General features: G+C 65.9%; 43 protein-coding genes, 3 tRNA genes and 1 pseudogene (2 of these 47 only partly in view). 3 read left to right on the top strand and 44 right to left on the bottom strand.

The window, feature by feature from the left end:
- The 23 genes and pseudogenes from tsaD to CGZ88_RS02800 all read right to left on the bottom strand — a co-directional run.
- A protein-coding gene (tsaD, locus tag CGZ88_RS02690; RefSeq protein WP_101671121.1) for a tRNA (adenosine(37)-N6)-threonylcarbamoyltransferase complex transferase subunit TsaD crosses the window boundary here: on the bottom strand, nucleotides 1–772 show its 5' portion. It extends 314 nt beyond the left edge of the window; the window shows 772 of its 1,086 coding nt (coding positions 1–772); its start codon is at nucleotides 770–772; its stop codon lies off the left edge, out of view.
- A 78-nt stretch (nucleotides 773–850) separates the two neighbouring features.
- Complete coding sequence (rimI, locus tag CGZ88_RS02695) at nucleotides 851–1,384, bottom strand: ribosomal protein S18-alanine N-acetyltransferase (RefSeq protein WP_101671009.1); 534 nt, start codon at nucleotides 1,382–1,384, stop codon at nucleotides 851–853.
- Nucleotides 1,381–2,232 carry a tRNA (adenosine(37)-N6)-threonylcarbamoyltransferase complex dimerization subunit type 1 TsaB gene (gene tsaB, locus CGZ88_RS02700; protein WP_101671010.1) on the bottom strand — a complete coding sequence of 284 codons (852 nt, stop codon included), beginning with the start codon at nucleotides 2,230–2,232 and terminating at the stop codon, nucleotides 1,381–1,383. Before tsaB ends, rimI begins: the two co-directional genes overlap by 4 nt.
- Nucleotides 2,233–2,312: 80 nt before the next feature.
- Nucleotides 2,313–2,852 (bottom strand): annotated as a pseudogene (tsaE, locus tag CGZ88_RS02705) (tRNA (adenosine(37)-N6)-threonylcarbamoyltransferase complex ATPase subunit type 1 TsaE); the annotation flags it as partial.
- Between the two features lie 43 nt (nucleotides 2,853–2,895).
- The gene (gene holA / locus CGZ88_RS02710) at nucleotides 2,896–3,876 is read right to left on the bottom strand and encodes a DNA polymerase III subunit delta (protein ID WP_101671011.1); all 981 of its coding nucleotides are present in this window, start codon (nucleotides 3,874–3,876) and stop codon (nucleotides 2,896–2,898) included.
- A 29-nt stretch (nucleotides 3,877–3,905) separates the two neighbouring features.
- Nucleotides 3,906–5,846 carry a ComEC/Rec2 family competence protein gene (locus CGZ88_RS02715; protein WP_133120876.1) on the bottom strand — a complete coding sequence of 647 codons (1,941 nt, stop codon included), beginning with the start codon at nucleotides 5,844–5,846 and terminating at the stop codon, nucleotides 3,906–3,908.
- Nucleotides 5,847–5,947: 101 nt separating this feature from the next.
- Nucleotides 5,948–6,871 carry a helix-hairpin-helix domain-containing protein gene (locus CGZ88_RS08930; protein ID WP_207761148.1) on the bottom strand — a complete coding sequence of 308 codons (924 nt, stop codon included), beginning with the start codon at nucleotides 6,869–6,871 and terminating at the stop codon, nucleotides 5,948–5,950.
- A gap of 244 nt (nucleotides 6,872–7,115) precedes the next feature.
- The gene (gene leuS, locus CGZ88_RS02725) at nucleotides 7,116–10,088 is read right to left on the bottom strand and encodes a leucine--tRNA ligase (RefSeq protein ID WP_026644350.1); all 2,973 of its coding nucleotides are present in this window, start codon (nucleotides 10,086–10,088) and stop codon (nucleotides 7,116–7,118) included.
- 66 nt (nucleotides 10,089–10,154) lie between these two features.
- Nucleotides 10,155–11,048 (bottom strand): transporter substrate-binding domain-containing protein, encoded by an 894-nt coding sequence (locus tag CGZ88_RS02730; RefSeq protein ID WP_101671014.1) that lies wholly within the window; start codon nucleotides 11,046–11,048, stop codon nucleotides 10,155–10,157.
- 6 nt (nucleotides 11,049–11,054) lie between these two features.
- Nucleotides 11,055–12,005, bottom strand: coding sequence for a magnesium transporter CorA family protein (locus CGZ88_RS02735; protein ID WP_026644352.1), 951 nt, complete (start codon nucleotides 12,003–12,005; stop codon nucleotides 11,055–11,057).
- A gap of 253 nt (nucleotides 12,006–12,258) precedes the next feature.
- The gene (locus CGZ88_RS02740; protein WP_101671015.1) at nucleotides 12,259–13,086 is read right to left on the bottom strand and encodes a histidine phosphatase family protein; all 828 of its coding nucleotides are present in this window, start codon (nucleotides 13,084–13,086) and stop codon (nucleotides 12,259–12,261) included.
- A gap of 50 nt (nucleotides 13,087–13,136) precedes the next feature.
- On the bottom strand, nucleotides 13,137–13,541 hold the full coding sequence (locus CGZ88_RS02745) for a pyridoxamine 5'-phosphate oxidase family protein (protein ID WP_026644354.1): 405 nt from the start codon (nucleotides 13,539–13,541) through the stop codon (nucleotides 13,137–13,139).
- A 188-nt stretch (nucleotides 13,542–13,729) separates the two neighbouring features.
- Nucleotides 13,730–13,802 (bottom strand) — tRNA-Ala (locus CGZ88_RS02750).
- A gap of 32 nt (nucleotides 13,803–13,834) precedes the next feature.
- Nucleotides 13,835–13,907, bottom strand: a tRNA-Ala gene (locus tag CGZ88_RS02755).
- A 106-nt stretch (nucleotides 13,908–14,013) separates the two neighbouring features.
- Complete coding sequence (locus tag CGZ88_RS09075) at nucleotides 14,014–14,835, bottom strand: ICP22 family protein (protein ID WP_243390037.1); 822 nt, start codon at nucleotides 14,833–14,835, stop codon at nucleotides 14,014–14,016.
- Between the two features lie 88 nt (nucleotides 14,836–14,923).
- Nucleotides 14,924–15,640 (bottom strand): histidine phosphatase family protein, encoded by a 717-nt coding sequence (locus CGZ88_RS02765; protein WP_101671016.1) that lies wholly within the window; start codon nucleotides 15,638–15,640, stop codon nucleotides 14,924–14,926.
- 13 nt (nucleotides 15,641–15,653) lie between these two features.
- On the bottom strand, nucleotides 15,654–16,043 hold the full coding sequence (gene rsfS, locus CGZ88_RS02770) for a ribosome silencing factor (protein ID WP_026644356.1): 390 nt from the start codon (nucleotides 16,041–16,043) through the stop codon (nucleotides 15,654–15,656).
- Nucleotide 16,044: 1 nt separating this feature from the next.
- Nucleotides 16,045–17,427 carry a bifunctional UDP-N-acetylglucosamine diphosphorylase/glucosamine-1-phosphate N-acetyltransferase GlmU gene (gene glmU, locus CGZ88_RS02775; protein ID WP_101671017.1) on the bottom strand — a complete coding sequence of 461 codons (1,383 nt, stop codon included), beginning with the start codon at nucleotides 17,425–17,427 and terminating at the stop codon, nucleotides 16,045–16,047.
- Nucleotides 17,428–17,523: 96 nt separating this feature from the next.
- Nucleotides 17,524–17,597, bottom strand: a tRNA-Gln gene (locus CGZ88_RS02780).
- A gap of 68 nt (nucleotides 17,598–17,665) precedes the next feature.
- Nucleotides 17,666–18,685 carry a ribose-phosphate diphosphokinase gene (locus tag CGZ88_RS02785; RefSeq protein ID WP_026644358.1) on the bottom strand — a complete coding sequence of 340 codons (1,020 nt, stop codon included), beginning with the start codon at nucleotides 18,683–18,685 and terminating at the stop codon, nucleotides 17,666–17,668.
- A 78-nt stretch (nucleotides 18,686–18,763) separates the two neighbouring features.
- Nucleotides 18,764–19,501 (bottom strand): nicotinate-nucleotide adenylyltransferase, encoded by a 738-nt coding sequence (gene nadD / locus CGZ88_RS02790; RefSeq protein WP_101671123.1) that lies wholly within the window; start codon nucleotides 19,499–19,501, stop codon nucleotides 18,764–18,766.
- Nucleotides 19,502–19,517: 16 nt separating this feature from the next.
- On the bottom strand, nucleotides 19,518–20,102 hold the full coding sequence (locus tag CGZ88_RS02795) for a hypothetical protein (protein ID WP_034523402.1): 585 nt from the start codon (nucleotides 20,100–20,102) through the stop codon (nucleotides 19,518–19,520).
- 116 nt (nucleotides 20,103–20,218) lie between these two features.
- The gene (locus CGZ88_RS02800; protein ID WP_101671019.1) at nucleotides 20,219–21,532 is read right to left on the bottom strand and encodes a glutamate-5-semialdehyde dehydrogenase; all 1,314 of its coding nucleotides are present in this window, start codon (nucleotides 21,530–21,532) and stop codon (nucleotides 20,219–20,221) included.
- 252 nt (nucleotides 21,533–21,784) lie between these two features.
- Between CGZ88_RS02800 and thrC the strand changes: the two genes are divergently transcribed.
- On the top strand, nucleotides 21,785–23,272 hold the full coding sequence (gene thrC, locus CGZ88_RS02805) for a threonine synthase (protein WP_101671020.1): 1,488 nt from the start codon (nucleotides 21,785–21,787) through the stop codon (nucleotides 23,270–23,272).
- 253 nt (nucleotides 23,273–23,525) lie between these two features.
- On the opposite strand, the gene CGZ88_RS02810 is transcribed toward thrC, so the two are convergent.
- The 3 genes from CGZ88_RS02810 to CGZ88_RS02820 all read right to left on the bottom strand — a co-directional run bounded on the left by CGZ88_RS02810 (nucleotide 23,526) and on the right by CGZ88_RS02820 (nucleotide 27,680).
- On the bottom strand, nucleotides 23,526–24,269 hold the full coding sequence (locus CGZ88_RS02810; protein ID WP_269208408.1) for an HAD family hydrolase: 744 nt from the start codon (nucleotides 24,267–24,269) through the stop codon (nucleotides 23,526–23,528).
- Between the two features lie 576 nt (nucleotides 24,270–24,845).
- The gene (locus CGZ88_RS02815; RefSeq protein WP_026644364.1) at nucleotides 24,846–26,627 is read right to left on the bottom strand and encodes a DNA repair protein RecN; all 1,782 of its coding nucleotides are present in this window, start codon (nucleotides 26,625–26,627) and stop codon (nucleotides 24,846–24,848) included.
- Between the two features lie 3 nt (nucleotides 26,628–26,630).
- On the bottom strand, nucleotides 26,631–27,680 hold the full coding sequence (locus CGZ88_RS02820; RefSeq protein WP_081663855.1) for an NAD kinase: 1,050 nt from the start codon (nucleotides 27,678–27,680) through the stop codon (nucleotides 26,631–26,633).
- 725 nt (nucleotides 27,681–28,405) lie between these two features.
- Here CGZ88_RS02820 and CGZ88_RS02825 point away from each other — a divergent pair.
- Both CGZ88_RS02825 and CGZ88_RS02830 read left to right on the top strand, forming a co-directional pair.
- Nucleotides 28,406–29,869 (top strand): TrkH family potassium uptake protein, encoded by a 1,464-nt coding sequence (locus tag CGZ88_RS02825; protein WP_026644365.1) that lies wholly within the window; start codon nucleotides 28,406–28,408, stop codon nucleotides 29,867–29,869.
- A gap of 429 nt (nucleotides 29,870–30,298) precedes the next feature.
- Complete coding sequence (locus CGZ88_RS02830) at nucleotides 30,299–30,949, top strand: potassium channel family protein (protein WP_026644366.1); 651 nt, start codon at nucleotides 30,299–30,301, stop codon at nucleotides 30,947–30,949.
- A gap of 499 nt (nucleotides 30,950–31,448) precedes the next feature.
- Here the strand turns inward: CGZ88_RS02830 and CGZ88_RS02835 are convergent, their stop codons facing one another.
- The 18 genes from CGZ88_RS02835 to CGZ88_RS02925 form a co-directional block, all read right to left on the bottom strand.
- Nucleotides 31,449–32,207, bottom strand: a complete 759-nt coding sequence (locus CGZ88_RS02835) for a TlyA family RNA methyltransferase (protein WP_101671021.1) — start codon at nucleotides 32,205–32,207, stop codon at nucleotides 31,449–31,451.
- Complete coding sequence (locus CGZ88_RS02840) at nucleotides 32,197–33,264, bottom strand: HAD-IIA family hydrolase (protein ID WP_026644368.1); 1,068 nt, start codon at nucleotides 33,262–33,264, stop codon at nucleotides 32,197–32,199. Before CGZ88_RS02840 ends, CGZ88_RS02835 begins: the two co-directional genes overlap by 11 nt.
- A gap of 7 nt (nucleotides 33,265–33,271) precedes the next feature.
- Entirely contained in the window at nucleotides 33,272–35,068 is a 1,797-nt protein-coding gene (locus CGZ88_RS02845) for a helicase (protein WP_101671022.1), read from the bottom strand.
- A 116-nt stretch (nucleotides 35,069–35,184) separates the two neighbouring features.
- Nucleotides 35,185–36,507, bottom strand: coding sequence for a tyrosine--tRNA ligase (gene tyrS, locus CGZ88_RS02850; protein ID WP_101671023.1), 1,323 nt, complete (start codon nucleotides 36,505–36,507; stop codon nucleotides 35,185–35,187).
- Nucleotides 36,508–37,133: 626 nt separating this feature from the next.
- Entirely contained in the window at nucleotides 37,134–37,685 is a 552-nt protein-coding gene (locus CGZ88_RS02855) for an HD domain-containing protein (protein ID WP_101671124.1), read from the bottom strand.
- Between the two features lie 484 nt (nucleotides 37,686–38,169).
- The gene (gene argH, locus CGZ88_RS02860) at nucleotides 38,170–39,711 is read right to left on the bottom strand and encodes an argininosuccinate lyase (protein ID WP_081663856.1); all 1,542 of its coding nucleotides are present in this window, start codon (nucleotides 39,709–39,711) and stop codon (nucleotides 38,170–38,172) included.
- 626 nt (nucleotides 39,712–40,337) lie between these two features.
- On the bottom strand, nucleotides 40,338–41,576 hold the full coding sequence (locus CGZ88_RS02865) for an argininosuccinate synthase (protein WP_026644372.1): 1,239 nt from the start codon (nucleotides 41,574–41,576) through the stop codon (nucleotides 40,338–40,340).
- Nucleotides 41,577–42,072: 496 nt separating this feature from the next.
- Nucleotides 42,073–42,591: an arginine repressor gene (locus CGZ88_RS02870; protein ID WP_026644373.1), complete on the bottom strand. Its 519-nt coding sequence runs from the start codon at nucleotides 42,589–42,591 to the stop codon at nucleotides 42,073–42,075.
- Nucleotides 42,591–43,556, bottom strand: coding sequence for an ornithine carbamoyltransferase (gene argF / locus CGZ88_RS02875; RefSeq protein WP_101671024.1), 966 nt, complete (start codon nucleotides 43,554–43,556; stop codon nucleotides 42,591–42,593). The genes CGZ88_RS02870 and argF overlap by 1 nt, the downstream gene beginning before the upstream one ends.
- Nucleotides 43,557–44,097: 541 nt before the next feature.
- Nucleotides 44,098–45,375 (bottom strand): acetylornithine transaminase, encoded by a 1,278-nt coding sequence (locus CGZ88_RS02885; RefSeq protein WP_026644375.1) that lies wholly within the window; start codon nucleotides 45,373–45,375, stop codon nucleotides 44,098–44,100.
- A 37-nt stretch (nucleotides 45,376–45,412) separates the two neighbouring features.
- Entirely contained in the window at nucleotides 45,413–46,375 is a 963-nt protein-coding gene (argB, locus tag CGZ88_RS02890) for an acetylglutamate kinase (RefSeq protein WP_026644376.1), read from the bottom strand.
- A 420-nt stretch (nucleotides 46,376–46,795) separates the two neighbouring features.
- Nucleotides 46,796–47,968 (bottom strand): bifunctional glutamate N-acetyltransferase/amino-acid acetyltransferase ArgJ, encoded by a 1,173-nt coding sequence (gene argJ / locus CGZ88_RS02895; protein ID WP_026644377.1) that lies wholly within the window; start codon nucleotides 47,966–47,968, stop codon nucleotides 46,796–46,798.
- Nucleotides 47,965–49,185: an N-acetyl-gamma-glutamyl-phosphate reductase gene (locus tag CGZ88_RS02900; protein ID WP_026644378.1), complete on the bottom strand. Its 1,221-nt coding sequence runs from the start codon at nucleotides 49,183–49,185 to the stop codon at nucleotides 47,965–47,967. The genes argJ and CGZ88_RS02900 overlap by 4 nt, the downstream gene beginning before the upstream one ends.
- 837 nt (nucleotides 49,186–50,022) lie before the next feature.
- A complete protein-coding gene (locus CGZ88_RS02905) occupies nucleotides 50,023–51,051 on the bottom strand; it encodes a hypothetical protein (protein ID WP_133120877.1) in 1,029 nt (342 codons plus the stop codon).
- 385 nt (nucleotides 51,052–51,436) lie between these two features.
- Entirely contained in the window at nucleotides 51,437–52,453 is a 1,017-nt protein-coding gene (locus tag CGZ88_RS02910; protein WP_051198259.1) for a hypothetical protein, read from the bottom strand.
- 715 nt (nucleotides 52,454–53,168) lie between these two features.
- Nucleotides 53,169–55,775, bottom strand: coding sequence for a phenylalanine--tRNA ligase subunit beta (pheT, locus tag CGZ88_RS02915; protein WP_101671027.1), 2,607 nt, complete (start codon nucleotides 55,773–55,775; stop codon nucleotides 53,169–53,171).
- A gap of 6 nt (nucleotides 55,776–55,781) precedes the next feature.
- Nucleotides 55,782–56,849 (bottom strand): phenylalanine--tRNA ligase subunit alpha, encoded by a 1,068-nt coding sequence (pheS, locus tag CGZ88_RS02920; RefSeq protein ID WP_026644380.1) that lies wholly within the window; start codon nucleotides 56,847–56,849, stop codon nucleotides 55,782–55,784.
- 65 nt (nucleotides 56,850–56,914) lie between these two features.
- A protein-coding gene (locus tag CGZ88_RS02925) for a TrmH family RNA methyltransferase (protein ID WP_101671028.1) crosses the window boundary here: on the bottom strand, nucleotides 56,915–57,671 show its 3' portion. It continues 113 nt past the right edge of the window; only the last 757 of its 870 coding nucleotides appear in the window; its start codon lies beyond the right edge, outside the window; its stop codon occupies nucleotides 56,915–56,917.

Consider the following 57,671-nt stretch of genomic DNA (forward strand, 5'->3'; position numbering starts at 1 on the left):
CGTCGTCCACCGGAATCGGCTCGCCCGCCGCCTTGCGTTCCTCGATCCAACGTGCGACGGCCGTCTTGACGCCCGAGAAGCTGAAATCATACGGGTGCTGCTTGCCGGCGCGCCCCTGTGTGAGTCCCTGCGGCACATGGATCGCATGCGAGTCGCCGCGCTGCGCGTGTCTGTCGATGTGCGGTCCTCCCGGATATGGGAAGCCGAGCAGACGCGCCACCTTGTCGAAGCATTCGCCGGCGGCGTCGTCGAGCGTCGTGCCGACGACGTCCACATGGCGCGCGATGTCCTCGACGTGCAGCAGCGACGTGTGGCCGCCCGAGACGATGAGCGCCATCGTGTTCGCCGGCAGCGCGCCGAACTGCAGCTGCGTCACGGCGACGTGGCCGATCACGTGGTTGACGCCGTAGACCGGCTTGCCGGCGGCCCATCCGAGCGCCTTCGCGCCGGAGACGCCGACGGCGAGGCAGCCGGCGAGCCCAGGACCTGCCGACACGGCGATCGCGTCGACGTCCGAGACCTCCAGCCCGGCGTCCGCGAGCGCCTTCGAGACGACCGGCACGAAGGCCTGCGCGTGCGCGCGCGACGCGATCTCGGGGATGACGCCGCCGTAGCGTGCATGTTCGTCCATCGACGACGCGACGACGTTCGAGCGCAGCGTGCCACCCTGCACGATCGCCGCCGCCGTCTCGTCGCACGTCGATTCGATGCCGAGGACGATCGGGCCGCCCGTCGGCTGCGCCGTTTCCGTCCGCTCCGTCGTTTTCGTCATCTCCGCCGTCTGTGCCTGTTCCATGCTTCCACCTTGTCTGTCGTGCTTGTTCTGTCGTGCGTTGCCTCGTGCCCGCCGTCAGCGCGCGGCGAATCCCACGACACGCGGCCTGAGCTCGAGGCTCATTGTGTACGCATCCACGCCTTCGGGCTGATAGTACCGTTTGCGCAGCCCCATCCGTTCGAATCCGACGTCCTGATACAGCGTGAGCGCGGCGGTGTTGTCGACGCGCACTTCAAGCAGCATGCGTTCGGCGCCCGCCGCCTTCGCGTCCGCGATCATCCGTTTGAGCAGCGCGCGTCCGATGCCCTCGCGTTGATGGTCGCGCGCGACGCCGATCGTCATGATCTGCGCGTCGTAGCCGTCGTACCAGTAGCCGGCGTAGCCGCGTATGTGCGGCGCTGCGTCGGCTGCGCTGTCCGCATCATCCACGTCCGCATCGGCTGCGTCATCCGCATCGTCGATGTCGAGGTAGTACGAGCGCGCGGGGGCGTCGAGCTCCTGCGCGATGGCGCGTTCGCTCCATGCGCCGGTGCCGAAGAGGTCGCGTTCGAGCGCGCCCATCGCCTTGACGAGCGTCGCGCGGTCGAGTGCATCGGCGGTCACGATCATGCCTGCGCCGTCCCCTCGTCCGTCTTGTGCGCGGGATCGTGGCTGAGCACATGCTTGAGCGGATTCGGCACGCTGACGTCCGGGCGACGCAGATACAGCGGTTCGACGGCGCCCGCACTCTCGTCTGCCGGCGCGTGCGACTGGGCGACCTGCGCGAACAGCCTGAGCCCTTCGGCGCCCATGTCGAGCACGGCGAGGTCGCTGACCGTCTCCACATGTCCGAGGTCTGCCCATGCGGACGCGTACTTGCACGCGCCGTGTCCGATGACGTCGATGACGACGTCGACGCCGGGGTGGGCGACGCGGTAGTCGTCGACGGCCGCGCGCACGCGTTGCGCGATATGGTCGGGCGCGTCGATGTCCATGTCGATGAGCGTCGTCGGATCGCCGTCGTCGGCGTCGAGGTCGGCGTACAGGCCGAAGTAGAGCTGCTTGCGGCGCGCGTCGTTGACGCTGAGCGTGAGCGCGACGAGCGGCGCATCGTCGTCGACGACGCTCACGGCAGCGTAGTCGAAACGGTCGGCGAAGCGCGCGTCGTGGCGGTGCACGGCATGCATGAGCACGGCGTTCGGCGTCAGATCGTCCTGTCCGAGCAACGTCGCGCCCGTCGCGTAGGCGATCGCCTTCGCCGTGACGATGCCGGCGCGCAGCCCGGTGAACGGCGCCGGCCCGACGCCGACGACGATGCGTTCCACTTCGTGCGGCGCGACGCCCGCCTGACTGCAGGCGTCGGCGATGTCATTGCGCAGCCGCTCCACATGGGTGCGCGAATCGTGTTCGACGACCGGGGCGTGTCCGACGATTCCCACGGTCGATCCGAACGATGTGTCGATGACTAAAGTGTGCATGTTCCGTCTTTTCGTTGCAGTGCGTTGTCGTGTTGCAGTGCCTCGTCCTCCGCGGATGGGCGCGGCTCGAAAGCGTCAAGGAAGCCGGCCCAGCGCGCACCGACGCCGGTGAGCGTCGCGTAGCGCACGCCGTCGCTCGTCAGTTCGGCACCGTCCGTCAGCTGCCCGACGGGTCGTTCGAGCACGACGTCGAGCCGTTCGTCGGCAAGCGCCGCGGCCATCTGTTCGCCCCATTCCATCAGGACGACGGCGTGTTCGTCGACGTCTTCGAGCTCCTCGTCCAGTCCGAGCGATTCGAGCTCGTCGAGGAGCCGGTCGACGCTGTCCTGTCCGGGCGCGTAGTCGACGCCGCCCAGACGGTAGGCGTCGACATGGATGAGGTGCGCGGTCCGTCCGTCCGCGAAGACACCGTCGAGTTCGCGCGCAATCGTGAATGTCGGCGATACGATCGGTTCGTCGATGCCGAGGCCGGCACCGAATCCCTGGGCGAAGGTCGTCTTACCGGCCCCCAGGGGGCCCGACAGCAGAATGACCTCGCCGCCGCGCATGCGTTCGGCCACGGCGGCGCCGAGCGCACGCATGTCTTCGGCGTGCGGCAGCGCGAATCGTTTCGATTCCATGTCCTTCGACCTTCCGATGTTGGCGATGTCGTCCCCGACCATGTTACTCAACGCCTTTGTTCGCGATGAGCTCTACGCAGCGCTCGATCGCCCAGGCGACGTCGCCGCCCGTCGTCTTGCACTGCTCGTCCGCCCAAGCGAGCCGACGCACGCATCGTCCGAGCGCCTGCGACGACCAGCCCGCGAGCTGCCGCTGCGTCTTGCGGATGAGCCATGGCGGCATCTTCGCCTCGGCGGCGGTGATCGAGCCGGCACGCACGGCGGAGGCCTTCGCCAACGAGCGCAGCTTCATCGCGAGCGCGCCGACGAGCGCGATCGGGTCGACGCCCTGGGCGAGCGCCGAGCGCAGCATGACGACGGCCTGCGCGCCGTCGCAGGCGAGTGCGGCGTCGGCGACGTTGAAACCGGTGACCTGCGGGTTGGCGATCATGTAGCGGTTGACCTGGTCGAGCGTGATCGGGTCCTCGTCGAAGTCGGTGCACAGCTGGCCGATCATCGCGCACAGCTCGCCGAAGCCGTGTTCGCCGAAGACGGCGGCGAGCTGTTCAGCGGCCTGCGGTTCGACGCGCCGGCCGCGACGTTCGAATTCGCCGATCGCGAAGTTGCGTACGCCGCCCTTCTCCTTGAGCGCCTTGAGATCGTCGACCTGCTGCACGGCCGCGCCGGCGCGCCGCAGCTCGTCGACGAGACGTTTGCCTTTGGGGCCGCCGGCGTGGCGCATGACAACGCCCGAGGCGTTCGGGTCGCCGGAGGATTCGCGCACGTAGGCGACGAGGGCCTTGCCGAGCGATTCGTCGGCGTCCTCGAGATGGGTGAGCAGCACGCCGGCGCGATCGCTCAGCAGCGACGGGCTGACCGCCTCGTCGAAGTCGTAGCCTTCGATGGCGCGCGCGTCGAGTTCGACGAAGTCGGCATCGCGGTGGTTGTCGAGCCATCGGCGCACGTCGGCGCGCGCCTCGCGTTCGTTGAGGAACTCGATGCCGCCGAAGACGATGACGCAGTTCGCGTCGTTGTTCACTCCCATAGTCCCAATGTGTGCGCATCGTTGGACAATCACGGCGCCTCCCCGCTCCGCGCGTATATGCCCCAGCGCCGCCGCCGTGCGCGTCGCCGACGGCCGGCTCTGCGATGCCCGTTTCGTCGTCGTCCGGCCTCGCGCCGGCCATCTCGTCGCCGATCTGCGTGACGTACGCCGTGCCGTGCGACGCCGGCATGCGCGGGACCACGCGGCCGCCAGCGCAGACACGTGAGCATCGCCCATGTGCGCTCCCACCACAGACGCATCCGGACGAAGGGCGCGGGCGACGCGCCGATGCGCCGTCCGGACACGGCCGTGCACTGTTTGGACATGTCGTCACGCAGACGCGCCATCGCACGCAGCAGGACGACGATGAGCACCACGAGCGTCTCGGCGCCGGCAAGCCGCAGCGCACCCGCCGTATCCGACGGCCACGCGAGCTGCGCGGACCCGTCGTCCGCACCGAAGACGTCGGCGGCGATCTCGACGCTTTTCGTGCCGAGCGACGCGCACCAGGCGAGCGCGAATCCGAGCGTCGGCATGCACCAGGAGACGGTGTACGCACCCAGTCCGCACACCGTCGCCATGTCCATCCACGGCGCGACGAGCAGGTTCGCCGGCACCGCCCACAGCGCGATCTGCGGCTGCATGAGCAGCTGCAGCGGCGACGTGAGCAGCTGCGCGCCGATCGTCGTGGCGAGCGCGTCCGCCATGCGCCGCGGAAGCCATTGACGCAGCACGGCGGCGAGCGGCCCCGAGACGAGGGCGATGCCGAGCACCGCCGCGCAGGACAACGCGAAGCCGAAATCGGCGGCGCGAGCGGGTTTGATGACAATCGCGACGATCGCCGTCCACAGCAGCAGCGGCGTCGTCTGTTCACGCCTCCCGAGCAGCACGTAGCCGAGCGCGAACAGATGCATGACGACCGCCCGCATGATCGATTCGCTCGGCACGAGGACGGCGGTGAGCGCCACGACGGCGGCGGCACGGGCAGCGGCGACCGCCCAGCGCGGCGCGAGCGTCCACGAGCACAGCGCCGTCGCCGCCGAGGCGAGCAACGCATAGTGACCGCCGGAGACGGCCATGAGATGGATGATGCCCGCACGCCGGCATCCCTCCTCAAGTCGGCTCGCGTAGACCTCGTCGACGGGCTCACCCTCACCCAGCGCGTCCTGACCGAGCACGCCGAGCGTCAATCCCGGCACGAGGACGCGTCCCTGATCCGAAAGCCCGTCGGCGACGGCGAAGAAGCGCCGCTGCATCGTATGCACGGCGCGTCGCCACGGCGCCGGCGCACGCAGCACGACGGCCGTATCGGCGTCCGCGGCGGCCACCGTCAGCTGCAGCGTCCGCTCATCCCACGGCGCGCGCGCGAGCGTGCCGGACAGTCGGTATTCGCCGCCCTGCACGACGCGCATGCACAACGCGTCAGGCAGCAGCACCCGCACGTCGACGTCCGACGGCATGCGCACGCCACCCGTCTGCACAGCGCCTATCTGCACAGCGCGCGTGGAGGCATGCACCGTGCAGGCGGCCGCGCGCGACGCCGAACGTAGCGCAGGGGCGCGCGTGCGGATATCGACGGTCGCCCGCGCGGAACCCGTACGCGACATGCGGATCGCCGGATCGGCCATGTCGTGCGTCGTCGCGACGGCCGTGGCGAACGCGCCCGTCAGCGCCGCCGCCATGCACACCAGCAACCATGAGGCGCAGCGCAGCGCGGGCGGCGCATGCCCGGCGCGCGCATGGCGCAGCCACGCGTGCACGCCGTGCACCGACGCGAACATGACGGCGCTCGCGCCCAGACACAGCACGACGGCGAGACCGCGCATGCCGCCCGCGCCCTCCTGCAGCGAGCCCGTACCCTCCTGCGGCAGCACGGCGCGCGTCGCGAGCGCCGCCGCCCACAGGCACAGCGCGGCGGGCAGCATGCGCAGGTCGCGTCGCCCCGATTCGCCGTCGGCCCAATGTGTCATGAGGCCGCGCACGCCGTCGGACGCGCGGAGACGTCGCGACGTACGCGTCCGCTGCGCTGTACGCGTATGCTGTGCTGCATGCGTCCGCCGTACCGTGCTCGTCATCGCACCGTCACCTGCCCGCGGATCTTCTCGAGTGTCTTCGGGCCGATGCCGTCGATGTTGAGCAGTTCGTCGACCGCACCGAGCCGTCCCACGCTCATGCGATAGGCGATGATGTTCGCCGCCGTCACCGGACCGATGCCCTTGACCGTTTCGAGCTGCTCCTGCGTCGCCGTATTGAGATCGACGAGCTGCGGCGTCGGCTCGGGCGTCGCCTGCTGCTGCGTCGGCGACTGCGTTTGCTCAGGTGACGGCGTCTGCTGCGGCGACTGCGTCTGTTGAGATGACTGTGATGATTCAGACGGTTGTGTTGATTCAGACGACTGCGCCTGTTCGGACGTCTGCGTGCTCGGCGTGCTCGTGCAGGACGGGGCGTCGGATCGCGTCGCGGCGCGTGGCGACGTCACGACGGGCGTAGGTTCGCCCGATGTGGATGCTAGATTAATCGACTGACGTACGAGCAGCGTGAGGCTCGTCGCAAGCATCACGACGAGGATCGCCATGACGACGAGCGCATGCACCGGCTCGATGCTCAGCCGCGGGCGTGTGCGCGACGGCGACGCACGCTCCTCATCGTCGGCGCGCACGCCGGCGAGTCCGGACAGCAGCTCCCGCGCGCCGTCATTCCCGATGCCAGCATCTCGCACGCCACCTCCTCTTGCGCCAACGTCCCTCGCACCGCCGTTCTGTACACCACTGTCCTGCATACCGTTGTCGATCGCACCGCCATTTCTTGCACAGCGGTGCATGGCGTAGTCGTCCGCGGCGGGGTCGTCCGGCAGGTAGTCGTCCGGTATGTAAGCGTCCGGTACGCAGTCATCCGGTACGTAGTCGTCCGCCGCGTCGATGACCGTGTCCGCACGGCTGGATGGGACGGCGGGGCGCGGCGGCAACGGCACATCAAGTCCTGCCGCGGGCCTCATGCGCATCGTGCGCCCCGTGCGCATCGCGCCGCCTCCTCGCGTCGGGATGGCCGGCCGGACTTCATCATCGTCGTGGATCATGGACCCCACTATCGCGTCACGGGCACGGACGTGTCCACATGGACGGAAGCATGTGTACGGACGCTCCCCTTGTCCACATTCCACCAAGAGCCAAGAACGGCGTCATCGCAACGAAAAAGGAGGGCGCCCCGTGTGGGGACGCCCTCCTTGCGGCGTGTCGCGATCAGTTGCCGGGAACGACCGACACGATCTTCGGCGCCTTGACGATGACCTTGCGCGGAGGCACACCGCCGAGACGGTCGGCGACCGCCTCGAGCGCCATCTTCTCGAGTTCGTCGGGGTCGATGTCCGGGCTCACCTCGAGCTTGGCGCGTACCTTGCCCTTGATCTGCACGACGGCCGTGACCATGTCCTGTCCCACGTAGCGTTCGTCCGCCTGCGGCCATGGATGGTGCGCGAGCGAATGGTCGTGGCCGAGCCTGCTCCACAGCTCCTCGGCGATGTGCGGGGCGATCGGCGAGACCATGAGGATGAGCGGCTCGATCGCCGCGCGCGGCACACGCTCGAGGCCGGTCAGGTGGTTGTTGAGCACGATGAGCTTCGCGATGGCCGTGTTCGGACGCATCGCCTCCATCTCGACCGTCACGTCGGCAATCGTGTTGTTGAGCAGCTTGAGCGTCTTGTCATCCGGCGTCTCGTCGACGACGGTCGTCTCGCCGGTCGTCTCGTCGACGACGTTGCGCCACAGGCGCTGCAGGAAGCGCATACCGCCGACGACGTTGCGCGTGTTCCACGGACGGGACTCGTCGAGTGGGCCCATGCTCATCTCGTACAGGCGGAAGGTGTCCGCGCCGTAGTTGTCGTACATGTCGTCCGGCGTCACGATGTTCTTGAGGCTCTTGCCCATCTTGCCGAACTCGCGGTTGACGTGCTGGCCGTGCCACGTGAAGGTCGGCTCGCCGGACGCGTCCGCTGGGCCCTCCTCGACCTCGTCGGCCGGGACGTATTCGCCGCGGTCGTCGGTGTAGGCCCAGGCCTGGATCATGCCCTGGTTGAACAGCTTGTGGAACGGCTCGCTGGAGTCCACATAGCCCAGATCGAAGAGGATCTTGTGCCAGAAGCGCGAATAGAGCAGATGGAGCACGGCATGCTCGACGCCGCCGATGTACAGGTCGACGCCGCCGGACGTGCCGGCCGTCGGATTGTGATCCGGGCCCATCCAGTAGTCGTATTCGTCGCGTTCGACCATGTGCTCAGTGTCGTGCGGGTCGAGGTAGCGCATGTAGTACCAGCACGAGCCGGCCCAGTTCGGCATCGTGTTCGTCTCGCGGTGGTAGCGCTTGGGGCCGTCGCCCAGATCGAGCGTGACGTCCACCCACTCCGCGTTGCGGCTCAACGGCGCCTCCGGGTTGGACTGCGCGTCCTCCGGGTCGAAGGTCTTCGGGCTGTAGTCGGGCACCTCGGGCAGATCGATCGGCAGCATCGAATCGGGCACGAGATGGGGCACGCCCTCGTCGTCGTAGACGATCGGGAACGGCTCGCCCCAGTAGCGCTGACGGCTGAAGAGCCAGTCGCGCAGACGGTAGCTGACGGCGCCCTTGCCGACCTGCGCCTGCTCGAGCCACGCCGTGACGGCGGCGATCGCGTCGTCGACGCGCATGCCGTTGATGTCGAGCGCGTCGCCGCGCGCCCACGTGGCGTCGACCGACGAGTTGACGACGACGCCATCATGGGAGACGAACGGTGCCTTGCCTTCGTAGTTTGCGAGCGAGTCGCCGCTGTTGGGTAGCGGTTCGACGGTGTAGATGACCGGCAGGCCGTACTTGGTCGCGAAGTCGTAGTCGCGCTGGTCGCCGCCCGGCACGGCCATGATCGCGCCGGTGCCGTAGTCCATCAGCACATAGTCGGCCGTGAACACCGGCAGTTCGGCGCCGGTGATCGGGTTGATCGCGTACAGGCCGGTGAACAGGCCGGTTTTCTCCCCCGCGTCGTTGACGCGGTCGGCCGCGGTCTTCGCCTCGGCCACCATGCGGTAGGCGGCCATCGCCTCGAGCGGCGTCGCATAGCCGCCGGTCCACTGCTCGGGCACGCCGTCGGGCCACTGCTCGGGCACGTGCCCCAGCAGCGGATGCTCGGGCGAGACGACGCAGAAGGTCGCGCCGAACAATGTGTCCGGACGCGTCGTGTAAATCTCCATGTCCTCGAGCGTCTCGCCGGTGCGCACCTTGAAGTGCACGGACGCGCCGTGCGACTCGCCGATCCAGTTGCGCTGCATGAGCTTGACCTTCTCGGGCCAGTCGATCGTGTCGAGATCCTCGATGAGGCGGTGACCGTAGGCGGTGATGCGCATCGACCATTGGCGCAGCTCGCGCTGGAACACCGGGTAGTTGCCGCGCTCGGAGCGTCCCTCGGCGGTCACCTCCTCGTTCGCCAGCACGGTGCCCAGACCCGGACACCAGTTGACCGGCGACTTCGAGATGTAGGCGAGACGGTAGCCGTTGAGCACGTCGGCCTGCTCGGCCTCGCTCAGCTCGTCCCATGCACGGCCCTCATGGCCGTCGATCGCGCGCTCGCCGGAGCGGAACTGCTCGACGAGTTCGCCGATCGGGCGCGCGCAGCCCATCGAACCGCTCGGGTTGCGCTTGTCCGGGTCGTACCATGCGTCGAAGATGCGCGAGAAGATCCACTGCGTCCAGCGCACATAGCCGGGTTCGATCGTCGCGAAGGAGCGGCGGTCATCGAAGCTCAGGCCCATGCGGTGCAGCTGACGGCGCATGTTCGCGATGTTCTGCTCGGTCGTCACGCGCGGATGCTGACCGGTCTTCACGGCGAACTGCTCGGCCGGCAGGCCGAAAGCGTCGTAGCCCATCGCATGCAGCACGTTCTCGCCCTTCATACGATGGTAGCGGCTCACCACGTCGGAGGCGAGGTAGCCGAGCGGATGGCCCACATGCAGGCCCTTGCCGGACGGGTAGGGGAACATGTCCATCGCGAAGAACGGCCGGCGGCCGTCCGCGTGGCGTCCTTCGCCGTCGGTCAGCTCGCCTTCGACGTTCGCCGCCCAGAACGTGCCATGCTCGTCCCAGATCTTCTGCCATTTGCCTTCGATGGTCTGCGCCATCGCGGCGTTGTACCGGAATGCGGACTGATCCGCATCATGCGCCTGCGCCTGCGCGCTCGGTTCGATCTCACTCATAGGGCACGATTATCGTTTTTCAGCTGGACAGTGCCCCGCCGGCCGTCCGCAGTACGAACGCGCGGTTCAGCTCTCGTCGCGCGAGGCGACGATCGTGGGCGGATTGAGCGCGAAGTCGGTGCCGATGCCGAGCGCGCGCTCCGCGTCGTCGGTGATCCTGTCCCATGTGCCGTCGTCGATCATGTCCTGCAGCACCATGTTAATCTGTGCGACGAACTCGTCGCGGTCACCGCCGGTCGCGACGGCGTAGCCGCGGCGGCCAAAGGGCGCGTCGACGAGGTCCGCGTAGGCGGCGCCCGCCTCGGAGCGCAGCCCGGCAAGCACCGGCCTGGAGCCGGCCACGGCGTCGCTTTCGCCGGCGAGCAGCGCGGAGACGCACTTGTTGAAATCGGATTCCTCGCGCCAGCGCACGCCGTCGACGCGGCGTTCCAGCTGTCCGCGCACGTCGTCATCCTCGACGACGCACACAGTGCGGCCGCGCATGTCGTCGGCGCCGCGGATCGTCTTCCTCTCGTCGGCGCGCACGAGCAGCCCGTCGTCGGCGATCAGGTACGGTCCCGAATAGCGCACGTCGCCGCCGCGCGAGGCGAGCTCCTTCGTGAACGCGCGCGCGTCCTTGCCGCCCTCGTAGGCATACGACGTCATCGCGAAGTCGATCGTGCCGTCAGCGAGCATCGCGTCGCGCCGCGCCATCGTCATCGGATGGAAGACGATCTGGCGGTTGCTGTAGCCGATCTTCTCGGCGACGTATTTGGCCACGTCGACGCTCAGGCCGCTGTAGCCCTCCTCGTGGTACCAGCTGACGCCGGGCTCGTCGACGGCGACGCCGATGTTGATCATCGGCCCATCGGCCTGCCCGGGCACGGACACCTGCACCGACGTGCCGCATGCGGCAAGCGGCGATACGGCCGCCACGGCGCACAACATCGCGATGATCCTCGTTCCTCCACGGCTACGCATGCGACCTCATTTGAACAGACGGGAACGGGTGAGGAACCACATCACGAGCAGGGCGAGCAGCATCGCGAGGACGATGATGATCAGGAATCCCCAGCGCGAGCCGGTGAAGGGCATGCCGAGCATGCCGTTCTGGAAGTTCATGCCGTACATCGAGAAGATGAGCGTCGGGATCGACAGCGTGATCGAGATGATCGTGAAGATGCGCATCACGTTGCTCAGGTTGTTGGAGACGACCGACGAGAACGCGTCGGTCATGTTCGCGAGGACGCCGCTGTAGATGTTCGCCATCTCGATCGCCTGCTTGTTCTCGGTGATGACGTCGTCGAGCAGGTCCTCGTCCTCCGGGTACTGCTTGATGCGCGAAAGCGTCGTGAGCTTCTCCATGACGATCTCGTTTGATTTGAGCGACGTGTTGAAATAGACGAGCGTCTTGCTCAGCTCGAGCAGCATCAGGATCTCGCGGTTCTGCATCGAATGGCGCAGACGCAGCTCGAGCTTGTCGGTCTCGCCGTCGATGATGCGCAGATAGCGCAGGTACATCGTCGCGTTGCGGTAGAGGATCTGCAGGATGAAGCGCGAGCGCATGAAGGTGTTGAATCCGCGGATCGTGCCCTCCATGAATGGGTGGAGCACCGGCGTGTCCTGCATGCACACGGTGACGATGAGCGTGCGCGTGACGATGATCGACAACGGGATCGTCTCGTACCAGTTGCGTCCGGAGCGCTCCCCGACCGTCGGGATGTCGACGATGATCATCGTGTAGTCGTCCTCGACGTCGACGCGCGAGCGTTCCTCGTCGTCGAGCGGCGCGCGCAGGTCGGCGAGGTCGATGCCGGTCTCCTGGGCGACGGTGGTGAGTTCGACGTCGGTGGGGTCGCACAGCGCGAGCCATGAGCCGTTCTCCGGCTTGTCTATCTGTTCGACCTGTCCGTGAACGGTGCTGAACATGCGCAGCATGAGATCACCCGCCTCTCATTTCCATTCGCCGGGCCGCGCGGGGACGCGGCCAGTGTTGCGTAGACGTCGACGGTGCAGTGGACGCCGACAGTGTGTGAACGTCGGCAGTGCACACGCCGACGGTGCAGCCATCGACAGTACGACCATCGACATGCAAGCATGAACAGCTTAGCCGCACCTATGAGACACGCCGTCCGGGGCGGCCCCGGGCGGCGTGGCGTGGATTGGTTTGTTGATCGGTGAGGGGATGCGTTCAGCCGGCGATTGGCTTCCACATCGGCATGTCGGGGCTGCGCAGCTCCTGGGGGCCGTTCTCCCAGTCGACGAATTCGGCGATCTGCGGTCCCCTGTTGAACTCGACCAGCAGCCAGCGGTCGCCGTCAGCGCCGCGTTCGAGGGCCATGCGCGACCAGAAGGCGTTGCGCATGCCGTCGAGGCCGTTGGCCTCGTCAACATCCATGCCCAGCAGCGTCGCGATCGTCGCGACGATCCACGAGCCGTGGGAGACGACCATCAGCGTTTCCTCGCCCGGCTCATCCCGCGCCTCGCGCACATAGGAGCGGATCGCCTCGGCGCCGCGCTCGCCGACCTCGCGTCGGCTTTCGACGCCGTGGGCGAGTTCGCCGCCCTCGTGGCGCTTCCATGAACGGAAGTCCTCGGGCCAGCGCTCGAGGATCTCGGCGCGCGTCATGCCCTCCCATTCGCCGAAGGCGCGTTCGCGCAGCCGCGGATCGAGCCGCACGTCGAGGCCGAGGATGTCGGCGAAGGCGTGCGCCGTCTGCTGGGCGCGGAACAGGTCGGAGCTGACGACGCGCATCGTGCGTGCCGCGGCGGGCGCCTTGCGGTACTCCTCGATATCGGCGGCACGCACGGCGCTCACGGGCGGCGTCGGCAGCAGGTCGGGATGGGCGGCGATGTTGCTCACCTTCGCCCAGTAGTAGCGCTGCGCGAGCGCGAGGCCGCTGTGGTCCACCTGCCATTGTCCGATGATGTCGAGGGGGACGTCGATCTGTCCCTGCAGGCGCCGTTCGAGATTCATCGAGGTGCGCCCGTGGCGCAGCATGACGATGTCGGTAATCATCTTTCCTTCTGACTCCTTACTTCGGGGATGGCAGCGGTGCGGCGGGCGGCTCAGTCCTTCTCGATCGTCTTGCCGGCGTGCGCGCCGGCGGACAGGTCCTCGATCATGTTGATCGTCATGACCGGCACGCATGCCGGGACCTTCGTGCCGCGTTCCTCGGCGAGCTTGACCTGCTCGTCGTAGATCGCGTCGTCGGTGTGCAAAACGACCTCGCCGCGGAAGCGGTATCCCTTCTTCTGCTCGAAGTTGACGAACGCGATGACGAGCGGGCTGCCGTTCTCGAGGTTGCGGTAGGTCTGGCCGGCGGTGCGCTCGTGGTAGGCGAGGTGCTCGTCGTCGAGCACGAACATGCTCATCTTCGGGCCGAGGTCCGGGATGCCGTCGGGGCTGACGGTGGCGACCCACGCGAGGTTGTCCTTGATGAAGTCCTTCATTGCTTCGGTAAGCTGTGCCATAGGGGGCTCCTTTCTGTACGCTCCCCACACTACGCGGCCGCGGCCCGCCACACGCCCCGTTGCGCTGTGAAGTGAGCCGGAGGCATGTCGTCTTTCCCACATGTGACCTCGCTCACGTCGGCGTCCCACGCCTCAAAAACTTGCGCCGATAACGAAAAACCCGGCCTAAGCCGGGTGAAAATCTGTCGTGGAGCTAAGGGGATTCGAACCCCTGACCCTCTCCATGCCATGGAGATGCGCTACCAGCTGCGCCATAGCCCCGAATTGGGGGAATCTGTTGCCAGATACCTTCGTGGAGCTAAGGGGATTCGAACCCCTGACCCTCTCCATGCCATGGAGATGCGCTACCAGCTGCGCCATAGCCCCGTCGGCTTTTCAGCCAACTCGAGATAGTCTACATCATGGATTCACGATATGCAAAAGCCCGGCGTGTCGCGTTGTGCGGCATGCCGGGCTCCGCTGTCGTCATGGGTCACTGGGCCTGATGTCCGGCGTCGTCCTTCTGCCGTCCGTCGTCCTGCTGGCCCGTGCCGTCCTGCCCCGAGTCGGTCGATGCGCCGGACTGCGATCCGTCGGCGGCGTCCGTCCCCTGGCTCGCCGACGGCGACGCGCTCGGCTCGACGATCTGCGAACCCGAGCCCGAGTCGTCCTTCGTGCCGGACTCGTCGTCCTGCCGGCTGTGCCCGTCCGTCGACTGCGTGGGGGAGGAACCCGGCGACGACGTCGCATCCGTCGACGGCGTGATGACGGTCGCCGACGGCGACGGCGAGAGATCGCCGCCCTCCTCGCTCGTCATGCTCGGGCTGACGATGTCATGGACGACCGAATCGGTGCCCCTGCCGCCGGTGAGTGCGAGGATGACGCCGGCGGTCACCGCGACGGCGATCAGGCCGGAGACGACGGCGACGACGATCGCCACGCGCTTGTCGTGACGGGTGAGCTGCGGCCTGCCGTGCGACGCCACGGCGGACGCATCCGACGTGACGACGCGACCCTTGCGGCTGCCGCCCTTGCGCGACGAGCCGTGCTTGCGCGTGTCGTCGGCGGCGTCATCGGCGTCGCCCTCTCCCTTCTCGCCGAGCTGCTGCGCGGCGGCATCCTGCAGTTTCTTGCTCGACGCGTCGATGACGTTCTGATAGATCTGCGAAGCCGATGTCGACACGATCGAGGCGACGGCGACGCCGATCACCGAACCCGCGATGCCGATCTTCGACGACAGCAGGAACGACGTGACCGCCGCGAGCGCGCCCGCGAGCAGCTGGGAGAACGATAGTCCTTTGAGAAAATTCTTCACGATCGATTCATCCGGTCATGGCGCGTCCGGCGCCCAGGACGGGCGTCGGACGCGGCGGTGGGCAAAACTGCCATAAGCATAGACCAGTTCACTGTCCGTCAGCCGCATGCCGTGTCGGGTTCTCCCACAGCTCAGTGTCGGCGAGCGCGGGCCCGTGGTTGTAGTCGACGAGGATCCAGCGGTCCGGGTCGTCAAGTCCGGCGTTGACCAGACGCGCCCAATGCGCGTTGCGCATCGACGTGACGGAGACGAAGTCCGGCAGTGCCGATCCGATGCCGAAGAGCACCTGCAGGGTGTTCTCGATGAGCGCGCCGTGGGAGAAGACGAACAGGTCGGTGCTCGCTCCCGCCCGGTGAGACCAGTCGCGCAGCGCCTCGACGCCGCGGGTGCCGGCATGCTCGTGGGATTCGGCATGGTGGCGCATCTCGCCGCCCAGACCGCGGCACCACAGCGCGAAGTCCTTCGGCCACTGCGCGTCGAGCTCCTCGCCGGACATGCCCTCCCAGTCGCCGAAGCTGCGTTCGCGCAGCCGCGGATCGGTGTGGACCTCGAGGCCGAGCGGGTCGGCGAACAGATGCGCGGTGCGGCTCGCGCGCCGCAAATCGGAGGCGACGACGAGCTGGCGCGCGCCCGGATCACGTTCGACGTAGAGCCTGCGCAGCGCGTCGCCGGTCTGGCGCGCCTGCCACAGCCCGACATCGTCGAGCGGGATGTCGATGCTTCCCTGGACGCGGCCGGCAAGATTGTACGAGGTGCGCCCATGCCGCACGAGCGTGATCGAACGCACCGTCTCGATCGCCGTCATTGTCGCGTCTCCGTCAGGCGGCGTCGTCGGCCGGCGCTTCGGGCAGTTCGAGGTCGATGCGCGGGCAGTCGCGCCACAGCCGCTCGAGATGGTAGAAGTCGCGTGCCTCCTCATGCATGACATGGACGATGAAGTCGCCGTAGTCGAGCAGGATCCACTGCGCTTCCTGGATGCCTTCGCGGCCCTTGGGCTGCAGCTTGCCGCCCTTCGTGTACAGGTCCTTCTCGATCTCCTCGGCGATCGCAAGCACCTGACGCTCGTTCGTCGCGGACGCCAGCAGCATGCAGTCGGTGATGCCGATCAGGTCGCTCACGTCGTAGGCGACGATGTCCGACGCCTTCATGCGGTCGGTCGCGGCCGCCGCGATCCTCACCGATTCGATGGATGATTCAAGTGCCGTCATATCAACGCTCCCAAGCTGGTTTCCAATGCTGCACGATGTGCTGCGTGTTCTCCGAATAGACCATCGCGTCATCCGGCACGTCATGGCGGATGACTGATCCGGCGCCGCTCGTGACGTGGTCGCCGACCTCGACCGGCGCGACGAAGAGGTTGCCGGCGCCAATGTGCACGTCCGAGCCGATCGTCGTGTGGTTCTTGTGCACGCCGTCGTAGTTCGCCGTGATCGTGCCGCCGCCGATGTTCGTGCGCTCGCCGAGGTCGGCGTCGCCCACGTAGCTCAGATGCGGCACCTTCGTGCCGTCGCCGATGTGCGCCTTCTTCATCTCGACGAAGGCGCCCGCCTTCGACCCCTTGCCCAAGTCGTTGCCGGCGCGCAGATACGTCCACGGGCCGATCGTCGCGTCGCGGCCGATGTGCGACTCCTGCACGCGCGAACGTTCGACGTGCGCGCCGGCGTCGACGGTCGCGTCGATGAGCGTCGTGTAGGGGCCGACGACGGCGTCCTCGGCGACGACGGTGCGCCCCTGCAGGAAGCAGCCGGGCAGGATCGTCGCGTCCGCGCCAATCGTCACGTCGTCCTCGATCCACGTCGTCGACGGATCGAGGATCGTCACGCCCTCACGCATCCAACGTTCGCACACGCGCATGTTGTGCGCGCGGGCGAGCGCGGCGAGCTGCACGCGGTCGTTGACGCCCTCGACGCTCAACGGGTCGGGCGCGGCGAAGGCGCCGACCTTGCCGCTCGCCTTGGCCGCCTTGAGCGCGTCAGTCAGATAGAACTCGCCCTGCGCGTTGTCCGCGTCGAGGTCGGCGATCGCGTCGGCGAGCACATGCGCGTCGAAGACGTACACCGACGTGTTCACCTCGCGCACCGCCAGCTCGCTGCTGTTCGCGTCCTTCTGCTCGACGATCTTGAGGACGTCGCCGTCGGGATCGCGGATGATGCGGCCGTAACCGGTCGGGTCGTCGAGCACCGTCGTGAGCACCGTCGCGTCGTCGCCGCTCGCCGCATGGTAGTCAAGCAGCGCGCGCAGCGTCTCCGTGTCGAGCAACGGCATGTCCGAGGCCGTGATGAGCACGTCGCCATCGAGGCCACCGTCGGGCGACAGGCGGCGCATCGCGCACTGCACGGCGCGGCCGGTGCCGGGGATGTCGTCCTGTTCGACGATCGTCACGTCGGGGTCGTAGCCGCGCGCCGCCTCGGCGACGCGTTCGCCCTGATGACGCACGACGACGGCGAGCGTCTCGGACCCGAGCGCCTCGACGGAGGACATGACGCGTTCGAGGAAGGTCTTTCCCGCGAAGGTGTGCAGCACCTTCGGCTTCGACGAACGCATGCGCGTGCCCTCGCCGGCTGCCAGCACGATTGCGGCGATTACCGTCATCTGTTCTCCTTTGGTGGATTGGGCCGATGGCCCGTCATGATCCCTGATGCGAAAGGCGTCCGCATCCAAACGTCGAAAGCCGGATGCGGACGCCGCTGGCTCCCCCACCTGGACTCGAACCAAGACAAAGGGTTCCAAAGACCCGTGTGCTGCCATTACACCATGGGGGAACGGCGGGTCGCGCCCGCCAAGTATCCATTATGCCATAGGGCCGGACCACAGGTCCTCCCCCGCCCGATCAGGCGAAGAGGAAGCCCTGCCCGTGATGCTCGGGATAGGTCTCGAAGAGCTCGGCGACCGAGCCGTCCTCGAACACGGCCTTGATCGCGCTCGCCAGCAGCGGAGCAATCGACAGCACCGTCAGGCCGTCCCAGCGCTTCTCCTCGGGGATCGGCACCGTGTCGGTGAGCACGACCTCGCGTGCCCCGCAGCTCTTGAGCCGTTCGACGGCCGGCCCGGAGAGCACGCCGTGCGTCGCCACGACGGTCACCGACTTCGCGCCGGCCTCCTGCAGCACCTTGCACGCGCCGGCGATTGTGCCGGCCGTGTCGATCAGGTCGTCGACGAGCACGCAGTCCTTGCCCTTGACGTCGCCGACGACGCGGTTGGCGACGGCCTGGTTCGGCCGCGTGATGTCGCGCGTCTTGTGCACGAAGGCGAGCGGGCCGCCGCCGAGGCGCTGCGCCCACTGCTCGGCGACGCGGATGCGGCCGGCGTCCGGGGAGACGACGGTCACGTTGTCGAGCTGGTTGGAGAAGCGGTCGCGGATGTAGTCGACGAGCACCGGCATCGCGATGAGATGGTCGACCGGGCCGTCGAAGAAGCCCTGCGACTGCGCGGCATGCAGGTCGACGCTCATGATGCGGTCGGCACCGGCCGTCTTGAGCAGGTCGAAGACCAGACGGCATGAGATCGGCTCACGGCCGCGGTGCTTCTTGTCCTGACGCGAATAGCCGAGCAGCGGGCTGACGGCGGTGATCGAACGCGCCGACGCGCGCTTGAGGGCGTCGATCATGATGAGCTGCTCCATGATCGCCTGATTGACCGGGCTGCTGTGGCTCTGCAGCACGAAGACATCGGCGCCGCGCACGGACTCGGTGTATCGCACGTACATCTCGCCGTTCGCGAAATCGTAGGCGGTCGTCTCGAGCACGTCGATGCCGAGCTGGTCGGCGACGTCCCGGGCGAGCTTGGGATGCGCCCTTCCGGTGACGAGTATCAGGTTCTTGTCTGGTTTGCCTTCGAGGATTGCGCTCACCGTATCTCCAAACGTCAGTTGGTTCGTAACCGTGTCCTCAGTGTAGTGCCGACAGCTGACGTGCGCCGGCGCGCGCGTTCAGTCGCGCGTGCGGTACAGGCCGTGCTTGCCGATGTACTGGACGACGCCGTCGGGCACGAGATACCACACTGGCTCGCCGTGCGTCGCGCGCTCGCGCACATCGGTCGACGAGATCGCCAGCGCCGGGATCTCGAGCATGTCGACGCGTCCGGCCGGCAGCGTGACCGCCGACGAATAGCCGGGGCGCGTGACGGCGACGAAATGCGCGATGCGGAACATCTGCTCGACATCCTTCCATCGCATGATCTCGGCGACGGCGTCCGCGCCGGTGATGAAGAACAGCTCGGCGTCCGGGTACAGCGCGCGCAGATCGCGCAACGTGTCGATCGTGTAGGTGACGCCGGGACGGTCGATGTCGACGCGCGAAACGGTGAACTTCGGGTTCGACGCGGTCGCGATGACGGTCATCAGATAGCGGTCCTCGGCGTTCGTCACATGCTTGTCGAGCTTGAACACCGGCCGTCCGGTCGGCACGAAGACGACCTCGTCGAGGTCGTACACCCACGAGACCTCGGAGGCGGCGACGAGGTGGCCGTTGTGGATCGGGTCGAAGGTGCCGCCCATGATGCCGATGCGCGGGCGCGCATGCCAGTTGCCGCGCGGCGAGCGGCGCCCGGGCGGCGAGACGAGATGCGCCGTCGCCGCGTCGGTCACGGACAGCTCGGCCATGCGACGCGGCGCGCCAGTGGCCGCGTCGGCCACGGCATCGGCGTCGGCGGGGACGTCGTTCGTCATGTCGGCATACGTCATGTCAGTGCTTCTCCTGGGCGTCCGCCGCGGCGCTGTCCGCGGCGACGCGGTCGATCTCCTGCTGCAGCGTCAGTTCCTGCGCGCGGTCGTCGGCGGCCTCGCCGTCCGGATCGATCTTACCCATGTCCTCGTTCCACTCGTCCTGCACGACACGCCGGATCTCGGCGAAGGTCGGCAGCAGGAAGGACGGCTGGAACGCGCGGCGCACATGGGCGACGCGCTCGGTGATGCGGATGAGTGTGTCGGTCATGCCGTCGATGTCGTTGTCGCGTTCCATCGAGCGGAAACGGTCGATGTAGTCCTCCATGAGCACGATCTGCTCGACGACGTCGCGGTAGCGTTCGTCGTCGACCTCCACGACGTCGTCGGCGTCCGTCTCCGGCCAGCCGATGAGCACCGCGTCGGCGTACTCGAGCGACGCGCGCTGCCCCGCCGAGGCGATGCCATCCTCGATCTGCACGAGGAACACGTAGCGCACGAGGCTGAGCCGTTCGGAGGCGACCTTGAGCAGGTTGCGCCGGTCGGCGAGGTCGACGCCCCACGGGTTCGCGAGCACGTGGGCGTCGTCGAAGGTGACGGTCGGCATGCCGTCGCGCACGCCGCAGGTCACGTCGGCGCCGCCGGTGGCCGCGCGCGCGGCGGCGTGCGCGTCAACGTCGTTCATATTGGCGTCGTTCACGTCGACGTCGTTCACGTCGTCGCTCATGCCCTCACCTGACCCGTGCCGTAGCCGATCCACTTCGTCGTCGTCATCTCCTGCAGACCCATCGGGCCGCGCGCGTGCATCTTCTGCGTGGAGATGCCCAGTTCGGCGCCGAAGCCGAACACACCGCCGTCGGTGAAGCGCGTGGAGGCGTTGACCATGACGACCGCCGAGTCGATGTCCTTCGTGAACCGTTCGATCGCGCCGTAGTCCTCGGCGAGGATCGCCTCGGTGTGATGCGTCGAATAGCGGTTGATGTGCGCGATCGCCTCATCCATCGAATCGACGACGCGCACGCCGATCTCAAGGGCGAGGTACTCGGTGCCCCAGTCGGCCTCGTCGGCCTCGAACAGCTTGATGTCGCGGATGTTCGCATCGCCGATGATCCGGTAGGCGACCTCGTCGGCGTGCATGACGACGTCCTCCTGCGCGAGCGCGCGCGCCACGGCCGGCAGGAACTCGTCGGCGACGTCGCGGTGGACGATGAGCTTCTCGGCGGCGTTGCACACGCCGACGCGCTGCGTCTTCGCGTTGAGGATGACCGGAATGGCCTTGGCGAGGTCGGCGGAACGATCGACGTAGATGTGGACGTTGCCGGCACCGGTCTCAATGACCGGGACCTTCGAGTTCTCGACGACGGCCTGGATGAGCCTGGCGCTGCCGCGCGGCACGAGCAGGTCGATGTGGCCGCGCGCTTCCATCATCGCGGTCGCGCCCTCGCGGCCGTAGGCGTCGACGGTGCCGACGAGCGCGTCGTCGAAGCCGAGTTCGCGCAGCGTGTCCGCGACGATTGCGAGCGTCGCCGCGTTCGTGCGCTGCGCCGCATGGCCGCCGCGCAGGATCGCCGCGTTGCCGGACTTGATGCACAGCGAGATGACGTCGACGGTCACGTTCGGCCGCGCCTCGTAGATCATACCGATGACGCCCATCGGCACGCGCACCTGCTGCAGACGCAGGCCGTTGGGCGCCTCGAAGCCGCGCACGACCTGGCCGACCGGGTCGGGCAGCGTCGCGACGTGGCGCATGTCGTTCGCCGACGCGGCGATGCGCGTCACGTCGAACTTGAGACGGTCCAGCTTGCCGGCGTCCATGCCTTCGGCGAAGGCCTGCTCCATGTCGAGGGAGTTCGCCCCGGCGATCTCGTCGGCGCGCGCGTCGAGCGCGTCGGCGATCGCCTCGAGGATGCCGTTCTTGACGTCGGTCGTGGCTTTCGCGAGCTTCGCCTGCGCGGCCCCGGCACGGTCGGCCATCGCGCACACCGCGTCGAAGACGTCGTCGCTGACCTTGTTGTGTTCGCTCTGTGTGTTCGTCATACTTGCACATTAGTGGACGCCATGCCCTCATGCGGCGCATCGTCCACGCATCGTCCACGCATCATGCACACGTTTTCTCTTTATATCGTGCATGCATTTATATCGTGCATACATCGCGCGCGCATCGCATAAGCATCACGCACGGCCGCGCGTTCCGCAACACGGACAGCGCGCCCGTGGCTTTCGTTGGTGAAGCCTATACTGAAAATCATCCACACACTGCCATCTTCCTACATTGTTAAGGACGGACGAGTGAACAAGTTCCACAGCACACGCAGCACGACCGACTCACTGACCTCGAAGCAGGCGATCCGCAAGGGCATCGCGGACGACGGAGGCCTGTTCGTCACCGACGAACTCGGCGAACGCCTCGTCCCCATCGACGATCTGGCCGGCAAGAGCTATCAGGACATCGCCTACGACGTGCTTTCCGTGCTCCTCGACGACTTCGGCGAGGACGAACTCAGGGAATGCATCGCAAAGGCCTACGGGCCGCAATGGTCGGACGGGCGCATCACGCCGGTCAGGCCGCTCGGCGAGGACTGGGTCATGGAACTGTTCCACGGCCCCACCTGCGCGTTCAAGGACGTCGCGTTGCAGATCCTGCCGCGCTTCATGGCGCGCACGACGCCGGCCGACGGCGACCCGGACGAGAAGATCATGATCGTCACGGCCACCTCCGGCGACACCGGCAAGGCCGCGCTCGCCGGCTTCGCCGACGCCGAGGGCACCGGCATCACCGTCTTCTACCCGCAGGGCCGCGTCAGCCGTGTGCAGGAACTCCAGATGACGACGCAGACGGGCGGCAACGTCAACGTGTGCGCGGTCGAAGGCAACTTCGACGACGCGCAGTCCACCGTCAAGAAGATCTTCGGCAACAAGGAGCTCGCCGCGCGCCTCGAAAGGGACGCGCACGTCGTGCTCTCGTCGGCCAACTCGATCAACGTCGGCCGCCTCGTGCCACAGGTCGTCTACTACTTCTCCGCGTACGCGCAGCTGCTCGAGGCCGGCGCGATCAAGGTCGGCGACGCGGTCGACTTCGTCGTGCCGACCGGCAACTTCGGCGACGTGCTCGCCGGCTACTACGCGAAGATGCTCGGCCTGCCCGTGCGCCAGCTCGTCGTCGCCTCCGACAGGAACAACGTGCTCTTCGACTTCCTGACGACCGGCACCTACAACCGCAAGCGCCCGTTCTACGAGACGATCTCGCCGTCGATGGACATCCTCGTCTCCTCGAACCTCGAACGCATGCTCTACTACATGAGCGAGAAGGACCCGCGCCTGACCGCCTACCTGATGAACGACCTTAACGAATGGGGCGCCTTCGAAGTGCCGCCGGAGCTGCTCATCCAGATCCGCCGCCTGTTCGCCACCGGTTGGGCCGACGAGGACCAGGTGCGCCAGATGATCGCCGAATGCTGGGACGAACACGGCTACGTGCTCGACCCGCACACCGCCTGCGGCTACTTCGTCATGAACCAGATGCCCGCCGAAGCCGGCGTGCCGCGCGTGCTGCTGAGCACCGCCAGCCCGTACAAGTTCCCGCGCGTCGTCAACGAGGCGCTCGGCCTCAAGCACGACGGTACCGACTTCGAATGCATGGACGAACTGAGCGAGAAGACCGGCACCGAGATTCCCACGATGCTGCGCGCCCTCGAAACCGCCGATGTGCGCTTCCGCGACTGCGTCGAGATCTCCGACATGGGCCACTACGTCGAACAAAGCGCCGACCGGCTCTGACGGGCGCCGCCCTTGACCTGAGAACGCCCGCAGTCCCCGACTGCGGGCGTTCTTCATCGTTACGGGCAGCACGTCGTTACGGGCAGCACATCGTTACGGGCAGCACGTCGTTACGGGCAGCACATCGTTACGGGCAGCACATCGTTACGGGCAGCACATCGTTACGGGCAGCACATCGCTACGGAACGCACGTCGCTACCGGTAGCGACGACAGCCGATGCCGCTACCGGTAGCACTCCCCTTTCATCGAATTTCAACGCAGCCGGCGCGGCGCGTCATCGAAATCGAACAGTACGCCGTCGGCGAGCGCGCAGATGCGCGCCCAAGCATGATCCGACGAGTCGTCATGCACGGCCCACACCTGCATCCCCACCGACTTCGCCGACCGCATACCGGCGAACAAATCCTCGAACACCGTGCAATGCCGTGGATCGACGCCGACCTTCTTCGCCGCCAGCAGATATACGTCCGGATGCTCCTTGCCCCGATCGCCCGCATCGTCCACGCCGACGACGGCGTCGAACAAATCGATCATCCCCGCATGACTCAGCGCAGGCGTCCGCAGATTCGGCAGCATCGTCGTGGCGACGGCGAGTTTTGCGCCGCTGTCCTTGAGCGCACGCAGATATTCGACGGCATGCGGCTTCGGCTCGACGATTTGCGCGTACATCCCCTCCGCCATGGCGTTCCACTCGTCGACGAGCGCCTGCGGCGTGTCGTGCAACCCGAAACGCTCGATGGTGTATTCGGCGATCTCCATGAACTGCATGGCGCTCACCTTCGCCATGTAGTCGTCGGGAACCGCGATGCCGCGTTTGGCGAGGAACTCCTCATCGATCCGATCCCACACGCCCATCGAATCGAGCAGCGTCCCGTCCAGGTCGAAGATCGCGGCGCGTCCCGAATTGTCGACGACGCCGTCGCCATCGTCGACGTTGATGCCGCTACCGGTAGCGACGTTGCCCGCCGACGTGCCTCCCATAGGAATCGTGCCCATGCTCTTCTTCTCCTTTTACTGATTTACTGACTCACTGACTCACTGATTCACTGATTTGTTGATTCACTGATTTGTTGACGTCCTTTTCTGACTGTCGTCGTTCGTTTTGCGCTTGTCATCACGCTACCGGTAGCAGCACGACCACGCGTAACGACGACCGTTAGCGGCAGCAACTACTGCTACCGGTAGCAGCGTCCGCTACCTGTAACGCGCATCGCTACCGGTAGCGGCGAACGTCGCCGTCAGCGTTCGCCACCCGTAACGACGATTGCGTCACGCGGCAGACGGCTACCGGTAGCAGTCGCCGCCCGTAACTGATGTTGGCCGCCCGTAGCACAGCATGACTGCCCGTAATCAACGATCACTACCGGTAGCAGCCACTGCCCGTAGCAACGGCCACTCCTGATTGGCGACGACTTCCTGTAATCAATGACGACTGCTCACAGCAGCTGCTGCCCGTAATCAACACGATGACTACCCGTAACGATCACAACGACGACTACCTGTAGCGCTACCCGTAGCACTACCCGTAGCGAGACATGGGACACGAAACACACGCGACGGCGGCGCTCACAGTCAGGTCAGACGGGAGGCTGCCAGGAGTTCCCTGGCGTGTTCGAGGGAGGTGGGGGTCGTGCTGCCATCGAGCATGCGCGCGATCTCCTCGGTGCGCGCATCGCCGATGACCTCGCGCACATGCGTGCTCACGACGCCGTCGCCGTCCTCGCTTTTGCCGACGACGAACTGGCTGTCGGCCCACGACGCGACCTGCGGCAGATGCGTCACGACGATCACCTGCGCATGCCGCGCAAGCCGCGCAAGCCTTCTGCCGAGCTCGACCGCGGCCTTGCCGCCCACGCCGGCGTCGACCTCGTCGAAGATGAAGGTCATCGACGGAACCGTGTCATCCGCGGCACCATCCGCACTACCCGTACCATCATCAGCGCTACCCGTACCACTCTCCGCACCGTCCGTCTCGCCGGACGCGCGTTCGCCGGCGCATGACAGCTCAAGCGCGAGCATGAGACGGCTGAGTTCGCCGCCGGACGCGCTTTTGCCCATCGCGAGCGCCGGCGATCCCTTGAACGGCGTGAACAGGAATTCGACGTCGTCGCCGCCGTTCGCGTCGAGCGCGTCGGCGCCGTCGCGCGCATGCACGTCGATCGTCAGTGATGCGCCGGCCATCGCAAGCTGCGCGAGTTCGCCGTCGACGTCCTTCGACAGTCGTTTCGCGGCGCGCTCGCGCGTCTTCGTCAACACGACGGCCGCCTTGCGTGCGGCGTCGAGGCAGCGTTCGCGTTCCGCCGTGAGCTCACCGAGCTTTTCGGGAGACGCGTCGAGATCCTCCACGTCGAAACGCGCCTTGTCGCGCCATGCGATGACGTCGTCGAGCGTCGGCCCCCATCGGCGCGTGAGCTCGTCGAGTTCGTGGATGCGCCCGTTGATCGTGTCGAGGTCCTCCCCCGACTCGTCGAGGTCGAGCTGCTGCGACAACGTGAACGAGATGTCCTCGAGTTCCGCCTGCAGCGAATCGAGACGGTCAGCGCACTGTTCGAACACGCCGCCCAGGCGGATGTTGCGCAGCGCCTGCGACGCGTAGCGGACAAGCTCGTCGGCGCCGCGGTAGTCGTCGCCGTCGCCCTGTGCGGAGTCGAGCGCCGCGAGCGCGCCGGCGACGCCCGCGTTGATCTGCGCGGCGTGTTCGATGCGTTCGCGTTGGCCTTTGAGTTCCTCGAGTTCGCCCGGCTGCGGGTCGACGCGGTCGATGCGCGCAATCGATTCGCGCAGATAGTCCGCCTGCTGACGCATCGACGATTCCTGCGAGCTGAGTCTGCGCAGACGGTCGTCAATTTCGCGGTACGTGTTCCACGCCTTCGCGTAGGTGCGCCGCTGCCTGCCGTTGTCCGCGCAGCGGTCGAGGAACTCGCGTTGCCTCGCCGGCGATGCGAGGCGCAGCTGGTCGCTTTGCCCATGGATGGTGATGAGTTCCGCCGCGAGCGATGCGAGCACCGATTTCGGCACCGTCCTGCCGCACAGGACGGCGCGCGAACGTCCCGACGCGGGCACCGTGCGCGACACGAAGACCTCCCCGTCGTCGGCCGCCGCGCCCGCCTGTTCGGCGATTGTGAGCGCTGCGTCGCCGTCGTTGACGAGGAAGATGCCCTGCGCCCACGCCTGCTTCGCGCCCGCGGAGACACGGCCGGCGTCGGCGGCGCCTCCGGAGATGAGCCTGATCGCGCTGAGCAGCATCGATTTGCCGGCACCGGTCTCGCCGGTGATCGATGTCATGCCGCGCGCGGGAACGAGCTTCGCTTCCCTGATCGGTCCGAGATCACGCAGTTCGAGTTCTTCGAGCACCTGTCACCGTTCCTGTTCCGTCGAGGCGCCGGTCGCTGATGCGCCGTTCGTCGATGCTGCATCGTTCGTCGACGCATCGCCCGTCGTTGCCATGTCCGCGTTTTCGGGATCGTCGAAATCGCCCTGCCCGCGCAGCGACGTGTCGACGCGCGCGCCGCCCGCCGGATGCAGGTCGCGCCACCCGACGACCGGAAGGTTGAACTTCGTGACGAGTCGACTCGTGAACGGCGCGTCGGACAGCCGCGCCAGACGCAGCCGTCCGGACGACTGGCGGATATCGACGCGCGCGCCGCGCGGCAGCGGCCGCTGGCGGCGTCCGTCGCAGCAGATCCAGCCGTCGGATGTCGAATCGTCGTCGATGCGGATGGAGAACGTCGAATCCGAGCCGATGACGATCGGCCGGGAGAACAGCGCGTGCGCCGCGAGCGGCACGAGCAGCAGCGCCTCCACCGTCGGCCAGATGATCGGGCCGCCCGCGGAGAACGCATACGCGGTCGAGCCGGTCGGCGTGGAGACGATGATGCCGTCGCAGCCGAAGGAGCTCATTGCCACACCGTCGACGGCGATCGACAGCTCGACCATCTTGCCGCGGTCGGCGCGTTCGATCGTGATGTCGTTGAGCGCCCAGTCGCCGAGCGGCTCCTGCGCGCCGGGCAGCCACACGTCCACATGCGCGATCATGCGTTCGTCGATTGTGTAGTCGTGCACGGCGATGCGGTGGATCGCCTCATGGATCTGGAAGCTCTCAAACTCGGCGAGGAAGCCGACATGGCCCATGTTGATGCCGAGGATGGGCACGTCCGTGCAGGTGACGAGTTCGGCGGCGCGCAGGATCGTGCCGTCGCCGCCGAGCACGAGCACGATCTCGGTGTCCGGGGCGACCTTCGGCGACGGCGAACCGAAGTCGGGCGCCTCCGTGTTGTCGATGACGGCGACGTCGAATCCCTCGTCTCGCAGCTGCGCGATCGCGTTCTCGACGACCGCGCTGCGCCGGAGCCTTTCGTGGGTCACGACGACGACATGGCGCGACCCTCTCGTTTCCGCTGCCTGCATGGACACCCCTTTACGCATGATGTTTCCCCTCACAGTGTAATGGACGCTGTGCCGTGCGCGACAGGAACGCGACGGTCGCCGCCGCTGGGTGCGCCGTCGCCGCACGCGTCGTTAAGGGCAGCACCTCGTTACGGGCAGCATCGTCATGACGTCGCTACGGGCTGCACCTCGTTACGGGTAGTCGCATCGCCGCGGCATCGTTACGGGCGGCAGCATCGCCCCGCCATCGTTACGGGCTGCCGCATCGTTACGGGCAGCATCATCGCCACGGGTGGCATCGTTGCTACGGGCAGCGGCATCCTTACGGGCAGCCGTCGCTCATTACGGGTTGCACGCGGCCATCACGAGACTCGAGATATTCGAGATCACGTGCATCCCGTAAGACGACACGACATACGATGCGCATCCCGTAAGGCAGCGCGCATCCCCTAAAGCAACGCGCAGCGTGCATCCCGTAAACGATGTGCGTCCCGTAGAGAATCACGCGCATCACATAAAACAACGTACGTCCCGTAAGACAACATACGATGTGCAGTTCGTAGGCAATCCACATCCCGTAAGACGACACACGACGTATGTCCCGTAAGGCGACGCGCAACCCGTAGCGACGTCGGGGCGGGCTTGCGCACGTCGGACAAAAAGCACGCGCGAGTGGGCGAAACGTCGCCGACCCATCTACAATGGCAGCGTATCGACAACACGGATGGCGACCAATCGGAGGCAGCATGGCCAATCTCCTGTTCGACGAATCGGCGTCGAACAGCGACGCGTCGAAGGGATACGCCTGGTGGTTCTCCGGCGACACCTTCGAACAAGCAGCCGCTAACGAACGCCGTCCACTCAAACGTTCGCTCTCCTACCGGCTCAATTCGCATCCGGGACGACTGACGATCCTCTACTTCCTGCTGCTCATCAGCGTCTCGACGGGGTTGCTGCTGCTGCCGATAGCCACGCAGCCGGGCGAGAAGACCGAATTCTCCACGGCGTTCTTCACGGCGGTGTCCGCGCTGTCCACCTGCGGAATCTCGATCGTGAACACCACGACGCACTGGACGTACTTCGGGCAGGCCGTGCTCATCTTCTCGGTGCAGCTCGGCGGCCTCGGCGTCATGACCTTCGCGTCGCTCATCGCGCTCGCGGTCAACCATCACCTCAAGGCGATACAGCGTCTGCTCACGGCGAACGAACTCGGCACGAACAAGCTCAGCGAGATCCGCGGCGTCCTGACCGTCGTCCTCACAACGACCTTCGTCATCGAGCTCGTCACGTTCATCGCCCTGTTCCCCGGCCTGTTCCACGTCAACAAAGGCGACGTCGGCAGCACGTTGTGGGAATCGCTCTTCTTCGCCGTGATGGCGTACAACAACGCCGGTTTCACGCCCGACGGCGCCGGCCTGTACGTCGACAACTGGGCGGTCGGCATGCCGATCATGCTCTCCGCGTTCTGCGGCACCCTCGGTTTCCCCGTCATCCTCAACATCTACCGCACGGCGCGCCGCCACCAGAGTCCGAAACGGTGGAGCCTGCATACGAAGATCACGCTCGTGACGACCTTCGCGATCGTGTTCGCGTCCCTCATCTGGTTCCTCACGGTCGAATGGGACAATCCGGCGCTGTTCAAGTACGCCGACGTCGAAACGCGCATGCGGCGTGCGATGGTCGCCGCCGTCATGCCGCGTTCGAGCGGCTTCGACCTGTCCTGGGTGCCGCAGGTGAGCGAGGCGACGAAGGTGTTCATGAGCGTCGTCATGTTCATCGGCGGCGGAAGCACGTCGACGGCCGGCGGCATCCGCGTGACGACCTTCGCCGTCATCCTGCTCGTGTGCAAGGCCGCGTTCACCGGGCACAGCGACGTCACCGCGTTCAAACGGCGCATCCATACGCACGTCGTCATGACGGCGGTGAGCATCACGACCGCCTGCTTCGCGCTCGTGCTCGTCGCCTCGATGGCGCTCATGCTCATCACCGACGCGTCGTTCAGCCACGCGATGTTCGACGCGTGCTCCGCGTTCGGTCTGGGCGGATATTCGGTGGGCGTCGCAAACGTGGACGACCCGGCCGCCCTGTATATCCTCGCCGCGACGATGATCGTCGGACGCATGGGACCGATGACGCTCGCCTACGCCGTGAGCCGCCCCCGTCAAAGCGAGGTCGTGCGCTACCCCACCGACCAGATCGTCGTCGGCTGACCGAGTTTTTCGATTTCTCTTTCCTCGCACTGCGCGCGTTCTTCGCGTTTCCCTCGCCTCACCGTTGCTTACGGGCGGCACGCGCGCCGCGCCCGCTTACGGGAAGCACCTGCCGCATTTGCTTACGGGAGGTATCGATTACGGGCAGCACATCGCTACGGGTAGCACATTGACTACGGGCAGCATCGCAACGTCGTCTGCAGACGACGGCCACATGCACGCGGATGGCGTCCTGATCATCGTTACGGGACGCACATCGTTACGGGCAGCGCAACGCTACCGGCAGCACATCGTTATCGGCAGCGCATCGTTACCGGATGCACATCGTTACGGGTAGCATGCTGTAGCGGAACACAAAACGGATGCGCGGGCAACTCGCCGCCGACGTATCGACTACCGGTAGCACCCACAAATCCAGAGGAGGTCACAATGGCAGATAATCGCAGCGTGCTCGTCGTGGGACTCGGCCGTTTCGGCAGCGCGGTCGCCACGACGCTCGACGAGATGGGACAGGACGTGCTCGCCGTCGACAAGGACGCCGAACTCGTCAACCGCTGGTCCGCGCAGATCCCCACGGTCCAGGCGGACATGACCGACGTCCTCGCGCTCGAGCAGCTCAACGCCGCGGACTTCGACATCGCCGTCGTCGCGATCGGCGACAGCGTCGAGGCATCCGTCATCACCGCAGGCAATCTGCTCGACGCAGGCATCTCCGACATCTGGGCGAAATCGGTGTCCAAGGAACACGCGCGCATCCTGCAGCGCATCGGCGCGCGTCACATCATCAATGCGGAAACCGACGCCGGCAAACGCGTCGGCCATCTCGTCTCCGGCAACTACCTCGACTACATCGAGCTCGAAGGCGCCTACAACGTCGTCAAAATCCACACGCCGTCCCAGTTCGTCGGCTATACGATCGGCGACGCGAAGATCCACGACCGTTACGGCATCACGATTGTCGGCGTCAAATCGCCGGGACATGAGTTCCAGTACGCCTCCAACGACCTCGAGCTGCGCCGCAACGACGAACTCATCATCATGGGCAAGCAGGACCAGATCGACCACTTCATCCGCGGCTGACCTTACCGGTAGCACACCGCGCTTGTCTCGATGAGCGATCTTGGGGTGCCGCCGAGTGCAGTTGCGCTTGCGGGTGGCACGTTCATGCGCAGCCCGTAAGCGCAGACTTGCGTCGTGCCTACGGGCTGCGTTTTCTTATGGGTTGCTGCATTCTCTTACGGGCAATCTTTTCTTACGGGTTGTACCCTCTTACGGGCAGCGCGTGCTTGGAGCGGACACATGCTTGGAGCGGCGCGTGCCTACGGGTAGCGTTTGCTTACGGACAGCATGCTACCTGTAACGATGTGCATCCCGTAACGTTGCACTACCCGTAGCAAAAGTGCTGCCGATAGAGATGCTACCCATAACGCAACGCACTACCCGTAAGCAAAACGCGCTGCCCGTAGCGCGTCACCCTAAGCATGTGCCCCGCTGAGCGTGCGCTGCCCGTAAGAGAGTGCATCCCGTAAACAAAAAAGCGCTGCCCGTAAGACAGCGCTCGGATACGTACGTCGCGGAATCACGGCATTCGCGCGTAGAGCAGGTACTCCAGATTGCCGTGGGTGCCTTCGATCGGCGATGGGGAGGTCGCCACGACGTGCAGGTCGCAGGCGCGCGCGCATTCGACGACGTGATCGAGGGCGGCGCGCCGCTTCGCCGGGTCGGTGACGATGCCGTGTTTGCCGAGACCTTCGCGTCCCACTTCGAACTGCGGCTTGACGAGCAGCACGATCTGCGCCCCCGGCGCCGCGATCCGCGCTACGACCGGCAGCACATAGGTCAGCGAGATGAAGGAGACGTCGGAGACGATCATCTGCGGGCGGTACGGCAAATCGTCGGCGTCGACGTCGCGGATGTTGACGCCGCTCATCTCGATGACGCGCGCGTCCGAGGCGATCCTCGGATCGAGCTGCCCATGGCCGACGTCCAACGCGATCACATGACGCGCTCCCCCACGCAGCAGCACGTCGCAGAACCCGCCCGTCGACGCGCCGATGTCGAGGCAGTCGAGCCCCTCGGGACCCGTCAGCCCTTCGGCGGCGAAGACATCGAAGGCGCCCAGCAGCTTGTATGCGCCGCGCGACACGTAGTCGTCGGCGCCACGCACCTCGATATGCGCGTGCGCGCCCACCTTCGTCGATACCTTGCGCGCCTGCACGCCGTCGACGTACACGTGGCCGTCGTCGACGAGCCGGCGCGCCTTGGCGCGCGAAGACGCCAACGCGCGCGCAGTCAGCACGACGTCAAGCCGTTCGTCCGCGCCCACGTCACGCCCCATCGACGTCGAAGGAGAACGAGGGCAGCATCACGCCATCCAAGTCGACGCCGTCGTCGCGCAACGCCCAGCCGAGCGCGCACGCCGCACGCAGCGCGTCGACGCTCGTCACATCATCGACGGCGATCGCGTCGTCGGCGAACCACGCCTTCGCGTCACGGCAGCGGAACACGTCGCCGCGCACGCCGCCGCCGCGCTCGCAGGTGACGGCCGGCTGCGCCTCGTTGAGTCCGCGCAGATCGAGCGACACATAGGTCGGCCGCAGCTCCTTCGGCGCGCGGATGAGCAGATCCGGATCGGTGACGCCGGTGAGCACGAGCAGCGAATCGTAGCCGCCGCGGTTGCCGGCTTCGATGTCCGTGTCGAGACGGTCGCCGATGGCGAGGCTGTCGGTAACCGAGACCATGCCCTCGCCGTCGTGTGCGGCGAGCATGCGCGCCTCGTCGTACATCGCCGGCTCCGGCTTGCCCGCCGACGCGACCGGCCCGACACCCGTCGCGTTGACGACGGCCTGGATCATCGAGCCGCAGCCGGGCGCCACGCCGTGTTCGCGCGGAATCGTTAGATCACGGTTCGTCACAAAGTAGCGTGCGCCGCGTTCGACGGCGAACGACGCCTCGGCGAGCTGCTGCCATGTCATCTGCGGATACCAGCCCTGCACGACGGCGGTGGGCGCGGCGCCCGCGTCGTCCACGCCGGCGTCGACGATGCGCAGTCCCGCCTTGCGCACCTCGTCGCGCAGATGGTCGGCGCCGACGACGAACACGTCGGCACCCTCCTCGACATGCCGTGCGACCATGCGCGCCGCGACGACGGACGACGTGATCACCTGCCACGCGTCGACGTCAAGTCCGAAGCCGCGCAGCTGTTCGGCGACCGTTTCCTGCATGCGCGACGAATTGTTCGTCGTGTATTCGATCGTCATGCCGCGGCCTTCGGCGTCACGGATGGCGTCGGCGGCGTGTGCAACCGGCTTCTTGCCGTAGTAGACGACGCCGTCGAGGTCGAGCAGGGCGAGACGGTAGCGCCGCGACAACGGCGTGTTCGTTGGTTTCAGCACGCCGCGCTCACTCCGTTTCGCTCTTGAGCTGCTCTTCGTAGTCGCCGACCTCGACGTCCTCCTCGTCCGTGTCGTCCTCGGCGTCGGTCAGATCGGGGTCGCCCATCACGCCTTCCTCGTCGCGGCGCGTGTTGCGTTCCTGCATCTGGGCGGGTTCGATGTCCATTTCGGCGCCGGCGCACTGCTCCTCCTCGGGGATGCGCGTCTCGTCGTCCATGTTGACGCCGTCCTCGTCGTCCAGCGGCGCGTACTGCGCATCGTCGGGCGTCACGCCGAGCTTCGCCTGCAGATCCTCCGGAAGATCCTCGACGTCGTAGTCGACGACGAAATCGTCGCTCGTCTCGTCCTCGTCTACGTCGGCGTAGCGCGCCTCGAGATCGTCGATGAGTTCGTCGAGCGCGACGGCCTCGTCATCACGTCCGGCCTTCGTCAGGAAGTACTGTTCGGCCTGCGCGGCGCGCATGCGGTATTCGCCGGCGAGTCCCTTGGCGTGCACGAGCTTGGAGACGACCTCGATCGCCTGATTGACCATGCCCATGTCGTTGAGCGCGCCTGCGTAGACGAGGAACATCTCCGCCTTCGCCTCGCCGGTGAGCTGCTTGGCGTTGTCGGACAGCGCGATCTCGACGGCCTTCTTCGGCTTGCCCAGTCCGCGCTCGCAGTCGGCCATGAACGGCAGGTAGTCGAGGTAGCCGTTCATGCGGAACGCCGTCTGGAATTCGCGCAGCGCGAGCTTGTAGTCGCCCTGACGGTAGGCGACCATCGCAAGCGTCTCGCGGGCGATGTCGACGCGCGACGCCTGCTTGGCGGCCCACTTGGCATGCGCGAGCGCCGCCTGCGGGTCGTTCGCCTCGAGCGTGTACGCGGCGAGGATGTGCAGACCGATGTTCTCGGCATGCTCCTTCGCAAGTCCGCGCAGACGTTCGCGCTCATCCTTGCTCAGCATGCTCCATTCGAGGCCCTTGGGCATGACCGGCTCGCCCGGACGGCGGTCCGTGTACGGGTTCTGCGACGGGAAGCTGACGGTGCCGTCCGAGTTCCTGCGCGAGTGCGACATGTATTCGGCGCGCTTGCGCTCGTGGTGTGCCTGACGTTCGGCGCCGTCGTAGCGCGGGTTGCGACGATCGTTGCTGTTGCGGTCGCCACGATGGAAGTCGCGACGATCGTTGTTGTTGCGGCGGTCGTTGTCGCCACGACGGAAGTCACGACGGTCGTTGTTGTCGCCACGATGGAAGTCACGACGATCGCCGTTGTTGTTGCGACGATCGTTGTCGCCACGACGGAAATCGCGACGATCGCCGTTGCCGTTGCGCTCGCCGCGGTGGAAATCACGGTGACCGTTGTTGTCGTCACGGCGGAAGCTGCGACGCTGGCCGTCACCGTCACGACGGAAGTCACGACGGTCGTCGTCGCCGCGGCGGAAATCACGACGCTGACCGCCGTTGCCGCCACGATGGAAGCCGCGACGCTGACCGCCGCGCTCGTCGTCGCGCCCACGGAAACGATTGCCCGAACGCTGGCCGTCGTTGCCGTTGCCGTTGCGATGGAAACGACGCTGGCCGTCGCCGTCACGACGGAAGTCGCCGCCGCCTTCGCCGTCGCGGCGGAAATCATCATTCCTGCCGCCGCCGTTCGCGTTGCGGTGGAAGTTGCGTCCGCCGCCATTGCGGTCGCCGCGGCGGAAGTTCGAGCCGCCGCGCGAACGGAATCCGCCGCCGGAGCCGCGACGCTGGCCGCCGTTGCCCGATCCGTAGCGACGGTTGCCGCCCTGGGAATGATGCTGTGATCCGCGTTCGTCTGCCATGTTCGTACCTTTTCATTCAAGAGGCGGGCATGTGCGCCCGCCTCGTCCGTCATTGTCTTCCAGTGTAGCCAATCGGCGATGCCGATCCGTCGTTTCGGCTGTCGGTGTGCAAGAAATCAGCCGAGTTCGACGACGCCGAGCGCCTTCTTGCCGCGGCGCAGGATCGCGAAGCGTCCCTGCAGGAAATCGTCGCCGCCGAGCAGCTGCTCCTCATCCCCGACGCGCGCGTTGTTGAGGTACACGCCGCCGGACTTGATCGTCTTCCTCGCCTCGGAGATCGACTTGAACAGACCTGCCCGGACGCCGGCTTCGCTGATGCGGTCGCCGGCGGCGGCTTTCGCGAAGGCCTTGGCGCCGTTCTCGTCCTCGACTTTGAGTCCTTCGAGCGCGGCCTCGAGGATGTCCTCGCTGATTTCGGCCACGTCGCCGCCGCGGCCGAACAGCGCCGTGGAGGCCTCGATGGCCTGACGCGTCGCGTCGTCGCCGTGCACGAGGCTCGTGACCTCCCATGCGAGCGCGCGCTGCGCCTCGCGGGCGCCCGGGTTCGTCTCGGTGGCTTCGAGCAGCTCCTCGATGCGCGCCTTCGGCAGGAACGTGAAGGCCTTGAGCAGGCTCTCCATCTCGGCGTCCGGACGGTTGACCCAGAACTGGTAGAACTTGTAGGGGCTGAGCATCGAGGCGTCGAGCCAGACGGCGTTGCCTTCGGACTTGCCGAACTTCTTGCCGGTCGCGTCGGTGATGATCGGGCTGGCCATGACGTTGACGTTGACGCCGCGCACCTTGTGGATGAGGTCGAGTCCGGATGTGAGGTTGCCCCACTGGTCGGAGCCACCAAGCTCGAGGACGCAGTCGAAATGGTCGTACAGGTGCAGGAAATCATTGCCCTGCAGCACCTGATAGCTGAATTCGGTGAAGGAGATGCCCTCCTCCGAGTTGAGACGGCGAGCGACGATGTCCTTCGACAGCATCGTGCCGACGCGGAAGTTCTTGCCGACGTCGCGCAGGAAGTCGAGCACGTTCATCGTCGCGGTCCAGTCGTAGTTGGACACGAAGGTCACGGCGTTGTCGCCCTCCTGCACGAGGATGTCGCCGATCTGGATGCGCAGACGCTCGCACCACTGTTCGACGACGTCCTTCGGGTTGAGGATGCGTTCGCCGGACTGACGCGGATCGCCGATAAGGCCGGTGGCGCCGCCGACGAGGGCGATTGGATGATGTCCGGCCTCCTGCAGGTGGCGCATGATGATGAGCTGCACAAGATTGCCGATGTGCAGCGACGGCGCTGTCGGGTCGAAGCCGCAGTAATAATGGATGGGCTCCCCGTTCAATGTCTCGGCGAGTCGATCCCTGTCGGTGGATTGCGAGATCAACCCGCGCCATTGCAATTCATCGAGCACGGAGTCGAATCCGGCTTCCTTGAAATCGATGACGTGAGCCATGCCAAACATCTCCTTGTGAATTTTTCGAACGTGTTCCCCCGACCTGCTCCCGGCGCGGGCAAACATTGTCAGTGTGTCACACCTCGCCGACACTGCCCAGACAGCCCCGGCGCTCCCCGAACGGCCGTACGAGCGACGACCAAACGACAACCCGACGACGCTCTGCGCCCGCCCTTCCCTTACAGGCTGCACTTGCTACGGGCAGCACATTCTTACGGGCTGCACGTTCTTACGAGAGGCATCCTCTTACGGGAGGCACCTCCTGCGCGAGACTACTGGAAGCATCCCGTACGTTACGGGGAGCACACCGCCGATCGTTATGGACAGCACCGCACTCTCTGGCGCCGTCACGTTCTTACGGGCAGCACTCCTCTTTTACGGGCAGCACCTGCACCCGGGTCGTTGCCGACGTCATCAAGCAACGGGCAGCTCGTTCTTACAGGTCGCACTCCTCTTACGGGAAGCACTGCGTAGCGACGCACTTCAGCGCTCATCTCTCCTCATCGTCAACGCTACGGGCGGCATCTTCTCCTGTTTTCTTCCTCTTACCGGCAGCCATCCGAATCGTCACCGCACGCCGCAGTCATCGGGACGACCGCCACCTCCTCAACGTCATCGTTCTCGCCTTACCGGCGGCACCGCTCCCCCACCTGTTCGTGCTTACGGGCGGCACGCGTACGCCGCACACGCCGCAGTCGCGACGCAATCGTCTCCTGAACGGCGCTCACCGTGTCGGCGACGTTGACGATGACTCCCTCGAGATATCGCGGCGGCACCGGCGTCAGCGGAAACATGTGCGTGCGAATACTGTTCAAGACGACGTCGTCGAGCTCGAAATCGGCGCGCGCGTTGGCTTCCGCGGTATACGGATGACGGAATCCGTGCAGCCGATGACTGCCGCCGTCATCGTCGTGCCAATCGTAAAGGAAGTAGTCGTGCAGCAATGCCGCCCGTACGAGCGCGCGCAGATCTACACAATTCCACAGGCGCAGCCGGTCGGCGATCCACACGCTCAGCGCTGCCACCCGTAACGAATGCCCATACGTCGTGACGTCGCCGTGTTGCAGGCTTCTCCTTTCGATCTCCATATGCTCGTGCTTCAGGATGTCCCGCCCATAATGACGCACTATGGTATCGATGCGCTCGCGACTCAGCACGTGATCTCCTTTGCAATCCATCCGCTTCGAGCCTTCCACTAAGACGGCCGCGTCGGCGCAGCCCGTAAGAGCGACAACCCATAGGATGCACTGCCCGCAAAGCATGCACGATGGCGATCGTGTGCCCGTGCGGGACGTCTTCGACACTGTTAAGGGATGCCACCCGTAACGACGACCACCCGTAAAAAGAAAGTGCCACCCATAACAACGGATGTTCGCAAGAGCGCCGCCGGTAACGATGACCGCCTATGCGAGACAACTGCCTGTAACGACGATTACCGTAACGACAACTACCCGTAACAATGGCCACTCGTGATGATGACTACTCGTAACAGCAACGGCTACCAGTAGCAACGACTGCCCGCAACAACAACGACCACTCGTAACGACGACAGCTACCCGCAACAACAACCACCCGTAAGAACGCGCACATGTCTGCGTGCAGACGGGAAGGGCGGCGCACTGTGGCACCGCCCCTGCTTTGGACGTCCCTCGACGGGGCGCGTCACTGCTTCTTCGTGAGGGAGCCTGCCGCCTTGTAGGCGATGCCGTCGCTCTTGATCTGGAACATGCCGTGCAGACGTTCGATCTGCGACTTCGCGGACATGATCTGTTCGCGCACACGCGTCGGCGCCGTGCCTCCCTTGCCGGCGCGCGCAGAGACGGACCCCTCGGTCGACAGCACCTCGCGCACCTTCACCGCCTGCTCCGGCGGCACGAAATCACGGAAGATCTCGATGAAATCGTCGTCGGACAGATCCCACAGCTCCTCGTGGCGGCTTTCGGCGAGCTTGACGCATGCGCCGGAAAGCTCATGCGCGTGGCGGAACGGGACGCCGTTCTTAACGAGCCACTCGGCGATATCGGTCGCGAGCGCGAAACCGGTCGGCGCCTCCTGTTCGAGACGCTGCGCGTTGAAACGCATCGTGCGCACCATGCCGGTGAACGCGGGCAGCAGCACTTCGAGCGTGTCGGTCTGGTCGAACACCGCCTCCTTGTCCTCCTGCAGGTCGCGCGCGTACGCGGTGGGCAGACCCTTGAGCGTCGCGAGCAGGCCAGTGAGGTCGCCGATGAGACGGCCAGCCTTGCCGCGCGCGAGTTCGGCGATGTCCGGGTTCTTCTTCTGCGGCATGATCGACGAGCCAGTGGAGTACGCGTCGTCGAGCGTGACGAAGCCGAACTCCTGCGTGTTCCAGATGATGATCTCCTCGGACAGTCGGGAGACGTCTACGCCGATCATCGCGGCGATGAACGAGTATTCGGCGACGAGGTCACGACTCGACGTGCCGTCGATCGAGTTTTCGGTGACCTTCGTGAAACCGAGTTCGCGCGCGACGGCCGTCGGCTCCAGCCCGAGCGTGTTGCCTGCGAGTGCGCCGGAGCCGTAGGGGCTCGCGTCGACGCGGCCGTCCCAGTCGATGAACCGTTCGACGTCGCGCAGCAGCGGCCACACGTGCGCCATGAGCTGATGCGCGAGCAGCACCGGCTGCGCGTGCTGCATATGCGTGCGACCCGGCATGACCGTGCGTCCCGCCGCCTTCGCCTGTTCGCACAGCGCGTCGGCGAGCGCGAGCACCTGCTTGGCGACGATGCGCGCATGGCGGCGCAGCCACATGCGGATGAGTGTCGCGATCTGGTCGTTGCGGGAACGGCCGGCGCGCAGCTTGCCGCCGAGTTCGTCGCCGGCGATGTCGATGAGTCCGCGTTCGAGCGCCGTCGCCTCGTCCTCGTCGTCCTCGATCGGCGCGAATTCGCCGCTGTCCACGCGGCGCTGCAGCTCGTCGAGCGCAGCTTCCATGCGCTGCAACTCGTCGGGGGTGAGCAGGCCCGCGCGGCCGAGCGCGCGTGCGTGGGCGCGCGATCCGGCGATGTCGTCGTCGGCGAGTCGCCAATCGAACTGCGTGGATTTGCTCAGCAGCGCGAGCTCCGGCGACGGACCGGAGGAGAAACGGCCTCCCCACAGCGCGAGATGCTCGCCCGACGGCTGCTGCGACGCGGCCGTCGTGGTCTCGATGTCGGTCGTTTCGACGATGTGTTCGTCACTCATGTTGTCTCCATGTCTTCTTTGTTGTCGCGTTCTTCTTGTTGTCGCGCCGACGACGTGCCGCGTCATGCGCACGTGTGCTACGGGTGGCGCGCGTCGCATCGCGCGCCTGTGCTTGCCGCCGATGCCCAATCCTACCGATATTCGAAGAAATCCGTCGTCGATTGTCAATCGTCGATCATCGATTATCGCGCGACCGTCAGGCGATGCAGGCGTTACGGGATGCATCATGGCGACCGATGCCACCCGTAAGCAGGATGCGCGTCGCCGCAACGATCATCGACGTCGCGCATTTTGGAATCGCCGAGCGATCACGGACGTGCCACCCGTAACGCATGAGTCGACAAAGGTCGACGAGGGTCGACGAAGAATGCGCTACCGGTAGGAGATGTGCCGCCCGTAAGCGAGCGACGACGTGCCGCCCGTAAGCGATGCACGGCATCAACGTGCCGCCCGTACGCGATGCACAAACGTCGACATACTCCCTGTAAGCGCACGTCGTCGCACTACCCGTAAGCGAACGCCGACGCATGTGCGAGGCACGTTTGCAAAAAGGGCGGGGAGACGCCCAGCACGGACGGCCGGACGTCTCCCCGCTCGAGGTGTGCGCGCAGACGGCGCGTGCGACGTCACTCGACGTCGTTGTCGGGAACCTCGATGCCGTTGCCGAACTTGACGTCGCGCGCGGCGGCGACCTTCGTCGGCAGACCGTAGATCTCGATGAAGCCGTTCGACGCGTTCTGGTCGAAGGTGTCGCCGGAATCGTAGGTCGCGAGGTTGTAGTCGTAGAGCGATTCCGCGGAACGACGGCCGACGACTACGGCGCGGCCGCCGTGCATGACCATGCGGATTTCGCCGGAGACATACTGCTGCGTGTCGTTGATGAACGCGTTGAGCGACTTGACGGCCGGCGAGAACCACTGCGCGTCGTAGACGAGCTCGGCCCAGCGCTTGTCGATGTCGCGCTTGATGCGGTGCTGCTCGCGTTCGAGGCACATGTTCTCGAGCTCCTGATGCGCGGTGATGAGCGCGATCGCGCCCGGCGCCTCGTACAGCTCGCGCGACTTGATCCCGACGAGACGGTCCTCGATGAGGTCGACGCGGCCGATGCCCTGCGCGCCGGCGCGGCGGTTCATCTCCTCGATTGCCTGCAGCGGGGTGACGTCGCGGCCGTCGATCTTGACTGGCACGCCCTGCTTGAATTCGATGACGACCTCGTCCTCGACCGGCGGGAAGTCGGGATCGTCGGTGTAGGAGTAGCAGTCCTTCGTCGGCGCGTTCCACGGATCCTCGAGGAAGCCGGTCTCGATGGCGCGGCCCCACACGTTCTGGTCGATCGAGAACGGGCTCTTCTCGGTCTGCACGATCGGCAGCTTGTGGTCGTTCGCGTAGGCGATTTCGACGTCGCGCGTCAGCGACAGGTCGCGGATCGGGCTGATGGCCTTGAGTTCGGGGTCGATCGACTGGATCGAGACCTCGAAGCGGACCTGGTCGTTGCCCTTGCCGGTGCAGCCGTGCGCGATCGTGTCGGCGCCGAACTGATGGGCGGCGCGCACGAGATGCTTCGTGATGAGCGGACGCGAGATCGCGGAGACGAGCGGGTACACGCCTTCATACATCGCGTTCGCCTTGAGCGCCTGCATGCAGTACTCGTTCGCGAATTCGTCGCGCGCGTCGACGATGTACGCCTCGACGGCGCCGCACGCGAGCGCGCGTTCCTTGATTGTCTCGAGGCTTTCGCCGCCCTGGCCGACGTCGAGTGAGACGGCGACGACGTCCTTGCCCGTGCGGTCCTTGAGGTACGGGATGGCGACCGAGGTGTCGAGACCACCGGAATACGCCAGCACAATGCGATTCTGTTCGCTCATGAGTTGACCTTTCTGTTCAGATATTCATAAGTATATACAGTCCTCTGTATAAATATTCATCCGTGTCCACCAACGGCGTCGTCATCGTCTCCCCTCGCTACCGGTAGCGGCAACGACGTGCCACCCGTAAGACGATGATGACAATGATGACGATGACGGCAGCGACGACGCGGTGTCGGGGACGCGATCCATCAGCGCGCCATCAACGTGAGCGTCGTCTTTCATGACCTTCGGCACATCTGGGATTCCGCGATGCACGACACACGGCGCACAGCGCACCCGTACGACAGGCGACACGCGACGTGCAACGGGCAGCGCATCCCGTAACACATGACGCACAGCGCGCTCCCCACCATGCACCTCCACACCGCACGGCATTTCCATACTGCGCGCTCTCGCCGCGCACAGCACAACAACAAAACAGCACAACAACAAAAAGGGAAGGCCGCGCGAGGCGCAGCCTTCCCTGAATCGGTTTCGTCACGGAGCGATCGACTCAGCTCTGCGTGGAGGCGACGTCGAGCAGCCACGCGGAGCGGCGTTCCGCCATCGTCTCGTCCACGCAGATGACGAGGACGGTGTCGTCGCCGGCGATCGTGCCGAGGACGCCGCCTATCGGATGCTTGTCGATGACGCTCGCGACATACTGCGCGGCGCCCGACGACGTGTGCACGACGATGAGGTTACGGGCGGAGGCCACGGACGTCACGAGGCCGGACAGGATGCGCGTCATCTGCTGCTGCGCGCGCTCGTCGCTGTCGACTCCGGTGGCGGGAATCGGCTGGTCGTCGATCGTGTACGCCACCTTGCCGTCGGGCAGCCGCGTCTTCGTCGCGTTCATCTCGTCGAGATCGCGGCTGAGCGTCGCCTGCGTCACCTCGATCCCCTGGTCGGCGAGAATCTCGGAAAGCTGCGACTGCGACGTGACCACATGGTCGGCGAGCGCCTGTTCGATCGCGTTGAGACGCGCGGCACGGCTGGCGGGACGCTGCAACGGCGTCGTCGAATCCGTCATCAGACAAGCAGGCTTTCGTCGCCGCGCTGCTTGCCAATGAGCCACGTCAGCAGCGCCTTCTGCGCATGCAGTCGGTTTTCGGCCTCGTCCCAGACCACCGACTGCGGACCGTCGATGACGGCGGCGGTCACCTCCTTGCCGCGGTAGGCGGGCAGGCAGTGCTGGAAAAGCGCATCGGGCTTCGCGAGCGCCATGAGCTCCTCGTTGACCTGATACGGCCAGAACGGCTTCGAGCGCACGGCGTACTGGTCCTCCTCGCCCATCGACACCCACGTGTCGGTGAAGACGCAGTCCGCGTCACGCACCGCCTCCTTCGGATCGGTGGTCACGAGGATGCTGCCGCCCGTAGTGGCGGCGATCGCCTCGGCGTCCTGCACGACGGCGTCGTCGGGGAGGAATCCGTTGGGCCCCGCCACCCGTACGTGCATGCCGGCGACGGCACCCGCGAGCAGGTAGGAGTTGGACATGTTGTTCGCCGCGTCGCCGAGGTAGGCGATCGTCATGCCTTCGAGCGCGTCCACGCCGCCTTTGAACTGCGCGATCGTCAGGAAGTCGGCGAGCACCTGGCACGGGTGGAATTCATCGGTGAGGGCGTTGACGACCGGCACCGTCGCGACGCGCGCCATCTCCTCAATGCGCGACTGTTCGAAGGTGCGCCACACGAGCGCGTACGCCATGCGCGTGAGCACTTCGGTGGTGTCGGAGATCGGCTCGCCGCGGCCGAGCTGGGAGCCCGACTTGTCGATGACGAGGGGGTAGCCGCCGAGTTCGGCGACACCGATCGAGAAGCTGGAGCGCGTGCGCGTGCTCGGCTTGTCGAAGAGCACGGCGACGCCCTGCGGTCCCTCGAACGGGCGGTGGTAGAACCTGTTCTCGCGGAACTTCATGCCGAGTTCGAGGATCTGCTTCTGCTCGTCATGGTTGACGTCGTCGTCGCGCAGCATGTGACGGAGCTGTCCCATGATGGCCTCCTTTTGTGCTTGTTGTGTTGTGGTTGGTGGGTTGATGGAGTGGGTGTAGTCGGTGTAGTCGGTGTAGTCGGTGTTGGTTGGGTCGGTTGGGTCGGGTTCGCCGTTACAGGTCGTACGCTACGGGTGGCCGCTCTCACGGTAGTGATATTACGGGCAGTCGTGCTACGGGCGGCGCGATCGTCTCAGGCGCATGCATCGCCGACGTCGTTACGGGAAGCACGACCCGTCAACGGAATGCCGACGATGCCGCGCGGCATCACCTCCGTATCCACCCGCCTGAGACGGCGAACGTGTGCCGATGGACGTGCCACCCGTAACGATGACTGCCCGTAAGTGCGCGCACATCCCGTAAGAAGATGTGCTACCCGTAAGCGGACATGCGTCCCGTAAGCAACGTGCCACCCGTAAGCGAACGCGACTGCCGTAGAACGACGTGCATCCCGTAAATGGAAGTGCTACCCGTAAGCGATTGCGCATCCCGTAAGCAGACACACATCCCGTAAGCGGACGTGCCACCCGTAACGGCGACAGGAAATCAGTCGTTGGGCAGGTCTTCGGGCAGCTGGGCGAGGATCGCCACCGCGTCGTTCACATCCTGCTCGCTGACGACGAGCGGAGGTGCCAGACGGATGACGTCGGGCGCGCACGCGTTGACGATGAGCCCGTGCTCGAGCGCCCAGTCCACCGCGGCATGCGCGCACGGACGCTTCAGCACGATCGCGTTGAGCAGACCGCGGCCGCGCACCAGCTCGAACAACGGGTTGTCGGTGGCGCGCAGGTCGGTGCGCAGCTGCTCGCCGCGCACTTCGGCGCACTGCACGAGCCCCTCGTCCTCGATCACGCCGATCGTCGCGAGCGCGGCCGCCGCACCCAACGGGTTGCCGGCGAAGGTCGACCCGTGGGTGCCTGGGGAGAACAGCGAGGACAGCTCCTCGCCGAAGCTGATCATGCCGCCCATCGGGAAGCCGCCGGCGACGCCCTTCGCGAAGGTGACGATGTTCGGCGTGACGCCGCCGAGGTCCTCGCGCTGGAACGCGAACCAGGATCCGGTGCGTCCGATGCCGGTCTGCACTTCGTCGATGATCATCAGCGCGCGCCTCTCGTCGCACAGCGCACGCACGCCGCGCACGTAATCGGCGTCAAGCGGCAGCACGCCGGCCTCGCCCTGCACGAGCTCCATGATGACGGCCGCCACCGGTCCCTTATCGGCGGCATCGAAGGCGGCGCGCATCGCATCGATGTCGTTGGCGTCGACGAATTCGACGTTCGGCACAAGCGGCTCGAAGGGCACGCGGATCGCGGGTTTCCAAGTCGCCGATAGCGCGCCCATCGTGCGCCCGTGGAAGCCGTGCGTCAGCGCGATGATGCGGTACGGCTTGTCCGTGCCGAGTTCGTCGCGCAACCGCGCCCCGTAGAGTTTCGCCATCTTGAGCGCCGCCTCGTTCGCCTCCGCTCCCGAGTTGCCGAAGTAGACGTGCGATCCCTGCGGCGCGCCGGCGAGCGTGATGAGTTTTTCCGCGAGCTTAATCTGCGGACGCGTCGCAAAGTAGTTGCTCACGTGCGCGGCCTGCGCGGCCTGCGCGGCGACCGCCTCGATCCACTTGGGATGCGCATAGCCAATCGAATTGACGGCGATGCCTGCGAGGAAATCGAGGTATTCGTTGCCATCGACGTCCCACACGCGTACGCCCTGCCCATGGTCGAGCACGCGCAGCGGCGTGCCGAAGACGTGCATGTGCACGTCGTTGTATTCGTCGAGCAGCCGCTTGTCCTCCGTGAGCGCACCGCGCGCCGCGTTATCGGTAGCAGTCACGTTCACGCTACCGGTAGCGATCTGCGAATCGTTCGTGTCATGCTCGGTTGTCATATGCGTTCCTCATTTCCAGTCCTTCGCCGGGTTCGACCATCGTGCCGATTCCGGCGCTTGTGAATACCTCGTTGAGTATCGAGTGCGGCTTGCGGCCGTCAATGATGTGCGCCTGCTGCACGCCGCCGTCGATCGCGCGGATGCACGCCTCCATCTTCGGGCGCATGCCGCTTTCGAGCCGTGGCAGCATGTCGCGCAGATCCTCGACGCCGATGCGTCCGATAAGCGAATCACGGTTCGGCCAGTCGGCGTACAGACCATCGACGTCGGTGAGGATGATGAGCTTGTGCGCGCCCAACGCGGTCGCGAGCGCGGCAGCGGCGGAGTCGGCGTTCACATTGAGCACCTCCGTCGCATCCTCCTCGTTCGGGGCGACCGACGACACCACCGGTATGCGTCCCGAATGGATGAGGTCGATGACGGCGGACGCGTCGACGCCGATGACGTCGCCGACCAGGCCGATGTCGGTAGGCTTGCCATCGATGACCGGCATGCGCTGCGTCGCCGAGAAGAGCGCGCCGTCCTCGCCCGACAGTCCCACCGCGTACGGGCCGTGGGCGTTGATGAGGCCGACGAGTTCGCGCGATACCTTGCCTGTGAGCACCATGCGCACGACGTCCATCGCCTCGGGCGTCGTGACGCGCAGGCCGCCCTTGAACTCCGAATGGATGCCGAGAGCCTTGAGCATCTGTGAAATCTGCGGGCCGCCGCCGTGCACGATTACGGGATGCAGACCCACCTGACGCAGGAACACCATGTCGTCGGCGAAGCAGCTCTTGAGATGATCGTCGACCATCGCGTTGCCGCCGTATTTGATGACGACCGTCTTCCCGTAGAACTCCTCCAGCCACGGCAGCGCCTCGATGAGCACCTCCGCCTTCTGGTCCGGACGCAGATCCGTATGCACGTCCAGGTGGAAGCCCGGACCTTTCAGTTGTTTCGTCATGATTCCTTATCGTTCTCCTATTCTCGCGCCGTCGGCATCCGCGCGTCCGCGCTCCCAGCGCCACCCGTGTCACCCGCTTACGGGTAGCACGTCCTCTCTCTTACGGGTAGTCAGATTTTTTACGGGCAGTCCTTTCTCTTATCTCTTAGTGGTAGCGTCTCTTAGTGGTAACGCACGCTTTTTCCTCTTAGTGGTAGCGCACGCTCTTACGGGAGGCACACCGTTATTGGCAGCGGATTGGGCCACCCAACGACGAACGACCTTCCGCGGCCGATCGATATGACCTGCCACCCATAAGAGCGAACTGCCCGTAGGATCGACGCACTACCCGTAAGCGTGACGCGCCGCCGCAACAACCTGCCACCCGTAAGAGCGGCAACCGCCGCCCGTAGCAGCGGGAGGCGTTGCCGCGCGCCGCGTTCAGCTTTCGTAGTCGGCGTTGATGTGCACGTATTCGTGAGTGAGGTCGTCGGTCCACACAGTGGCGGTGGCGTCGCCGACATTGAGTCCGATGACGATGTCGACCTCGCGCGCCGTCATGTCGACTTCGCTGCGATCGCGCCCCGGCTTGCCGCCGTCGCACACCCGCACCCCGTTGACGTCGACGGTCACCTGATCGGGGTCGTAGGGCGCGACGTCCACCGGCACGGTGCCCACCGAGCTGACGATGCGTCCCCAGTTCGGGTCGTTGCCGCTGATTGCGCATTTGAGCAGGTTCGACGCGGCCACTGCACGCGCGCAGGCGAGCGCGGCGTCCTCGTCGGTGGCGCCTTCGACGGTGATCTTGATGTCGTGGCTCGCGCCTTCGCCGTCGCCGATGATCTGGCGTGCGAGCGACGCGCAGCAGCCGGCGACGAGCGCATTGAACTCGTCCGCGTCCGGCGTGATGCCGGAGGCGCCCGATGCGAGCAACAGCACGGTGTCGTTCGTGGACATGCAGCCGTCCACGTCGATGCGGTTGAACGACGTGTCGACGGCGGCGCCGAGTGCCGCCCGTAGCTGTTCGGGCGTGACGACGGCGTCGGTCGTGATGACGCACAGCATCGTCGCGAGCTGCGGCGCGATCATGCCTGATCCCTTGACCATGCCACCGATGCGGAATCCGTTCGATCCCAGACGCGTCACGGTCTTCGGCTTTGTGTCCGTCGTCATGATCGCGTGCGATGCGTCGTCGCCCGCCTGGACGGTGTCGTCGAGGGCGTCGAACGCGGCCTCGACGCCGGCGAGCACCTTGCTTAGTGGCAGCAGTTCACCGATGAGACCGGTGGAGCATACGGCCACGTCCTCGACGTCACAGCCGAGCAGTTCGCCGGCCTTGCGCGCCGTCGCCGCCGCCTGCTCGTAGCCTTCGAGTCCGGTGCATGCGTTAGCGCCGCCGGAGTTGAGGACGACGGCGTCGAGTTGACCGTCCTTGACCGCTTCGCGCGACCACTGCACGGGCGCGGCGCAGAATCGATTCGTCGTGAACACGCCGGCGGCCGCCTTGAGCGGGCCGTTGTTCACGACGAGCGCGAGGTCCTTCTTTCCTTCCACCGACGAGATGCCTGCAACCACGCCGGCCGCCGTGAATCCTTGTGCAAACGTTACGCTCATGGTGCCACTCCGATCTTGCTGAGTCCTGTTTCTTCGTTGAGTCCGAACGCGAGGTTGAGCGATTCGACCGCCTGCCCCGCCGTTCCGCGATTGAGGTTGTCGATCGCCGCGAATGCGTGCAGCGTTCGGCTTCGTCGGTCGACCGCCACCTGCACGTGCGCGGCGTTCGAGCCGAGGACGTTCTGCGTCGCCGGCATCACACCTTCGGGCAGCACGAACACGAATGGCTGTCCTTCGTACGCCTTCGTCCATACGGCGCGGATGTCGTCGTCATCCATGTCGAGCGCCTTGTCGGTGAGTTTCGCGCTCACCGAAGCGAGGATGCCGCGCGACATCGGCACGAGCATCGGCGTGAACGCGAGCATGAACTCGTTCGCTGCTTCGGCGCCGAGGCCTGCCGCATGCGCGAAGTTCTGCAGGATTTCGGGGATGTGGCGGTGCGTGCCGCCGACCGAATACGGCGTCGCCGAATTGAGTGCCTCCGAGGCGAGCAGATTCGTGCGCTTGAGGCTTTTGCCGGCGCCCGAATAGCCGACGGCCAGGTCGGCGACGATCGTGTGCGGCACGATGAGATTCTCGGCGATCGCCGGCTGCATCGCGAGCGTCGTGGCCGTGACGTTGCAGCCGGGCCCCGCAATGCGCCGCGTCCCCCTTCTTACGGGCAGCGCGTCCTGCACGTCCTCCGCCTGCCGCATCTCGCTTACGGGCAGCACATCCTGCGCCCCTCCCGCGTCGTGCATCTCGCTTACGGGCAGCACGTCGTCCGCAGCGACGCCGCTGATGACGTCGCGCTGGCGCAGGTACCGCCCGTTGGCGTCCTTGCCCAGAATGAGCTCGGGCATTCCGTAGGTCCAGTGTTCGTAGAACGCGCCGCCGTAGTAATCGTCCCATGCCTGCTGCATCTCCAGACGATGGTCGGCGCCCAGATCGACGACGGTCGCCGACTCGTCGAGCTGCGCGGCGAGCGCACCCGATGCCCCGTGCGGCAACGCCAGAATGATGACGTCGTGTCCGTTGAGCGCCTCGGCCGTCGTATCGACGATGGTCAGGTCGGCCAGCTGAGGGATATGCGGCTGATAGGCGCCGAGCTTCTCACCGACCGACGAATGACCGGCGACGGTCGTCACTTCGAAATTCGGATGGGTCGCGAGAATGCGCAGCGCCTCCCCACCCGCGTAACCGGTCGCACCCGCGACCGCGACGGTGTACTTCGTCATTCCCGTTGCCTTCCTTTCCGACCCCGTCGGGGCCGTGCCGTCAGTGTTCGCCGTTGGTCGCCAATCCTCCGCCGCGCGTCCACACATCCGCGACCCTTACGGGTGGCATCCCATCGTCTCGGCATCCGGCGGCCAATTCCCTTACGGGTAGCATTCCGATTCCGCGAACCGCGACGCGCGCGTGCATATGCGCATGTGCATCGGCGACTTCCGCGACGTGGCCGTGACACCCCGAACGGGCCGTCATGCCTTACCGGCTGCAGTCGACCCTTCCGCCGGCGCCATGCGCGCGAAGTACACAAAACAGCCTGATCCGAGGATTCCGCGTTCGCGCACATGCCGCCGGTAACGGTCGACGACAGGAGCCGCCATCAGAGCATCCGATGCGACCAACTTTTTGGTTATACAGATGACGATACACTTTATGCAGTACATTGCATAATTATGCATTCATGATCGCGAGAAAGTGCCGCGCTCCCCTGTGCTTGCGCGTGCGTACGCCACCCATAAGCGCAGCCGATCGATGAAACGACGAAGAAGACGCCCAAACGACGAAGAAGACGCCCATCGCCTTGATACGACTACCCGTAAGCATGACCATAGCGCACGTCTACTCAACACGACTACCCGTAAGCATGACGACACACATCGATTCATCACGACCACCCGTAAATACGACCACCCTAAACACGACCACCCATAAAAACACGACCACCCATAATCACGACCGCACATCCGCCAATCCGCGTGCCGACGCCGACGTTTCCGCGGCGCACGCCGCCGCGATCCACGAGATCACGCCGCCGCAATCCGCACTACCGCGCAGCCGCACTTCGACTACGCCACGCAGTCCCAGCCGGGAAGGGGCGCGCGCAATGCCTGGTCGGCGATCGCCTCGAGCGGGATCACGTCGTCGGTCATATAGCGCACGCCGGTGCGCTCCTCGAGCGCGTATGCGACGCGTCTGGCCATCCATGCGCGTGCATCGGGCGTCGCCATGTCGACGCGCGTCACCTGCACGTACCGCCATCCGGAGCATTCGATCTTCGCGCGGCGTATGCGATCGCGCTCCAGCTGGTTGAGATGATGCGCGCCGTCGTACTCGCAGATGACACCGGCCTCGACGAACACCAGGTCGCCGCGCACGACGGTGCCGTCGTCCAGCATGATCGACAGGTTGGCGACGGGCTCCGGCAGTCCACGTTTCCTGAGTTCCAGCGACAGCCGCGCCTCCTGCGGCGACTCCATGTTCGCGCGCAGCAGAGCGATCGCGCGACGCGCCTTCTTCACGCCGCGCGGCGCACGTTTGCGACCGAGGGCGTGCAGCTTGCCGAGTCGTTCCATCCGCGTAACGAACACGTCAAAATCCTCGATTGTGACGCGCTTGTGCACGACGTTGCGCATGAGCAGGCAGTCGCCGAGCGTCACAAGTTCCTCCAGCGACAGGAAACGGGCGAGCATGAACCACGCGCATACGACGCTCACGCAGCGCACGCCGGGCATCGGCTCGACGATCTGCAACGGGATGTTCATGTGATAGTACCGCGCGCCGCGCAGTCGGGTGCGCGTGTTGCGGCGTGTCGCGAGGACACACAAGTCGTCGCCGCCGACCGTCTCCCCGTACTTGGGCAGCGTGCGCGGCAGCGGCACACCTTGCAATCGCAGCGCGGTGAACCCGCCGAACAGCAGGTCATGGCTGACTCTCGCGCGTGCGTCCATGCATCGCGCGATCTCCTGCGCCTGCAGTTCGATGAGCTGCAGATGCATCGGCAGCAGATTCGGCGCGCTGCCCTCGCGGAGCCTGCGCTCGTACTCGTCTTCATCGCCGACCGTTTCGTAGGCGGCAGCATCCATTCGCGTTTCCATGTGACGACGGTACGGACGCGTCATGAGCCGTGTCTACCCCGGCGGGGGTATGTGACCGGATGGGTGTGTCGACGGCGTGTCGCCGGCGTGTTGCCGGCGTGTCGTTGTGGATAACTTCCTGAGGACCATGTTTTCCCGTGCGATTGGCGCCATTTCCCCTGTTCGCCTTCCGCGATGCCGTCCGTTGTGACGTCGTCTGGGGCACTGTCGTCTACGACGATGTCGTCGATCTCCCGATTCTCCACCCGCTTACCGGCAGCTCCCCCTCGTGCATCCTTCCCCATGCACAATGCTTACCGGCAGCAGCACACGCGCTCGCCCACGTCACCCCTCGACGACGACGTCATGCTACGGGTGGCACTGCGACGCCGTCGTCGGACTCGATTCACATCCCCATCGCAGACGTCACGCCGTTACCGGATGCACCGCCCGTAGACGACGGCGAAGGCGTCGGCGTGGACGTCGCGGAAGAAGTCGGCGTCGGCGTGGGCGTGGAGCCGTCCGTACCACCCGTAGTGCCGTTGAGTCCCAGCATGTGCAGCATGTCGTTGAGGACGTCCTGGGTGGAAACGCCGTTGATCATCATCCAGATCATCGCAATCGAATAGATGACGTTGATGATGACGGCCGCCAGCGCGAAGCCGAAGCCCTTCATGCGCATCAGCTTCGTGCGGTACATCCCGAAAGCGCCGAGCAGCGCGGGCAGGAACGGTACGGGCAGCAGCAGCGACAGCGCGAACGCGACGATCGAGCTGACGTCCCAACGCCCGTAGTACACGTTCTGGTTGGGGTCGTCGAGGTCGATGCCCTGCACATAGCGGGGCAGTTTCCCGCGATTGTCGGCATTGTAGTTGCGGCGATCGCCGAATGGCGCGTTCGGGTCAGCGTTCTGTCCGGTTCCGGGCGCGGCGGGCCACTGCCCGTAGCCCGCTGCCGGCGGCATGCTCATCGGATTCGGCTGACGCTGGACCGCACGGCGCTGCTCGATGCGGATCTCCTCGTCGCGGGCCTCGCGCTCGACCTGTTCGTGCGTCTCTCCGCCTTCCGGACGTCCGAAGAGATACGGGTCGTAATCCGGCGGGAACTGGTTGTCCATCGCGCCGTACGCCAGAGCGTTCGGCTGTCCCTCGACCGGCATGTCGGTCTCCAAGATGGCCTGCGACACTTCCGATTCCGGAATGTTCGCAGCGTTTTTGTCTTTTGAGTCGGCTGGCGCATCAGCGGTCGTCGACGACGCGCCGGCGGACGCAGTTGGCGCGTCGGACTGCGTGGGCAGCGCGTTCGATCCTTCTGTTTCAGGACGGCTCGTCGATTCGGACGCATCCGAGCACGATGCGGTCGGCACGGCGTTCGCATCGTGCTCGGATGCGTCCTGCGGCTTGTTCTGTTCCGGTTCGCTCATCTCATGTCCTTACCGGTCGTCGGTCACGACGTCCATTCTTGCGTTGTCCTGACATATACATCTATGCCATCTATGATGTCGCGCAACCAGCCGCCTGCTACGGGTGGTTGCGCTCGCCCGCGGCCACCGATCCGTCGTCGCGTACGGCCGCCTCCCGTAGCGCAGATCCCGGCGGCGACGTCGACCCAGTCTTACGGGCGGCACTCGTTTCACAATCGGGGTGCCGCCTGTCGCGGACGATCATCATCGTCGGCATTCGTGTCTTGACCGGCGTGGGCGGACGACCGTCGCACGACTGACGTTCATCGATACACACGCTACCAGTAAGAGAAAACGCCCGCATAACTTGCTGCCCGTAAGCGCAATCCCCGACCATCGGGCGCCCCTGGGGCAACCGCCTGTAAACACCGACGCCGCGTACGGGCGATGCATATACGATCCCTTGACGACTACTTCGCAACGCCATCCCGTAAGCGCATGCCGCCGCCCGTAAGAGTTACGACTGCGGGAGGCAGCCGCCCGTACGGACTCCGCTTACGGGCAGCAACCACCCGTAAGCAGACACCCATAATCGACTACCCGTAAGCAACCCGCCGCCCGTAATAACAGCAGCCGCCCGTAAGCTCATCGAACCTCAAGGGACGACGATAACGACGACGGCGGGGGATGACGTGCGACACGTCGCCGTGTCGCACGTCATCCCCCGCCGCGGCGGTCACGCGCGCAACTGCGCGCCGAGCGTCGCCGCGCGCTCGACGATCCTCGCGCGGATCGCCTCGCTGTCCTCGCTGGTGAGCGTGCGGTCGGGCGCGCGGAAGGTCACTGCATACGCGAGCGACTTCTTGCCTTCGCCGAGCTGGTCGCCTTCGTAGACGTCGAACAGTTCGATCGATTCGAGTACGTCGCCGGCGGCCTGTCGGATCGCCTCTTCGAGCTCATGCGCGGTCAGCGCGTCCGGCATCGTGAACGCGAGGTCCTGCTTGACCGGCGGGAACGTCGAGATCGGCTTGGCCTGCACCGGCTTGTCGCTCAATGTCGCGAACAGCGCGGTCAGATCGATCTCGAAGGCGGCCGTGTGATGCGGGAAGCCGAGTTCGTCGTCGACCTTCGGATGCAGCTCGCCGACGAATCCGACCGTCTCGCCTGCCGCGACGATGCGCGCGGCGCGTCCCGGATGCCACTGAGCGGGCACGTCCTCGGCCTTCGGCTGATCGAGCACGATGTCGGCGCCGAGGCGCTTCGTGACGCGGCGCGCCACCTCGACGGCGTCGCTCCAGTCGACGACGCGCCTGTCGCCGAGCCATCCGTCGTCCTCGGCAAGCCCGGTCATGATCGCGGCCACGTGCAGCGGCTGTTCGGGCAGACCCGCGTCGAGCGCGGCGAGCTGTTCGTCGGTCGGCTTGACGGCGCCGGGCAGCGCGGGAATCGCCGGCGCGTTCGGATCGGCGAGGTAGACGTGGCCGATCTCGTAGCAGCTGACGTTCTCGATGCCGCGGCGCAGGTTGCGGCGCACCGTCTGCGCGAGCGTGAGCAGCAGCTCGCGGCGCAGGAACGGACGGTCGTCGGCGAGGGGGTTGACGATCTGCACGCTCACCGGCTCGACCTGCTCGGCGTCGATCATGAACGCCTTATAGTCGGCGGGACCGACGAAGGGGTAGCTGAGCGTCTCGACGAGGCCGTATTCGGCGAGCTCGTTCGCGACCTCGCGCTTGCGTCGCTGGTCGGAGGTCAGTCCCACATGGCCTTCGACGGGCGCGTGCGGCACGCGCGTCGGGATGCGGTCGTAGCCGTAGATGCGCGCGATCTCCTCGACGAGGTCGCACGCCTCGTTGAGGTCGGGACGCCACGACGGCGGCGTCACCGTGAACTCGCCGTTGCCGCCGCCGCCGACAACGCAGCCAATGTCGGTGAGGATGCCGTTGATCTCGTTGAGGTCGAGGTCGAGACCGGCCACGCGCTTCGCTTCGCTCGCCTTGAAGACGATCGGCGTGCGTCGCGGCGTCGTGTCGACGTCCTGCGGCGTCAGCGACGGCGTCGCCTCACCGTACTTCTCCAGCAGCTCGGCGGCCATCTGCGCGGCCGCCGGCTGCAGCTTGTCGTCGACGCCGCGTTCGAAACGTCGCGACGCCTCAGAGGGGATCTTGTGGCGGCGCGCCGAACGCGCGATCGTGATCGGGTCGAAGTGCGCGGCCTCGAGCAGGATGTTCGTCGTCTGGTCGGTCACCTCGCCGTACATGCCACCCATGACGCCGGCGATGCCAAGGATACGCGAACCCTGCTGCCCGTTGGGCGAATCGGTGATGAGCAGATCCTCGGGATCGAGGTCGTGTTCCTTGCCGTCGAGCGTCGTGAGCTTCTCGCCCGCCTTCGCGCGGCGCACGACGATCGGGCCTTCGATCTTGTCGAGGTCGTAGGCGTGCATCGGCTGTCCGAGATCGAGCATGACGTAGTTCGTGACGTCCACCGGCAGCGACAGCGAGCGCATGCCGGCGCGCGTGAGCCTGCGGCGCATCCAGTTCGGCGTCGCGCTGCCCGGCTGGTAGCCGCGCACGGTGCGTGCGTAGTAGCGGTCGCAGCCGACGACGCCGTGGATCGGGTTGTCGTCGTCGATGATGACGTCGATGTCGCGCGTCGTGTCACCGGTGTCCTCGACGTGCGGGACGCGTTCGTCGAGCGCGGCGACCGGATCGGTGAACTTCGCGCCGGTCGAGTTGTGGAATTCGCGTGCGATGCCGCGGTAGGAGAACGCGTAGCCGCGGTCGGGCGTCACGTTGATCTCGAGGATCGGCTCGTCGAGGTGCAGCAGGTGCATCGCGTCGTCGCCCGGTTTGAGCGCGTCGTATTCCTCGGGCGTGAAGCCGTAGTCGCGCAGCAGGATGATGCCGTCGTGGCTGTCGCCGAGCCCGAGTTCGCGCTCCGACGCGCACATGCCGTCGGAGATGTGTCCGTAGGTCTTGCGCGGCTCGATCTTGAAATCGCCAGGCAGCACGGCGCCGGGCAGCGTGACGACGACCTTCTCGCCCGCCTTCATGTTGGGCGCGCCGCATACGATGCCGCGCGGCACCTTGTTGCCGTTCTCGTCGACGTCGTTGTATTCGTCGCCGACGTCGACGTGGCACCAGTTGATCGTCTTGCCGTTCTTCTGCGGCTCGGGAGTCGCGTCGACGACGTAGCCGACGACGATCGGCCCAGTCAGCTGCGAGGTGTGGATCTCCTCCTCCTCGAGTCCGACGCGCACGAGGTCCTTCGCGAGCTGCTCGTAGGTCAGTCCCTGAGGGACCTCGACGTCGTCGCGCAGCCAGTCAATATCTACCATTGGCATTGGGTATCACTCCCCCATCACAAACTGTTCGCTGAAACGCACGTCACCTTCGACGAGGTCGTGCATGTCGTTGATGTCGTGGCGCAGCAGCAGCGTGCGCTCCACGCCGACGCCGAACGCGAAGCCGGTGTAGTCGTCCGGGTCGATGCCGGCCGAGCGCAGCACGTTCGGGTTGACCATGCCGCAGCCGCCCCATTCGATCCAGCCGGGGCCGCCCTTCTTGTCGGGGAACCACAGGTCGATCTCGGCGCTCGGCTCGGTGAACGGGAAGTAGCTCGGGCGCAGGCGGCTCTTCGCCTCGGGGCCGAACATCGCGACGGCGAGCTTGTCGAGCACGCCTTTGAGGTCGGCCATCGTCAGGTCCTTGTCGACGGCGAGCGCCTCGACCTGGTGGAAGACCGGCGTGTGCGTCGCGTCGAGCTCGTCGGTGCGGAATACGCGTCCCGGGCAGGCGATGTACAGCGGCACGCCGTGGTTGATCAGGCCGCGCACCTGATCGGAGGAGGTCTGCGTGCGCAGGACCATGTTCGAGCCGACGAAGCCGGCGGCGTCCTTCGCCTGGTTGCCTTTGACGTAGAAGGTGTCCTGCATCTGGCGCGCCGGATGGTCGGGACCGAAGTTGAGCGCGTCGAAGTCGAACCATTCGGTCTCGACCTCGGGGCCATCGGAGATCTGCCAGCCCATGCCGACGAAGAAGTCCTCGATGTCCTCCATGAGCTTGGGCAGCGGATGGCGCGCACCGAGCGGGCGGCGCCTTACGGGCAGCGTCATGTCAATCGTTTCGGAGGCGAGTTCGGCGGCCTCCTCGGCGGCCTTGACCTCGGCCTCCTTCGTGCCGTACGCGCGCCCGAAGTCGGCGCGCAGCTTGCCCATGAGCTTGCCCGCCTCCTTCTTCTGATCCTTGTCGAGCGAGCCGATCGCCTTGCTGGCGAGCGTCATCGCCGACTGCGCGCCGGCGTACTTGCCGCGGATGGCCTTGAGTTCCTCCATGCTGGAGGCTTGTTCGATTGCGGCGATGCCTTCGGCGACGGCTTGCTGCACCGCATCGGCATCGAATTGCGTGTTCCCTGCCACGAGTTACCTTTCATCAACAGGCGTCTTCTGGCGCGAAATCGCGTCATTCCAACGTTTTATCGACTTCACATTCTTTCAATACGACTCGACATAGCCAACGTCATCAGCATGACCGCCGCGCTCGTGCCGAGATTGAGCGATTCCGCTTTGCCGTAGATCGGGATCGAGCATACGACGTCGGCGCGCGACAGCAGCGCGTCGTCGAGGCCGCGCGCCTCGTTGCCGAAGAGCACCGCCTTCGCGCCGTCGAGCGCATCCCCCTGCCGCACGAGGTCCGGAAGGCTTACGGGCGGCATCTGTTCCGTCCCGTACACGTCGGCGGCGATGACGCTCGCCTTACGGGCCGCGCACATATCGAAGAAGGCGTCCTCGTCCATGCGCAGCACCGGCAGATGGAAGAGCGATCCCGTCGTCGCGCGGATGACCTTCGGATTGAACACGTCGACGCAATCGCCGACGAGGACGACGGCGTCGCAGCCGGCGGCGTCGGCGCTGCGGATGACGGTGCCCGCGTTGCCGGGGTCGCGCACCTGCCAGAACGCGGCGATGAACGGGCGCGGCGTTTCGGGTATCGTCGACAGCCGTTCGCGGCATCGTTCGAGGTCTCCGACCGCGAACACGCCCTGCGCGTCCCGGCTCACATGGTCGATGACGTTACGGGTCGCTTTGTGCACGTAGACGCCTTCGCCCATCGCGAGTCCGGCGAGCGACGCGACGGTCGCGTTCGCGAAGGCCGCGTCGGGGGCGTCGCCGTCGGCGGCGACATACAGGTCGCGCACGACGTCGGGCTGCCAGGTGAGCGCCTCCCGCACCGCCTGCGGC

It is taken from the genome of Bifidobacterium anseris, assembly GCF_002860345.1.
Classification (GTDB): domain Bacteria; phylum Actinomycetota; class Actinomycetes; order Actinomycetales; family Bifidobacteriaceae; genus Bifidobacterium; species Bifidobacterium anseris.

What these genes read in the sequence shown, in the direction of transcription:
- rimI (WP_101671009.1), bottom strand. Translation starts at nt 1,384, where the DNA reads ATGATCGTGACCGCCGATGCACTCGACCGCGCGACGCTCGTCAAGGCG.
- tsaB (WP_101671010.1), bottom strand. Translation starts at nt 2,232, where the DNA reads ATGCACACTTTAGTCATCGACACATCGTTCGGATCGACCGTGGGAATC.
- holA (WP_101671011.1), bottom strand. Translation starts at nt 3,876, where the DNA reads ATGGGAGTGAACAACGACGCGAACTGCGTCATCGTCTTCGGCGGCATC.
- CGZ88_RS02715 (WP_133120876.1), bottom strand. Translation starts at nt 5,846, where the DNA reads ATGACACATTGGGCCGACGGCGAATCGGGGCGACGCGACCTGCGCATG.
- CGZ88_RS08930 (WP_207761148.1), bottom strand. Translation starts at nt 6,871, where the DNA reads ATGAGGCCCGCGGCAGGACTTGATGTGCCGTTGCCGCCGCGCCCCGCC.
- leuS (WP_026644350.1), bottom strand. Translation starts at nt 10,088, where the DNA reads ATGAGTGAGATCGAACCGAGCGCGCAGGCGCAGGCGCATGATGCGGAT.
- CGZ88_RS02730 (WP_101671014.1), bottom strand. Translation starts at nt 11,048, where the DNA reads ATGCGTAGCCGTGGAGGAACGAGGATCATCGCGATGTTGTGCGCCGTG.
- CGZ88_RS02735 (WP_026644352.1), bottom strand. Translation starts at nt 12,005, where the DNA reads ATGCTGCGCATGTTCAGCACCGTTCACGGACAGGTCGAACAGATAGAC.
- CGZ88_RS02740 (WP_101671015.1), bottom strand. Translation starts at nt 13,086, where the DNA reads ATGATTACCGACATCGTCATGCTGCGCCACGGGCGCACCTCGATGAAT.
- CGZ88_RS02745 (WP_026644354.1), bottom strand. Translation starts at nt 13,541, where the DNA reads ATGGCACAGCTTACCGAAGCAATGAAGGACTTCATCAAGGACAACCTC.
- CGZ88_RS02765 (WP_101671016.1), bottom strand. Translation starts at nt 15,640, where the DNA reads ATGACGGCGATCGAGACGGTGCGTTCGATCACGCTCGTGCGGCATGGG.
- rsfS (WP_026644356.1), bottom strand. Translation starts at nt 16,043, where the DNA reads ATGACGGCACTTGAATCATCCATCGAATCGGTGAGGATCGCGGCGGCC.
- glmU (WP_101671017.1), bottom strand. Translation starts at nt 17,427, where the DNA reads ATGACGGTAATCGCCGCAATCGTGCTGGCAGCCGGCGAGGGCACGCGC.
- nadD (WP_101671123.1), bottom strand. Translation starts at nt 19,501, where the DNA reads ATGACGAACGACGTCCCCGCCGACGCCGATGCCGTGGCCGACGCGGCC.
- CGZ88_RS02795 (WP_034523402.1), bottom strand. Translation starts at nt 20,102, where the DNA reads ATGCCGACCGTCACCTTCGACGACGCCCACGTGCTCGCGAACCCGTGG.
- CGZ88_RS02800 (WP_101671019.1), bottom strand. Translation starts at nt 21,532, where the DNA reads ATGACGAACACACAGAGCGAACACAACAAGGTCAGCGACGACGTCTTC.
- CGZ88_RS02810 (WP_269208408.1), bottom strand. Translation starts at nt 24,269, where the DNA reads ATGGGCACGATTCCTATGGGAGGCACGTCGGCGGGCAACGTCGCTACC.
- CGZ88_RS02820 (WP_081663855.1), bottom strand. Translation starts at nt 27,680, where the DNA reads ATGCAGGCAGCGGAAACGAGAGGGTCGCGCCATGTCGTCGTCGTGACC.
- CGZ88_RS02825 (WP_026644365.1), top strand. Translation starts at nt 28,406, where the DNA reads ATGGCCAATCTCCTGTTCGACGAATCGGCGTCGAACAGCGACGCGTCG.
- CGZ88_RS02830 (WP_026644366.1), top strand. Translation starts at nt 30,299, where the DNA reads ATGGCAGATAATCGCAGCGTGCTCGTCGTGGGACTCGGCCGTTTCGGC.
- CGZ88_RS02835 (WP_101671021.1), bottom strand. Translation starts at nt 32,207, where the DNA reads ATGGGGCGTGACGTGGGCGCGGACGAACGGCTTGACGTCGTGCTGACT.
- CGZ88_RS02845 (WP_101671022.1), bottom strand. Translation starts at nt 35,068, where the DNA reads ATGGCAGACGAACGCGGATCACAGCATCATTCCCAGGGCGGCAACCGT.
- tyrS (WP_101671023.1), bottom strand. Translation starts at nt 36,507, where the DNA reads ATGGCTCACGTCATCGATTTCAAGGAAGCCGGATTCGACTCCGTGCTC.
- CGZ88_RS02855 (WP_101671124.1), bottom strand. Translation starts at nt 37,685, where the DNA reads ATGGATTGCAAAGGAGATCACGTGCTGAGTCGCGAGCGCATCGATACC.
- argH (WP_081663856.1), bottom strand. Translation starts at nt 39,711, where the DNA reads ATGAGTGACGAACACATCGTCGAAACGACCGACATCGAGACCACGACG.
- CGZ88_RS02865 (WP_026644372.1), bottom strand. Translation starts at nt 41,576, where the DNA reads ATGAGCGAACAGAATCGCATTGTGCTGGCGTATTCCGGTGGTCTCGAC.
- CGZ88_RS02870 (WP_026644373.1), bottom strand. Translation starts at nt 42,591, where the DNA reads ATGACGGATTCGACGACGCCGTTGCAGCGTCCCGCCAGCCGTGCCGCG.
- argB (WP_026644376.1), bottom strand. Translation starts at nt 46,375, where the DNA reads ATGACGAAACAACTGAAAGGTCCGGGCTTCCACCTGGACGTGCATACG.
- argJ (WP_026644377.1), bottom strand. Translation starts at nt 47,968, where the DNA reads ATGAGCGTAACGTTTGCACAAGGATTCACGGCGGCCGGCGTGGTTGCA.
- CGZ88_RS02900 (WP_026644378.1), bottom strand. Translation starts at nt 49,185, where the DNA reads ATGACGAAGTACACCGTCGCGGTCGCGGGTGCGACCGGTTACGCGGGT.
- CGZ88_RS02905 (WP_133120877.1), bottom strand. Translation starts at nt 51,051, where the DNA reads ATGGAAACGCGAATGGATGCTGCCGCCTACGAAACGGTCGGCGATGAA.
- CGZ88_RS02910 (WP_051198259.1), bottom strand. Translation starts at nt 52,453, where the DNA reads ATGAGCGAACCGGAACAGAACAAGCCGCAGGACGCATCCGAGCACGAT.
- pheT (WP_101671027.1), bottom strand. Translation starts at nt 55,775, where the DNA reads ATGCCAATGGTAGATATTGACTGGCTGCGCGACGACGTCGAGGTCCCT.